General features: G+C 69.6%; 48 protein-coding genes and 1 pseudogene (1 of these 49 running past the window's edge). 26 read left to right on the top strand and 23 right to left on the bottom strand.

Annotation, left to right across the window (positions count from 1 at the left end; genetic code table 11):
* Positions 1–72: the beginning of a response regulator gene (locus ACO2Q0_RS15000; protein ID WP_423352325.1), read on the bottom strand. 303 nt of this gene lie to the left of the window's left edge; the window shows 72 of its 375 coding nt (coding positions 1–72); it begins with the start codon at positions 70–72; its stop codon lies off the left edge, out of view.
* Positions 73–320: 248 nt separating this feature from the next.
* Between ACO2Q0_RS15000 and ACO2Q0_RS14995 the strand changes: the two genes are divergently transcribed.
* On the top strand, positions 321–677 hold the full coding sequence (locus ACO2Q0_RS14995; RefSeq protein ID WP_423352324.1) for a DUF1428 domain-containing protein: 357 nt from the start codon (positions 321–323) through the stop codon (positions 675–677).
* Between the two features lie 4 nt (positions 678–681).
* On the opposite strand, the gene ACO2Q0_RS14990 is transcribed toward ACO2Q0_RS14995, so the two are convergent.
* On the bottom strand, positions 682–2,157 hold the full coding sequence (locus tag ACO2Q0_RS14990) for a sensor histidine kinase (RefSeq protein WP_423352323.1): 1,476 nt from the start codon (positions 2,155–2,157) through the stop codon (positions 682–684).
* Between the two features lie 55 nt (positions 2,158–2,212).
* Positions 2,213–2,560: pseudogene (locus ACO2Q0_RS14985) on the bottom strand (PAS domain-containing protein); the annotation flags it as partial.
* A gap of 548 nt (positions 2,561–3,108) precedes the next feature.
* Here ACO2Q0_RS14985 and ACO2Q0_RS14980 point away from each other — a divergent pair.
* From ACO2Q0_RS14980 to ACO2Q0_RS14970, 3 genes are all read left to right on the top strand, one after another.
* Complete coding sequence (locus tag ACO2Q0_RS14980) at positions 3,109–3,339, top strand: hypothetical protein (protein WP_423352322.1); 231 nt, start codon at positions 3,109–3,111, stop codon at positions 3,337–3,339.
* A 159-nt stretch (positions 3,340–3,498) separates the two neighbouring features.
* A complete protein-coding gene (locus tag ACO2Q0_RS14975; RefSeq protein ID WP_423352321.1) occupies positions 3,499–5,208 on the top strand; it encodes a PAS domain-containing protein in 1,710 nt (569 codons plus the stop codon).
* A gap of 76 nt (positions 5,209–5,284) precedes the next feature.
* A complete protein-coding gene (locus ACO2Q0_RS14970) occupies positions 5,285–5,572 on the top strand; it encodes a hypothetical protein (RefSeq protein ID WP_423352320.1) in 288 nt (95 codons plus the stop codon).
* 13 nt (positions 5,573–5,585) lie between these two features.
* Here ACO2Q0_RS14970 and ACO2Q0_RS14965 read toward each other — a convergent pair whose 3' ends face one another.
* Positions 5,586–5,744, bottom strand: coding sequence for a hypothetical protein (locus tag ACO2Q0_RS14965; protein WP_423352319.1), 159 nt, complete (start codon positions 5,742–5,744; stop codon positions 5,586–5,588).
* Positions 5,745–5,885: 141 nt separating this feature from the next.
* On the opposite strand from ACO2Q0_RS14965, the gene ACO2Q0_RS14960 reads away from it, so the two are divergent.
* Positions 5,886–6,254 carry a hypothetical protein gene (locus tag ACO2Q0_RS14960; RefSeq protein ID WP_423352318.1) on the top strand — a complete coding sequence of 123 codons (369 nt, stop codon included), beginning with the start codon at positions 5,886–5,888 and terminating at the stop codon, positions 6,252–6,254.
* A 13-nt stretch (positions 6,255–6,267) separates the two neighbouring features.
* Positions 6,268–6,627 (top strand): hypothetical protein, encoded by a 360-nt coding sequence (locus ACO2Q0_RS14955; protein ID WP_423352317.1) that lies wholly within the window; start codon positions 6,268–6,270, stop codon positions 6,625–6,627.
* Here ACO2Q0_RS14955 and ACO2Q0_RS14950 read toward each other — a convergent pair.
* Positions 6,624–7,439: a hypothetical protein gene (locus ACO2Q0_RS14950; RefSeq protein WP_423352316.1), complete on the bottom strand. Its 816-nt coding sequence runs from the start codon at positions 7,437–7,439 to the stop codon at positions 6,624–6,626. The two genes, ACO2Q0_RS14955 and ACO2Q0_RS14950, sit on opposite strands and share 4 nt — an antisense overlap.
* 143 nt (positions 7,440–7,582) lie before the next feature.
* Positions 7,583–10,147 carry a TonB-dependent receptor gene (locus tag ACO2Q0_RS14945; RefSeq protein WP_423352315.1) on the bottom strand — a complete coding sequence of 855 codons (2,565 nt, stop codon included), beginning with the start codon at positions 10,145–10,147 and terminating at the stop codon, positions 7,583–7,585.
* A 291-nt stretch (positions 10,148–10,438) separates the two neighbouring features.
* Here ACO2Q0_RS14945 and ACO2Q0_RS14940 point away from each other — a divergent pair, with 291 nt between their 5' ends.
* A complete protein-coding gene (locus ACO2Q0_RS14940; protein WP_423352314.1) occupies positions 10,439–11,689 on the top strand; it encodes a hypothetical protein in 1,251 nt (416 codons plus the stop codon).
* A gap of 7 nt (positions 11,690–11,696) precedes the next feature.
* On the opposite strand, the gene ACO2Q0_RS14935 is transcribed toward ACO2Q0_RS14940, so the two are convergent.
* A complete protein-coding gene (locus tag ACO2Q0_RS14935; RefSeq protein WP_423352313.1) occupies positions 11,697–12,716 on the bottom strand; it encodes a hypothetical protein in 1,020 nt (339 codons plus the stop codon).
* On the bottom strand, positions 12,713–13,951 hold the full coding sequence (locus tag ACO2Q0_RS14930; RefSeq protein WP_423352312.1) for a serine hydrolase domain-containing protein: 1,239 nt from the start codon (positions 13,949–13,951) through the stop codon (positions 12,713–12,715). Before ACO2Q0_RS14930 ends, ACO2Q0_RS14935 begins: the two co-directional genes overlap by 4 nt.
* 121 nt (positions 13,952–14,072) lie before the next feature.
* Here ACO2Q0_RS14930 and ACO2Q0_RS14925 point away from each other — a divergent pair, with 121 nt between their 5' ends.
* The gene (locus ACO2Q0_RS14925; protein WP_423352311.1) at positions 14,073–15,404 is read left to right on the top strand and encodes a dicarboxylate/amino acid:cation symporter; all 1,332 of its coding nucleotides are present in this window, start codon (positions 14,073–14,075) and stop codon (positions 15,402–15,404) included.
* Here the strand turns inward: ACO2Q0_RS14925 and ACO2Q0_RS14920 are convergent.
* Positions 15,401–15,838, bottom strand: a complete 438-nt coding sequence (locus tag ACO2Q0_RS14920; protein ID WP_423352310.1) for a response regulator — start codon at positions 15,836–15,838, stop codon at positions 15,401–15,403. The two genes, ACO2Q0_RS14925 and ACO2Q0_RS14920, sit on opposite strands and share 4 nt — an antisense overlap.
* Positions 15,839–16,040: 202 nt before the next feature.
* Positions 16,041–20,147 carry a hypothetical protein gene (locus tag ACO2Q0_RS14915; RefSeq protein WP_423352309.1) on the bottom strand — a complete coding sequence of 1,369 codons (4,107 nt, stop codon included), beginning with the start codon at positions 20,145–20,147 and terminating at the stop codon, positions 16,041–16,043.
* A gap of 278 nt (positions 20,148–20,425) precedes the next feature.
* On the opposite strand from ACO2Q0_RS14915, the gene ACO2Q0_RS14910 reads away from it, so the two are divergent.
* Positions 20,426–20,731: a hypothetical protein gene (locus ACO2Q0_RS14910; RefSeq protein WP_423352308.1), complete on the top strand. Its 306-nt coding sequence runs from the start codon at positions 20,426–20,428 to the stop codon at positions 20,729–20,731.
* Here ACO2Q0_RS14910 and ACO2Q0_RS14905 read toward each other — a convergent pair.
* Both ACO2Q0_RS14905 and ACO2Q0_RS14900 read right to left on the bottom strand, forming a co-directional pair.
* On the bottom strand, positions 20,723–21,841 hold the full coding sequence (locus ACO2Q0_RS14905; protein ID WP_423352307.1) for a helix-turn-helix transcriptional regulator: 1,119 nt from the start codon (positions 21,839–21,841) through the stop codon (positions 20,723–20,725). The genes ACO2Q0_RS14910 and ACO2Q0_RS14905 overlap by 9 nt on opposite strands.
* 218 nt (positions 21,842–22,059) lie before the next feature.
* Complete coding sequence (locus ACO2Q0_RS14900; RefSeq protein WP_423352306.1) at positions 22,060–22,437, bottom strand: helix-turn-helix transcriptional regulator; 378 nt, start codon at positions 22,435–22,437, stop codon at positions 22,060–22,062.
* A 32-nt stretch (positions 22,438–22,469) separates the two neighbouring features.
* Between ACO2Q0_RS14900 and ACO2Q0_RS14895 the strand changes: the two genes are divergently transcribed.
* Positions 22,470–23,513 carry an alpha/beta hydrolase gene (locus ACO2Q0_RS14895; RefSeq protein WP_423352305.1) on the top strand — a complete coding sequence of 348 codons (1,044 nt, stop codon included), beginning with the start codon at positions 22,470–22,472 and terminating at the stop codon, positions 23,511–23,513.
* A 154-nt stretch (positions 23,514–23,667) separates the two neighbouring features.
* A complete protein-coding gene (locus tag ACO2Q0_RS14890; RefSeq protein ID WP_423352304.1) occupies positions 23,668–32,925 on the top strand; it encodes a hypothetical protein in 9,258 nt (3,085 codons plus the stop codon).
* Positions 32,926–33,300: 375 nt separating this feature from the next.
* Here the strand turns inward: ACO2Q0_RS14890 and ACO2Q0_RS14885 are convergent, their stop codons facing one another.
* Both ACO2Q0_RS14885 and ACO2Q0_RS14880 read right to left on the bottom strand, forming a co-directional pair.
* Positions 33,301–33,687, bottom strand: coding sequence for a hypothetical protein (locus tag ACO2Q0_RS14885; RefSeq protein WP_423352303.1), 387 nt, complete (start codon positions 33,685–33,687; stop codon positions 33,301–33,303).
* Between the two features lie 67 nt (positions 33,688–33,754).
* The gene (locus ACO2Q0_RS14880) at positions 33,755–35,431 is read right to left on the bottom strand and encodes a M28 family metallopeptidase (RefSeq protein ID WP_423352302.1); all 1,677 of its coding nucleotides are present in this window, start codon (positions 35,429–35,431) and stop codon (positions 33,755–33,757) included.
* A gap of 214 nt (positions 35,432–35,645) precedes the next feature.
* Between ACO2Q0_RS14880 and ACO2Q0_RS14875 the strand changes: the two genes are divergently transcribed.
* The 3 genes from ACO2Q0_RS14875 to ACO2Q0_RS14865 are packed head-to-tail and all read left to right on the top strand — an operon-like array spanning position 35,646 to position 37,648.
* Entirely contained in the window at positions 35,646–36,383 is a 738-nt protein-coding gene (locus ACO2Q0_RS14875; protein ID WP_423352301.1) for a hypothetical protein, read from the top strand.
* A gap of 16 nt (positions 36,384–36,399) precedes the next feature.
* Positions 36,400–36,780 carry a phage holin family protein gene (locus tag ACO2Q0_RS14870; RefSeq protein WP_423352300.1) on the top strand — a complete coding sequence of 127 codons (381 nt, stop codon included), beginning with the start codon at positions 36,400–36,402 and terminating at the stop codon, positions 36,778–36,780.
* Position 36,781: 1 nt separating this feature from the next.
* Positions 36,782–37,648 (top strand): DUF3618 domain-containing protein, encoded by an 867-nt coding sequence (locus tag ACO2Q0_RS14865; RefSeq protein ID WP_423352299.1) that lies wholly within the window; start codon positions 36,782–36,784, stop codon positions 37,646–37,648.
* Positions 37,649–37,719: 71 nt separating this feature from the next.
* Here the strand turns inward: ACO2Q0_RS14865 and ACO2Q0_RS14860 are convergent, their stop codons facing one another.
* Positions 37,720–37,941, bottom strand: coding sequence for an ammonium transporter family protein (locus ACO2Q0_RS14860; protein WP_423352298.1), 222 nt, complete (start codon positions 37,939–37,941; stop codon positions 37,720–37,722).
* A gap of 137 nt (positions 37,942–38,078) precedes the next feature.
* On the opposite strand from ACO2Q0_RS14860, the gene ACO2Q0_RS14855 reads away from it, so the two are divergent.
* Entirely contained in the window at positions 38,079–38,378 is a 300-nt protein-coding gene (locus ACO2Q0_RS14855) for a hypothetical protein (protein ID WP_423352297.1), read from the top strand.
* A gap of 7 nt (positions 38,379–38,385) precedes the next feature.
* On the opposite strand, the gene ACO2Q0_RS14850 is transcribed toward ACO2Q0_RS14855, so the two are convergent.
* The 6 genes from ACO2Q0_RS14850 to ACO2Q0_RS14825 form a co-directional block, all read right to left on the bottom strand.
* Positions 38,386–39,621, bottom strand: coding sequence for an MFS transporter (locus ACO2Q0_RS14850; RefSeq protein WP_423352296.1), 1,236 nt, complete (start codon positions 39,619–39,621; stop codon positions 38,386–38,388).
* A gap of 104 nt (positions 39,622–39,725) precedes the next feature.
* Positions 39,726–39,977, bottom strand: a complete 252-nt coding sequence (locus ACO2Q0_RS14845) for a DUF378 domain-containing protein (RefSeq protein ID WP_423352295.1) — start codon at positions 39,975–39,977, stop codon at positions 39,726–39,728.
* Between the two features lie 64 nt (positions 39,978–40,041).
* Entirely contained in the window at positions 40,042–41,217 is a 1,176-nt protein-coding gene (locus tag ACO2Q0_RS14840; protein WP_423352294.1) for a zinc-dependent alcohol dehydrogenase, read from the bottom strand.
* Between the two features lie 11 nt (positions 41,218–41,228).
* A complete protein-coding gene (locus tag ACO2Q0_RS14835; RefSeq protein ID WP_423352293.1) occupies positions 41,229–41,792 on the bottom strand; it encodes a hypothetical protein in 564 nt (187 codons plus the stop codon).
* A gap of 150 nt (positions 41,793–41,942) precedes the next feature.
* Complete coding sequence (locus ACO2Q0_RS14830; protein ID WP_423352292.1) at positions 41,943–42,548, bottom strand: DUF4142 domain-containing protein; 606 nt, start codon at positions 42,546–42,548, stop codon at positions 41,943–41,945.
* A gap of 45 nt (positions 42,549–42,593) precedes the next feature.
* On the bottom strand, positions 42,594–43,556 hold the full coding sequence (locus tag ACO2Q0_RS14825) for an aspartyl protease family protein (RefSeq protein WP_423352291.1): 963 nt from the start codon (positions 43,554–43,556) through the stop codon (positions 42,594–42,596).
* Between the two features lie 113 nt (positions 43,557–43,669).
* Between ACO2Q0_RS14825 and ACO2Q0_RS14820 the strand changes: the two genes are divergently transcribed.
* From ACO2Q0_RS14820 to ACO2Q0_RS14805, 4 genes are all read left to right on the top strand, one after another.
* Positions 43,670–43,903 (top strand): hypothetical protein, encoded by a 234-nt coding sequence (locus tag ACO2Q0_RS14820; RefSeq protein ID WP_423352290.1) that lies wholly within the window; start codon positions 43,670–43,672, stop codon positions 43,901–43,903.
* 97 nt (positions 43,904–44,000) lie between these two features.
* Complete coding sequence (cphA, locus tag ACO2Q0_RS14815; protein ID WP_423352289.1) at positions 44,001–46,817, top strand: cyanophycin synthetase; 2,817 nt, start codon at positions 44,001–44,003, stop codon at positions 46,815–46,817.
* The gene (locus ACO2Q0_RS14810) at positions 46,810–47,691 is read left to right on the top strand and encodes an isoaspartyl peptidase/L-asparaginase family protein (protein WP_423352288.1); all 882 of its coding nucleotides are present in this window, start codon (positions 46,810–46,812) and stop codon (positions 47,689–47,691) included. Before cphA ends, ACO2Q0_RS14810 begins: the two co-directional genes overlap by 8 nt.
* A complete protein-coding gene (locus ACO2Q0_RS14805; protein WP_423352287.1) occupies positions 47,684–48,484 on the top strand; it encodes a cyanophycinase in 801 nt (266 codons plus the stop codon). Before ACO2Q0_RS14810 ends, ACO2Q0_RS14805 begins: the two co-directional genes overlap by 8 nt.
* On the opposite strand, the gene ACO2Q0_RS14800 is transcribed toward ACO2Q0_RS14805, so the two are convergent.
* On the bottom strand, positions 48,485–49,561 hold the full coding sequence (locus ACO2Q0_RS14800) for a beta-N-acetylglucosaminidase domain-containing protein (protein WP_423352286.1): 1,077 nt from the start codon (positions 49,559–49,561) through the stop codon (positions 48,485–48,487).
* Positions 49,562–49,637: 76 nt separating this feature from the next.
* On the opposite strand from ACO2Q0_RS14800, the gene ACO2Q0_RS14795 reads away from it, so the two are divergent.
* The 3 genes from ACO2Q0_RS14795 to ACO2Q0_RS14785 all read left to right on the top strand — a co-directional run bounded on the left by ACO2Q0_RS14795 (position 49,638) and on the right by ACO2Q0_RS14785 (position 52,245).
* Positions 49,638–50,795 carry a saccharopine dehydrogenase family protein gene (locus ACO2Q0_RS14795; RefSeq protein ID WP_423352285.1) on the top strand — a complete coding sequence of 386 codons (1,158 nt, stop codon included), beginning with the start codon at positions 49,638–49,640 and terminating at the stop codon, positions 50,793–50,795.
* A gap of 10 nt (positions 50,796–50,805) precedes the next feature.
* Positions 50,806–51,699 (top strand): sugar kinase, encoded by an 894-nt coding sequence (locus ACO2Q0_RS14790; protein ID WP_423352284.1) that lies wholly within the window; start codon positions 50,806–50,808, stop codon positions 51,697–51,699.
* A 321-nt stretch (positions 51,700–52,020) separates the two neighbouring features.
* Positions 52,021–52,245, top strand: coding sequence for a hypothetical protein (locus ACO2Q0_RS14785; RefSeq protein WP_423352283.1), 225 nt, complete (start codon positions 52,021–52,023; stop codon positions 52,243–52,245).
* Positions 52,246–52,249: 4 nt separating this feature from the next.
* Here the strand turns inward: ACO2Q0_RS14785 and ACO2Q0_RS14780 are convergent, their stop codons facing one another.
* Complete coding sequence (locus ACO2Q0_RS14780) at positions 52,250–52,423, bottom strand: JAB domain-containing protein (RefSeq protein ID WP_423352282.1); 174 nt, start codon at positions 52,421–52,423, stop codon at positions 52,250–52,252.
* Between the two features lie 640 nt (positions 52,424–53,063).
* On the opposite strand from ACO2Q0_RS14780, the gene gatA reads away from it, so the two are divergent.
* The 4 genes from gatA to ACO2Q0_RS14760 are packed head-to-tail and all read left to right on the top strand — an operon-like array spanning position 53,064 to position 57,512.
* Positions 53,064–54,545: an Asp-tRNA(Asn)/Glu-tRNA(Gln) amidotransferase subunit GatA gene (gene gatA, locus ACO2Q0_RS14775; protein ID WP_423352837.1), complete on the top strand. Its 1,482-nt coding sequence runs from the start codon at positions 53,064–53,066 to the stop codon at positions 54,543–54,545.
* Positions 54,546–54,551: 6 nt separating this feature from the next.
* The gene (locus tag ACO2Q0_RS14770) at positions 54,552–55,415 is read left to right on the top strand and encodes an isoaspartyl peptidase/L-asparaginase (RefSeq protein WP_423352281.1); all 864 of its coding nucleotides are present in this window, start codon (positions 54,552–54,554) and stop codon (positions 55,413–55,415) included.
* Between the two features lie 31 nt (positions 55,416–55,446).
* Positions 55,447–56,037, top strand: a complete 591-nt coding sequence (locus ACO2Q0_RS14765) for a hypothetical protein (protein ID WP_423352280.1) — start codon at positions 55,447–55,449, stop codon at positions 56,035–56,037.
* Complete coding sequence (locus ACO2Q0_RS14760) at positions 56,034–57,512, top strand: B12-binding domain-containing radical SAM protein (protein ID WP_423352279.1); 1,479 nt, start codon at positions 56,034–56,036, stop codon at positions 57,510–57,512. Before ACO2Q0_RS14765 ends, ACO2Q0_RS14760 begins: the two co-directional genes overlap by 4 nt.
* Positions 57,513–57,671 lie beyond the last annotated feature (159 nt).

Here is a 57,671-nt window from a genome sequence, read left to right as displayed (position 1 = left end):
GGCCTCTTCCAGGGCTTCCTGGACCAGCTCGGCCACGTCCGCCTCGTCTTCGACCAGAAGTACGTCCGCCATAGACCAAATCCGATGCCTCGCCCGACCGAGGGCCGAAAACGCGAGGGAGCCGTCGAGTGTTCCTCCGCCGCAGCCGCCGAATCGACCAAGGCCGAAGAAAGAGCGATGTTCTCTAGGAGCCTTAAACTGTGGCGACAAGTCGACATTGCGGCGAGCGCCGCGAGATGACGTGATCCCGGCTGCCGGATGTCGGCTCCCGGCCCCATCGATCGTCCTGGGACGAGGCAAACCGGAGAAGGAGGTTCCCGATGGCCTATGTGGACGGGTTCGTGCTGGCGGTCCCGAAGGCGAAGCTCGAGGCCTACAAGGACATGGCGAGGCTGGCTGGCGAGGTCTGGATGGACCACGGCGCGCTGAGCTACGTCGAGTGCGTGGGCGACGACGTGCCCTATGGCGAGCTGACGTCGTTTCCACGGGCCGTCCAGGCGACCGACGACGAGATCGTCGTGTTCTCGTGGATCACCTACCCTGACAGGGCCGCGCGCGACGAGACCGTCGCCAAGGTGATGGCCGATCCGCGGCTGAAGCCGGAGGATTATCCGGAGATGCCGTTCGACGGGAAGCGCATGATCTTCGGCGGCTTCGCGCCTTTCCTGGAGCTCTAGGAGCCTAGGCGACCGGGGCCCGGAGCCGACAGACGAGGCCGCTCTCGCGATAGTCGAGGTCGGCCGGGGCGCCGAGCTCTCCCGCGAGACCCTGGCCCAGCAGGCGCGAGCCGAAGCCGCGGCCGGCGGCGGGCGGCGGCGTCACCGGCGGGCCGCCGGCTTCGGTCCAGGTCATCGCCACCGCGTCGCCGTCGAGGCGCCAGTCCACCGTCACCCGGCCGGCGGGATCGGAGAGGGCGCCGTACTTCACGGCGTTGGTGGCGAGTTCGTGCAGGGCCATCGAGACCGCGAGCGCCACGTTCGGCGCCACGTGGACGGCCGGGCCTGAGAGCACGACGCGCGGAGTCCAGGGGCGGACCGCCTCCTCGGCGATCTCGGACAGTCCGGCGCTTTCCCAGTTGCGGCGGGTGAGCACGTTGTGGGCGGCCGACAGCGCCAGCAGCCGCTCGGTGAAGCGCTCGCGCGCCTCACGCGTGACGACGCCGTCGCGCAGGGTCTGGCGGGCCAGCGACTGCACCGTGGCGAGGGTGTTCTTCACCCGGTGGTTCAGCTCGTTGATGAGCAGAGCCTGGCGTTCCTCGGCCCGGCGGGTCTCGGTGATGTCCGTGGCCATGCCGACGTAGCCTTGGAACACCCCCTGCGCGTCGAAGCGGGGCTGACACGACGTCCGCATCCAGCGCCACTCGCCGTCGGCGCGATGGAAGCGGGCTTCGAAGGCGTACGGGCGAACCTCTCGGCGGGCGTCGGCGCGGGCCTCGTCGACGGCCTGCAGGTCGTCAGGGTGCATCAGGCCGCTGCAGGAGTCGGCCAGCAGGGCCTCCGACGACTTGCCGGCGAACTCGCAGAAGGCGCGGTTGACGAACTCCACCGGGCCGGCCGCGGCGGTCACCCACACCGGCGAGGGCGCGCTGTCGGCCATCGACCGGAACCGGGCCTCGCTCTCGCGCAGGGCCATCTCGGAGCGGGCGCGGACCAGGGCCGAGGCGGAACGGCCGGCGACCTCCTCGGCCAGCGAGACGTCGTCCACGGACCACTCGCGCGGCTCGCGCGCGCTGGCGAAGACGAACGCCTCGAGCCGGCCGGACCGGATCAGCGGGATGTTGAGCAGGGCGCGAGCCAGCACGTTCTCGAACGCCTGGGCGAACGGGGCGGTGCGCGGGTCGGCGGCAGTGTCGGTCACGGCCAGGGGTTCGCCGGCCTCGAGGGCGCCGGCCACGACCGGCCCGAACGCCTTCGCCGGCAGGCTGACCCCGGCCAGCTTGGGCCCGTCGAGGGTGGACCACTCGCCGCGGATGACGAGGGTTTCGCGATCCTCGGCAAGCTCGACGTAACCGACCCGGGCGGCGCCCAGGCGCTCGGCCAGCAGGCGAGCCGCGGCGGTGAGGATCTCGTTCGGCTCCGAAAGGGGGCGCAGGGCGTCGGTGAGCTCCAGCAGGAACGCGCGGCGCCGCTCGAGCTCGCTGAGCCGCAGCGCGCTCACGGCGGACGGTCACGTCACGGAAGTTGACGGCCAGGCCCGTCTTCAGCGGGAAGGCGCGGAACGCGATCCAGCGGCCCGGATAGACGTCGGACGGCGCCTCGGCCTCCATCGGACGGCGGGCGGCCATGGCCAGGGAGAGGAAGCCGCGCGGTCCGGCGTCGACGACGCTGTTCACCTCGTCCCAGATCACCCGGCCGATGATCTGGCCGCGGGAGCGCTGGAAATGGTCCTCGGCGGCGCGGTTGCAGTAGGTGACGCGCCAATCGAAGTCGAAGGCGATGAAGCCCTCGGCCAAGCCGTCGAGAATCTCCACGACGTGCGCGCCTGAGGCCGTCCCCAGAACGGGTCCGGAATCCGCGTGGTCGAGCGCCACGGTCGCCAGGTTCAGCGAGCTGTCGTCCATTCCCTCTCGCGACGTTGCAGGCGCGCGACCGCGGCCCGTCGATCTCTCTCCCGAGCCGGACAATGACCCATAAACCGAAGCCTGGCCCTGGGACGAACCGTCGCCATCCCGGAGGTTGTCCCGACCTATGAAATGAAAATGCCGCATAAGCGGGAACAGGTTTTTCGGAACGGCGTTTTTCGATCCGACCGCACGAAGCCCCCCCCGCGTGACGGTCGGAAAGGCCGGCTCCGCACACTCCCCTCGCATTCCCCTGGACCCGAGCGGAGCCGGCCGATTTCCCCGATAACTCAAGCTTCCACGCCCGGCGCGCCGCCGCGGGGCGCTTCGCCGTGCGGGCGCGCGCACGCGAAAAGGCCCCCCACGCTCGGAGCTTCGTGGGGGGCCCGGCGACGAGGGGAAGCTGGTCGACGTCCCTCGGAGTTTCGTCGCCCGCCCACAACTGAGGGTGGCTGAAGGTTGTTCCCAAACATCTGAGGCGGCGGGCGAATTTCTGTTGGCGCGGCGAATCTGGAACCCGAGCCCGGGCCTCCGGGTTTGCCGGGCCGATGTCCGCGAACCGACATAGGACGCACGATCCGGCCCGCCTGCTGCTGGCGGGCGCCGCGCTGGCGGCGGCCCTCGGCACCGGGGCAGGCGCGGCCCTCCGGCCGGACGGGACCGAGCGCGGCCGGCCCGCAGCCCCCCAGCAGATGGTGCTGAGCGAGCCCGAACTGGCGCTCGCGGAGGCGGCGGGCGGCGGCTGGCCCGCCAGCGCGCCTGTGGCCCGCGCCAGCTGATCGCCCGCCTCGCGGCGCACCGGCGGCCCCCGATCCGGGCGGCTTGACCGCTCGATCTCCTCGCGCAAACAGTGTTCCGTCGTGCGGGACCCCGTCGTGCTCCGATTACCGAGCTACACAGATCTCGCGAGCCTCGGGGAGGGGGCGCCGAAGCGGCTCGTGCAACTGAGCGTCGCGCTCGTCGCGACGACGCTGGCGCTTGGCGCGCAGGCGCTGATCGGCGCGCTCATGCCCGGCGTCGCCCCGTTCGTCCTCCTTTTTCCGGCCATGCTGGGGGCGGCCCTCGCCGCCGGCTGGGAGGCCGGCGCGGTCACCCTCGTGGGCGGAGGCCTGCTGACGCGCTGGATGCTGACGCGCAGCGGCACGCCCCTGATCGCGGACGAGACGGCCGCCGCGGTCAGCTTCGGCCTCTATGTGGCGGCCGGCGGAACGGTCGTCGCGCTGGCCGAGGCCTACCGCACCGCGGCGACCACGCTGGCCCGGGAGCGGCGGGCGCTCACCCACGCCAACGCCCGCCTGGACCTGGCGACCCGGGCGGCCGGCGTCGGGGTCTGGGACTGGGACCTGCGCACCAACGCCATGGTCTGTTCGGAGCAGACGAAGGCGATCCTGGGACTGCCGGCCGGGGCGCCGGTGAGCCGCGGCCAGATCGTCTCGGCGACGCATCGGGCCGACCGTGAGACGACCTGGGCGCAGGTGCAGCGGGCGCTCGACCCCGCGCTGCGCGACCTCAGCCCATACGAATACCGCATCGTCCGCCGCGACGACGGGCGCACCTGGTGGGTCTGGGCGATCGGCGAGCCGGTGTTCGAGACCGTGGACGGCGAGACGACGGCGGTCCGCTACGTGGGCACCATCCAGGACATCACCGATCGAAAGCTGGCCGAAGACGCCGTGCGGGCCTCGGAACAGCGGCTGCGGCTGGCCCTGGAGGCGGGCCGGATGGCGGTGTGGCGGCTGGAAATCGGCGTCGGCCTGATCCCGACCCCCGAGCTGAACCGGCTGCTGGGCTTCGCGCCCGAAGCCCGGCCCAGCATGGAGGAGATCCTGGCCGGCTACCTGCCCGGCGAGCAGGAGCGGGTGCGCGGCGTGATCGAGCAGGCGCTCGCCCGCGGCGACCGCTTCTTCGAGGTGGAGTACCGCCATCGCCGGCAGGACGGCGAGGTGCTGTGGCTGCTGAACCGCTCGGAGCTGGTTCTGGACGCCGAGGGGCGGCCGGTCAGCGCGCTGGGGGTGGTGATGGACATCACCGAGCGCAAGGCGGACGAGGAGCGGCTGAGGCTCCTGGCCCGGGAAGTCGACCACCGCGCCAACAACCTGATGGCCGTGGTGCAGGGCACCGTCTCGCTGTCGAACGCCGAAACGCCGGCGGCCCTGAAGGCGGTGATCGTCGGACGCATCAGCGCGCTCGCCCGCGCCCACCAGTTGCTGTCGGAGGCGCGCTGGGACGGCGCGGATCTCCGCCGGCTGGTGGAGGAGGAGCTGCTGGCGTTCAGCCTCGGCGATGCCGCGCGGGTGACGATCCGCGGCGACGATCTCGCCCTGCCGCCGGCGGCGGCGCAGTCGCTGGCGATGGCGCTGCACGAGCTGGCCACCAATGCGGCGAAGTACGGCGCGCTGAGCCGGCCTGAGGGACGGGTCGAGGTGGCCTGGCGGGGCGGCCGCGGCGAGCCGCTAGTGCTGACGTGGACCGAGACCGGCGGGCCGAAGGTGACCCCGCCGCGGCGACGCGGCCTGGGCACCGCAATCCTGCGCCGCGCGCTGTCCGGATCGCTGGGCGGAAGCTCGCGCGTGGACTGGCGGCCAGAGGGCCTGGCCTGCGAACTGACCCTGCCCATGACCGAGACGACTCAAGACCTCGTGAACTGAAGCTTAGGTATCATTTGGTGTTGTCAAGCTGGCCAAGCTGAGGTTGGCTGTCGTGCGTCAGAAGGTCGCGATCACCATGGCAACACTCGCTCCGTCCCTGCAAATCGCCGCGGTCGTCGCCGCCGTCGGCTGGCCGCTGGCAGCCGGCCTGGGCGTGGTGCTCTGGTCGAAGGCGCGGGCGGCGGGTCGGCAACGCCGGATGGCGGCGCTGGAGGGCGATCTGCGCGGCCTCTACCGCGGCATGGAAGTCCAGCCGGTGCCGGATCGTCTGGCTCTGGTGGTCGACGCGCTGGAGGAAGCCCAGGCGCTGACGCCGCGGAGCGGCGCCAGGCCCGCGTCCAAGAGTCCCGTCGGCGCCGCCTGACGGCTGGAAGCGGTCAGCCCTTGCGCGGCCGCTTCAGGAAGACCTGCACCGCCAGAACGATCAGGCAGACGACGAGCAGGAAGCCGGCGATGGCGCGCGCGGCGTCGACCAGAAAGCCTACGATGGCCAGGCCAACGATTGCGGCGACGAGGATGGCGATCCATTTACCCATGGCAGGAGAATGGGTGGCGCGCCGCCCTGTTCCGGTCAAGCTGTCGGTAGCGGGTTCTTGCGGTCTTGAAATCGCCATGCCGCGCCGATTGGAATGTCAGGGCGGAGCTTCCGGCGCTCCGCGATGCTCGGGGCGGAGATCATGACGGATGCGCTGAGACGGACGCTGGCCCACCGGGTCACGAGCCTGGCCGCCTCGACGGCGGCGCTGGTGATGGGCGTTCTCCTGGCGATCTCATGGAGCACCTGGACGACGCAGCGGACGGCGCTGGAGCGCCGCATCACCGAGCTGACGCAACAGCAGGACCGGTCGCAGTCGCTGTGGAAGGCGCAACTCGCCGCCTGCCACGCCGCCGCGGGCGCGCCCGAGCGACTGACCGAGGCCGCCTACGAGGCGCCGCAGGACACCCGCGACGCCACGCGGCGGCTGCTGACCGAGCAGCCCGAGGGAATCGATGTCTGCGCCCGTATGGAAAGCGCCGACGAGGCGGTGCTCTCGACCCTGAAATGACCCTCCGCGCGCAATGAAGATCCGAGGGACGGCGATCCTGATGCTGGGACTGGCGGGCGTGGCGCTCGCCGGCTGCGAGACCCTGCCGTTCGGCCGTAAGGGCGCGCCCGCCCCGGCAGCCCCCGCGCCGGTCGTGGCGGCCCCTGAGCCCGCGCCCGTCGCGCCGCCGCCGGTGGTGCGGCCCGCGCCGCCCGTCGCCGCCCGAAGCTGCGTTCCCAAGGGCCTGGCGCCGCCGCCGAGATACCCCGACACCGACGCGGCGCTGCGGAAGGCGCCGGGCGCCGCCGACCGCTACCAGCTCATGGCGGCCGGACGGCTGCTGCGCCAGAAGCGTCTGGACGAGCTGGAGCGGGCGATCGCCGGCTGCCGCTAGGCCGGCATCGCCGCGGGCGAGCGCACGGCGCGCCGTCCGGCCGTCCAGCCCGCCCACGCGATGAGCGCGCCCAGGATGGCGACGGCGACGGCGACCGGCGCGCTCGGCAGATCGGCCGCCCGGACAAAGAGCGCCCGCCACCAGGCCGTTCCCCCGACGAACTCGAACAGGAGCATCATCAGCAGGCTCAGCGCGCCGGAGATCACGAACGGCCGCCCGTTTGGCCGCACGCGCCAGGCGATCGCGAAGGCGAGGGCGGCGACGAAGAGGTTCGAGCCCTGGAAGGCGCCGTGCAGGAGGGCGTAGTCCGGGCCGCCCGCAATGGCGAACCGGACCGCGCCGAATAGACGGCCGAAGATCGGCCCCAGCAGGAAGACGACGGTCGCCAGCAGATATCCTCCGTGGAGGGCGACAACGCGGCGCTGGCGGAGGGCTTCGAAGTAGAAGGCGGCCAGGCCGGCCACGGCGACGATGTCGAGCCACGCGAGCCGCGGGGCATAGGTCGTGTAGAACGGCGAGACCTCGCCCGCGAAACGCTGAGCCATGCCGAGGAAGATGCCCGAGCCGCCGGCCAGGAAGAGCGGGAACAGCGCCAGGCTGACGAGGCCGAGCTTGCGGTGCAGCGATCGGCGGCCGCCGTGGATGGCGAAGCTCTGGGCCGCGAGCAGCAGCAGCCAGAGCGTCGCGGTGAGGCCGTGCATGTGGAACTGCATCGGCGCCGTCCCGATCTGCCCCAGGTATGACGGCCAGAAGGCCAGGGCGGCGAGCGGCAGGACGGCCAGCACGTACCAGTGGGCGTGGCGGTAGGGCATGGATGACGACTCCCCCGACGAGACGCCCCTAGCGTGGCAGACGTGGCCAGCGGCGCAAGACCGACGTTATGCGGGCGCCGTTCGCTCAAAGAAAAACGCCCCGGCGGTGAGGCCGGGGCGCGGAAGTCGAAAAAGTCCAGGAACTAGAAGCGGTACTGAAGCTCCACGCCGTAGGTGCGCGGCGGCACGTACGAGATCGTGCGGTTCACGAACAGGTTGTTCGGGTTCGAGTTCGGGCCGGTGGTGGGGCGGGTGCCGTCGGCGCCCGCGATCCCTTCCTGTTTGAAGATGTTCTTCACGAAGGCGATCACCGTGTAGCGGTCGTCGGCGTCGTTGAAGAGCAGGCGGGCGTCGGTCTGATGCCAGGCCTTACCTTCGTTGTAGTAACGGTTGAAGATCGAATAGTAGGTCTTGTCCTTCCACACGTGGGTCAGCGAGGCCGACAGGTTGCCGGCGTCGAATTCCCAGGTGTAGTTCACGTTCACCGTCACCCGGTGCGGCGTGGACGAGGGGAGTTTCTGGCCCTTCAGGTCCTGGTTCAGCGGAGCCGTCGCGCTGGCCAGGGCGGCGGCCGTGTTGCCCGACCGGACGGCGCCCGGCGCCACGGCGCGCGGATCTTCCGGATCCTGGAAGCAGCAGGCCTCACGCAGCTCGGCGTTGAGGTAGGAGTAGTTGGCCAGCAGTTGCAGGTTGTCGATCGGCTGCCAGATGGTCTCCAGTTCGAAACCGACGATCCGCGCCTTCGGCATGTTGAAGAAGCGCGTGACGTTCAGGTCGGTCACCGGATCGCGGCCGGTGATCGGGATCTGGATGTCCTGGTAGTCGTAGTAGTAGGCCGAGGCGTTCGCCTGGAAGGTGCCGCCGAAGGTCTTCTTCAGGCCCACTTCGTAGGCGTCGATCGTCTCCTCTTCGGTGGTGACGTTCGGCGTCAGGGTGGTGGTGCCCGAGTTGAAGCCGCCCGCCTTGTAGCCGCGCGTGTACTTCGCATAGGCCAGGGTGTCCGGATCCGGCTGCCAGTCGATGCTCAGGGCGCCGGTGAGGCCGCTCCAGCTGTTCTTCAGGCCGCGATGGCGATAGCCGGTGGTCGGGTCGGTGAAGGCGGGCAGGTAGACGGACTCGTCGGTGCTGACGCCCGGCGCCGCGGCGTCGGTGATGTCCACGGGGCGGTCGGTCAGCCGGGTGATGGGGCAGCTCGCCGTGTAGAGGCAGAACAGCCGGGCCGTTTCGAAGGACCGCTTGCGGTCGTAGGTGTAGCGCAGGCCGGCGGTGACCTTGAGCTCTTCGGTGAGCTGGTAGTCGGCCTGGCCGAAGACGGCGTAGGATTCGCTGACGTTCTCCGAGCTGCCGTAGGCGTAGCGCCGCAGCGGGTTGGCGGCCATGGGCGCGCCCGTCTGGGTGGTCGGGTTCTGGAAGCGCGGATCATCCGGGAAGCGGGCGTCCGACAGCGTGTAGTTCGAGCCTTCCCGGAACTGGTACAGGCCCAGGATCATCTGGAGCGGGCCGTCCCAGGTCGAGGCGAAATTCAGCTCGTTCGAGAACCACCAGACCTCTTCCTGGTACTGGTTGTGCTGCCGGGGATAGTAGAGCTCGGTCCCCGCCGGCTGCGGCACCGGTGCGCCTTGAGCCGCGTAGGGCAGCTGGAACGGCGCCTGCCGCGACGTGCCGTCCAGGTCGGTCTGGAGCCGGTAGTCGTAGTAGGTGAAGCCGGTGATGTACTTGATGTCGAAGTTTTCGAGGTGCAGCGTCGCGTGCAGCGCGTAGGTGTTGCTCTCGAGGTCGATGTAGTTTCCGTCATCCGTGTTGAAGCACATCTGACAGAGGTTGGCCGGCAGGTTGGTGTCGCCGATGCCGTAGTTGGCGGCGTTCGGCGTCAGCGCGGCGCGCGACCCGATCGTGGTGACGTCGCGCAGGCCGTACTGCACGGTCGTGCGGCCGCCCGGGCCGCGGCCGAGGTTGTGCCACTCGACCGTCTCGCCCTTCAGCCACCACTCGAACTTGCCGTCGGCGAGCTCGCCCTGGAGCTGGCCCTCGACCTGCCACTGGTCGCCGATGCCGCCTTCGTCCTTGCCGTTCGGGTTCAGGTTCTTGAAGTAGCCGTCGCCCTGCGAGCTGTAGGTGCCGGCCAGGCGGCCCTGGATGTTGCCGAACAGCGGGCCCGAGATGGCCGCTTCCGTCGCCCAGGTGTCGAAGTTGCCCAAGCTGCCGCGGACCTCGGCGTAGAATTCGTCGGTCGGGCGCTTGGAGATGATGTTCATCGCGCCGCCGATGGAGTTGCGGCCGTAGAGCGTGCCCTGCGGGCCGCGGAGGACTTCCGTCCGGTCGATGAACAGCGTCGACTTGGCGAACTGCGTCACCGACGAGGTGTAGACGCCGTCCGAGTACATGGCCACGCCGCCCTCGGTGGAGCGGTTGTTCGTGAAGCGGCCGATGCCCCGCATGTTGATGCGGTCGTTGTTGGTCGAGTAGGCGAGGCCCGGCGTGAAGTTCGTCAGGTCCTGCACCGAGTTGATGCCGACCAGTTCACGGCGCTCGTCGGTGTAGGCCGACACCGCGACCGGCACGTCCTGCAGCGACTGTTCCCGCTTTTCGGCGGTGACCACCAGTTCCTGGATCTGATTGGTGGATTCGGCCTGGGCGAAGGCCGATCCCGCGAATGCCGTCGCCGAGGCGAAGACGCACGACAGCAGTAGAGTCTTTCTGGAATTCATGGACGTTCCCCCAAGCCGGTTATCGACTGCGCCTGTAGCGGCGCTTAGATTCGAAAATCCAGCATGGCGGAGGCCACGTCAATGGGGCTTCGCCGCAACCGTGGCCGAAAGACGGCGAACCGCGGCGCCGGCGCCAACACGACCGCGTGAGAGTTGAAGCCTCGGTACGGCGACGCCGCGCCGCTTTCCGGCCGCAACCGTGAACCCCTCCTGACCGTTCGGCTCATCGCCCCGTTCAGCCGCAGACTCTGATGCTTGCGGGCCCTGTGAGTAGGCGAAGGACCTTTGGGAATGAACGCTTTGCGCCGGAAGAGCGGCCGGATGGCCCTGCTGGCGGCCGCAGGCGCGCTGGCCCTCAGCGCGGCGGCCTGTCGTGACGAGGAGGGCGCGCAGCGGATCGCCGTGCCCGATCCCACGCCGATCGAACTGATGCCCGAGCCGGTGGCGCTGCCCTATGCCGAGGCCGCGCCGGTGAGCTGGACGGCGCCCGACGCCGGATATCGTTTCGCGGAGCGCGCCTATGGGCTGGAGCAGGCGTTCTACGACGCCCCGCCGGACTACGCCTTCGACTACGGGGGCGTCGAGCCCTGGGGGTGGGAGAGCGCCGACGACTGGGCGATGTACGCCGAGCCGTGGGAGACGGGATACCGCTATTACTATTACGAGCCCGGCGCGGCCTATCCGTATTTCGTCCGGGACGGGCTGTACGGCTACGGCTTCGATCCGGCCGGCGCCCTGGTCTCGCTGATCGACGCCCGGGGCGGCTACCTTCCGGCCGACCGGTTCGCCGACGTCGCGCCGCTGGCCGGCCGCTACTGGCTGCATGGCCGGGACCTGCGCAACGCCGCCCAGACCCGGCGCCGGCCGGTGCAGGAGGCCTCGTGGATCCAGCGGGCGCCGCAGGTGCGCCGCGCCTCGGAGCCCTGGCTGCAGGCGGCGCGCAGCGACCAGGATTGGCGGGCCTGGCGCGACCGGTCCGGCGAGCGCGAGCGGAAGCGGTTCGAGAAGGAGGAGCGCCGGCGCGAGCAGGCGGCGGAGGCCTGGCGGCGCGACGCGCGGCGGATGGCGGCCCAGCAGGTCGCCCAGGCGGCCCCGTCCGCGGCCGGACTGCCGGAGGTGCATGCGCGGCGCGACATGGCCATGGCCCAGCGCGAGCAGCTCCGGGCGCAGCGGGACCAGGCGCGAGCCGAGGGCGTCCAGCGGCAGGCCCAGGCGGCGCAGCGGCAAGCCCAGGCCGAGCGTCGGTTCGCCCAGCGCCAGGCGGCCGAGACGCGCCAGCAGGCGCGGGCTGAAGCGCAGCAGGCGAGACAGCAGGCCAGGCAGCAGGCGAGGGCCGCGGAGGATCACGCCCGCCAGGCGGCGGCCCAGGTCCGGCCCGAGCAGAGGGCGCAGCCCCGCCAGGACGCGAGGCCCGACCGCGGGCCGCAGGCCGACCGACCGGACCGCGGCGGCGGCCATGGCGGCCAGGGCGGGCACGGGGGCGGCCCAGGGGGCGGCCAAGGCGGCGGCAAGCCCGACCGCGGCGGCGGCAAGAAGGACTGAGGCGGCCTTACTCGACGATTCCGACTTCCTCGGGCTTGCGGCCCTCGGCCTCGGCGCGGCGGGCGCCGCCGAGGATGCCCGGCAGCGAGTAGTTCCCCTCGTGGCAGGCGTACTCGTACATCGGACCGCGAGCGGCGTTCAGCGGCATCTCGGCGCGCCAGACCTTGGCGTAGACCGCGGGGTCGTCGACGCTGAACTCGTAGAGGATCTGGGTCGGTGAGACGCGCGTGAACCGCTCCGTCACGCGGGCCTGGGGCGAGAGGTACAGGCTGGCGCCGAAGTAGGGCCTGAGCGACTCGCCTGGATTGAAGTTGCGGGTCTCGACGACGAGGGTGTCGCCTTCCCAGCGGCCGATGGACCAGCCCATCCACGGCGTGCCGGGCGGCGCCTTCGAGGGCTTCAGCGGGATCACGCGGGCGTCGTGGTTCATCTCGACGATGATGACCACGTGATCGGGCGTCTGCTGGACCTGGTAGTGGTTGTTGTAGAGCACGTTCAGCATCGGCGGGCCGGCCGTGGAGCCGAAGCCCAGGATGCAGCGCTCGCCCAGCGGCCGGGCCTCGGGCCCGTCGAAGGTGGTGCGGGCCTTCTGCAGGGTGGTCTCGTAGAGCCGCCGGCCCTCCGGCGTGTAGGGCAGCCGGCCGTCGGCGGGATCGATCAGCCAGGACGAGCGCGGCTCGCCGCGGATGCGGCCGACGGCCGTGCCGGGATCGACCCAGAAGCTGTTGTAGCCGCCGGGATCGTCGCCGGACCTGGGGGCGCCGGCGCTCGGATCGGACGGGCGGTTCTGGGCCTCGCTGGCCCGGGCGCGCATCTGCTCGAGCGCCTTGGCCTGCTCTTCGGAGACCACGAGGGACTTGAACTGCGGCGGCCGCTCCAGGCTGGTGAGGGAGGCGTTGGTCCAGACGCCCTGCAGGTCGGGCGCGCCCCAGGCGGTGCGGGGCGACTTGTAGGGCTCGCCGGTTCCTTGGGCCGCGGCGGCGCCGGCGAGGGTCGCCAGGGCGACGGCGAGGGCGGCGAGCTTCACGCGCGGGCCTCCTGCAGGGCGGCGTAGACGAGCTTGGCCGACTCGCCGCGGAGGTCGGGGGTGCCCGCGCCAGGGACCGATCCGCGCAGGTTCTGGATCATGCCGACGAAGATCACGTCGTTGGCGGGGTCGATCCAGAACCAGGTGCCGAAGGCGCCGCCCCACCAGTAGCTGTCGAGGCCCTGGGGCAGGCCGCTTTCGGCGGGCCGCCTATGGACCGCGAAGTCCATGCCGAAGCCGATACCCTTCTGGACCGGGCCGTAGAGGTCGACGCCGACGCCGGGCTGGAGCACGTCGGCGCGCATCAGCCTGACCGTCTCGGGCTTGAGGATGCGCGCGCCGTCCAGCTCGCCCCCGTTCAGCAGGGCCTGGCAGAAGCGGAAGTAGTCCTCGGCCGTGGAGAAGAGGCCGCCGCCGCCGGCCAGGAAGCGCGGCTTCTCGGTGCGGACCGACGGGTCGTTGGTGGCGACGATGTTCCCGGCCGCGTCGTAGGTGTGGACCTGGACCACCCGCGCCGCCTTGGCCGGCGCGACCCAGAACTGGGTGTCCGGCATCTTCAGCGGGTCGAAGATGTGGCGCTGCATGTAGTCGGCGAGGTCGAGTCCCGAGAGCTTCTGGACGACGTAGCCCTGGAGATCCACGGCGGGGCCGTAGGCCCAGTCCGTTCCGGGCTGGCTGGCGAGCGGCAGCCTGGCCAGCTTGTCGACCATGCCCTGGAGGTCGGTCTCGCGGAGATCGTCCTTCTCGTAGAGGGCGCTGACCCCGAAGCCGGCGGTATGGCTCATGAGCTGGGCCATGGTCATCGGTCTGGCCTGGTCGACGAGGCCGGCGTCGGTCTTCACCTTCAGGCCGGCGAACTCCGGGATGTGCTTCGCCACCGGATCGTCCAGCTTCCAGAGGCCCTTCTCGTAGAGCTGCATCATGGCCACGCCGGTGATCGGCTTGGTCATGGAGGCGATGCGGAAGATGGCGTCGGTCTTCAGCGGGGCCGGCTGGGCGGCGCTGGCGCGGCCGTAGGCGTCGAGGTTCACCACCTTGCCCTTGCGGGCCAGCAGGGTGACGACGCCGGCGAGCTTCTTCTGGTCGACGAGGCCGTGGAAGTGGGCGTTCAGCGCGGCGACGCCCGCCGGCGAGACGCCGACCGACGCGGGCGGCTGGACGGCGATCCTCGCCAGGGCGGGAGACGCGGCGAACGCCGCGCCGGCGGCCAGAAGGCCGCGTCGGCTGAAGGTCATGTGGTCCTCCCCGGAACCTGTTCTCGTTGCCGGCAGGATTCCCGATCTTCGAACTTTCGGCGACTCATTTCAGCGCCGTCACGGTTCGGCTAAGGTCGGAGCGTTTTATGCGGGGGATCCATTGGCGAGAGCACCTGAGGCCGTGGCGGCGGCGCCGAAGCGCACGCCGTTCTGGGCGCATCTCTATGTGCAGGTGCTGGCGGCCATCGTGATGGGTGCGGCCATCGGCCATTTCTGGCCCGAGATCGGCGAGAGCCTGAAGCCGCTGGGCGACGCCTTCATCAAGCTGGTGAAGATGATCATCGCGCCGGTCATCTTCCTGACCGTGACGACCGGCATCGCGGGCATGCGCGACCTCGGCAAGGTCGGCGGCGTCGCGGCCAAGGCGTTCGGCTACTTCATCGCGGTGTCCAGCTTCGCCCTGGTGGTCGGGCTGATCGTCGCCAACGTGGTGCGGCCGGGCGCGGGCATGGGCGTGGATCCCGCGAGCCTCGACGCCAAGGCGGTCGCCGACTACGCGGCCAAGTCGCACGACCTGACGATCAAGGGCTTCCTCCTCGACATCATACCGGACACGGTCGTGGGCGCCTTCGCCAGCGGCAACATCCTGCAGGTGCTGTTCTTCGCGATCCCGTTCGGGGTGGCCCTGACGATGGTGGGCGAACGCGGCGAGCCGCTGCTGCGCGTGCTGAACGCCGCGGCCGAGGCGTTCTTCAGGCTGGTGGCGATCTTCATGCGCGCCGCGCCCATCGGGGCGTTCGGGGCCTTCGCCTTCACCATCGGCAAGTACGGCATCGGGAGCGTGCTGAGCCTGGCGGCGCTGGTGGGCACCTTCTACGCCACCTCGGCGCTGTTCGTGCTGGTGGTGCTGGGGGCGATCGCCCGGCTGAACGGCTTCTCGATCCTGAAGCTCATCCGCTACCTGAAGGAGGAGCTGCTGCTGGTGCTGGGGACCTCGTCCTCGGAGGCGGCGCTGCCGTCGCTGCTCGAGAAGATGGAGCGGGCGGGCGCTCCGAAGGCGGTGGTCGGGCTGGTGGTGCCGACAGGCTACAGCTTCAACCTCGACGGCACGAACATCTACATGACGCTGGCGGCGCTGTTCATCGCCCAGGCCCTGGGGATCGATCTGACCTTGCCGCAGCAGCTGCTGCTGCTGGCGGTGGCCATGCTGAGCTCGAAGGGCGCGGCAGGCGTCACGGGAGCAGGCTTCATCACGCTCGCCGCAACGCTGTCGGTGGTGCCCAGCGTGCCGGTGGCCGGCATGGCGCTGATCCTGGGCGTCGACCGGTTCATGAGCGAGTGCCGGGCGCTGACCAACTTCATCGGCAATGCGGTGGCCACGCTGGTCGTCAGCCGGTGGGAGGGACAGCTCGACCGGGCGGCGCTGGATCGGGCGCTGGACGCCGGCGCGCAGCCGATCGCGGCCGATCCGGTCGAGGCCGACGCGGACTAGCCGACGCGGGAGAGGCGGCGCCCGGGCGTCACGCCAGAGGCGGCGCGGTGGATCGAGGCCATGAGCCCCGAGACCAGGATCGGCTTGGAGACGAAGTCGTCGAAGCCCAGGGCGGCGTATTCCTGAGGCCGGCGCGACAGCACGTCGGCGGTGAGCGCGATGACCGGGGTGTTGCGCGCCGGGCCCAGCGAGGCGCGCAGGCGCTCGACGACCTCGATGCCGGTCATGCCGGGCATGTGGACGTCCATGAGCACGACGTCGAACACCTCGGTGCTGAGATGCTCCAGCGCCTCCTGGCCCGAGCAGGCCATGACCCCGGCATGGCCGAAGGCGGTGAGGATCTCCTGCACGACGCGCAGGTTCATGGGATCGTCGTCGACGTGGAGGACCCGGAGGGGCCGTCCGTTCGCGCATTCGGCGCTGGCGCTGGTCACAGCGAACACTCCATCGGGACCGCGCCCGATTGAGGCCAAAAGGTGGCGCACAGAAGCTAAGGTAACACTGACGGACGTGGCTAATCGCCGTTAAGGACGCTGAACCTGAGTGACGCGGCCGACATTGGCGTGATGTCGGCCGATGCGCGCCAGTGTTCGTCGCCCATCGCCAGTCGAAGCCAAGTGGGCGAGGGTTAAGCGGCTAGAAGATCCACCCCGGTGTCAGGCTGGAGAGCTGTACCCCCTGCAGCACCATCTGTCCGCCCCCGGTCATGCTGATCACGACGTCGGCGCCGACCTGGGCGAAGCTGTACTCCGTACCCGGCAGGACGTTGACGCGGTCGCCCTCCGCGGCGTGGAAGTCGGTGACCATGTCGACCCCTGCGTCGCCCCAGGTGTGGAAGACGTCGGCCCCCGAGCCGCCGGAGAGGGTGTCGGAGCCGCGGTCGCCGGCCAGCCAGTCGTCGCCGGCGCCGCCCGAGACGCTGTCGTCGCCCTGGCCGCCGCGGGCCACGTCGTCGCCCTCGCCGGCGAAGATGCGATCCTCGCCCAGATTGCCCAGGCAGACGTCGGCGCCCTCGTCGCCGAAGAGGACGTCCTGGCCCTGGCCGCCGACCACCCAGTCGCCGCCGCCGCCGCCGCGGACCGTATCGTCGCCGACGTTGCCGTGCAGATCGTCGAAGCCGGAGCCGCCCGTCAGGACGTCGCGTCCGTCGCCGCCGCGCAGGTGGTTGTCGCCTGGCCCGCCCGCGAGCTCGTCGTCGCCGGCCCCGCCGAACAGGCTGTCGTCGCCGTCGCCGCCGGAGAGCGTGTCGGGCATGTAGCTGCCGGTGACGTGGTCGTTCCCGGCGCCGCCGTCATAGGCGCGCACCGTCGTGTCGAGGAGGATCGTGTCGTCGCCCGCGGTGCCGGTCGGCGGCGGCGGGGGCGGCTCGGACGGACCCGGGTCGGCCGGCGGCGCGGCGGTGACGTTCACCGTGACGGTGTTCGCGCTGGCGTCGATCGCGCCGCCGCTGTCCTGAACCTGGAAGGTGAAGCTGGCGAAGGCGTTCTGGGCCGCGACGGCGCCGGGAGCGTAGACGAGCTGGCCGGCGCCGATGGCCGCCAGGCTCACGCTCTGGCCGGCGGTGACGGCGACGCCGTTCAGCGTCAGGGCGCCGGCGGCGGGCAGGGTGGTGATGGTCACCGCCGCCAGGGCGTGGCCGTCCACGTCGGTGAAGCCGAAGTCGGCGGCGGTGAAGGCTCTGGCCGCGCCCGCCTGGACATTGAGCGTCGCATCCGCGCCGGACGGGGCGTCGTTGACCGGCGCGACCGTCACCGTCTGTGTGGCGGCGCTCGAACTGGCCGCGCCGTCGTTGACCACGAAGCTGACGGTCCGGGACGCGGTGTTCGGCGCGTCCGAGCTGTTGGAATAGGCCACCGTGCGCAGGGCCGCCTGGTACTGGGCGACCGTGGCCGATCCGGTGAGCGTCAGCACCCCCGTGCCGGCGTTGTAGCTGCCGGTGATGCCGTTCTGGTTGATGAAGGTCAGCGCGTCCTCGGCCGCGTTGAAGTTCGCGGTGATGGAGACGGTGGCCGACGACAGGGTCGCGTGATCGCCGTCGACGACCGTGAGGGCCGATGCGACCGCAGAGGCCGCGCCTTCGGTATAGGCGGTCGTCCCGCCGGCGCCGCTGAGCACGGGCGCGTCGTTCACGGCCGCGACCGTGACGCTGACGCCCGTCGCGCCGGTGTTATTGGCCAGGGTGTCCTGGACGTAGAACTGGAACTCCCGCGGCGTGGTGTTCGGCGCGTCGGACGTGTTGTTGTAGGTCACCGCCCGCAGCGCCGCGGTCCACTGGGCGATGGTGGCGGTATTGCCTGCGGAGGTCAGCGACAGCAGGCCCGTCGTCGTGTTGAAGCTGGCCGTGATGTTGCCGAACGTGGCCGCGCTGGTGTTGGTGAAGGCCAGCACGTCCTGGCCGGCCACGAACGTGCCGTTCTCGAAGCCGACCTGAGCGCCGGAGAGCGTGGTGTCCGGATCGGTGACCGTGACGCTGGGCTCGATCGCCACGGGGCCGCCGTCCTCGGTGAAGGCGGTCACGCCGCTGACGGTGGTGGCGTACGGGAAGTCGTTGCCGGGGGTGACGTGGACGGTCTTCGTGCCGGCCGTTCCGCCAAGGGAGAAGCTGACGACGCGGTCGGCGGCTGTCGGCGTGTCGGTGCTGTTGGCGTAGGTGACCGCCTGGAACGCCGCTTCCCACTGAGACAGGGTGGCCGTGCCGCCGGCCGAGGTGAGGGTCAGCACGCCTGTGGTGGCGTTGTAGGCGCCGGTGATGTTCCCCATTGTTCCGGCATTGGCCGTGAAGCCCAGAACGTCGGCGCCGGCCTGGAAGCCGGAGGTGATCGACACCGTGCCCGTGGCGACGGTGCTCGCCGCGTCCGGGTCGGCGATGCTGATGGCCTGCGCGATCTGGACCGGGCCGGAGCCCGCGGTCTGATCGTCCTGCTCGACGAACGTCCGCTCGCCGTCCGCCCCGCTGACGGCGACCGTCGGCGCGTCGTCGTCGCCGCCGACGAAGAGGTCCTGATTGGCGACGTTGCTGGTCCCCGCGCCGTCGCTGACCTGGAAGCTGATCGTCCGGTTGGTCGTGGTGTAGGGCGCGTCCGAGGTGTTGGCGTACGTCACCGCGCGCAGGGCGGCCTGCCACTGGGCGAGCGTCGCCGTCGCGCCGGCGGAGGTGAGGCTGAGCACGCCGGCGCCGGCGTCGTAGCTGGCGGCGATGTTTCCGAAGGTGGCGGTACTGGAGTTGTTGAAAGCCAGGACATCCTGGCCGGCCTGGAACGCGCCGGAGATGGACACCGTGGCGCTGGCGAGGGTGGCGCTGTCGTCGTCGCTGAGCGTGAGGTTCGGCGAGACCGCGACGGTCGCCGTGACGCCGCCGATGCCCTCTTGATAGAGCGTCGTGCCGGCGATCCCCGCGATGGCCGGATTGTCGGTGACGGCGAGGAACTGCCCCCTCAACGCGAGGCCGCTGGTGTCGCCGCCGGTGGCGCTCTCGTCGCGGAAGACGACCAGGAACGTCCCGTCATCCAGCGCGATCGGAACCGCCTCGCTCTGGTGGCCGGTCGTGGTGGTGTTGACCGAGAACTTCTGCGAAATGGCCTCGCCGCTGGTGTTGAAGAGCTGGCCGCGGACTCCGTGGCCGTCGGCTTCGGGCTCCGCCCATGTGACGAGAATCTCGCCGGCCGCGGTGGCCGTCACGGACGGCGTGCCGGCGTTCGCGCCGAAAGAGACCTCGGAACCTACCTTGGACCCCGTGGAGCTGATCACCTGGAACTTGGCGCCCGTCATGCTGCCGAAGCCGACAGCGAAGCCGCCGCCGGGCAAGGCGACGACTTCATCGGAGCTCAGGCCGTAGGACACCAGCTGATTGCTCAAGGTGGTGGTATTGACGGTGATGTCGCCGGTGACCGGCGTGCCGTCGGCGGCGAAGATCCGCGCCTGCACGGCAAAGCCGCTGCCATCGGCCACGCCGCTTTCGTCGGTCCAGACGACGACGAAGTTGCCGTTGGTCAGGGGCTCGATCGTGTACCGGTTCTGGCGGCCGGCCACGAGGACGTTGGCGATGGTGTCGGCGCTGACGGCCACGCCGGCGTCGGTGTAGACGCGGAAGTGGACGTCAAAGTCGGAGCCGGCGTCCGGCACATACATCCAGGCCACGACATAGCCGCCGCCCGTCAGCGCGATGATCTCGGAGTTCTGGGCGCCTTCGTCGACCCCGCCGATGTCGGCGTGGGTCATGACCTCGCCGCTGACCGCGACGCCATCGGCGTCATAGGCGCGGGTAAATGTATGGATCGAATTCGAACCGATCAGCTTGCTGTAGGAGAAGGCGAAGCCGCCGCTGGACAGCGCCGCGACATCGAAGCTGAAGCCCTGATTGCCCGTATGGATCAGAGTCTCCGCGCCGACCTTGGCGCCGTTGGCGTCGAAGCGCTGGAAGTAGACTTGGTCGCTGGAGTCGTTGTCGAGCCAGGCGACCACGAAGCCGCCGCCGGTGAGCGCGACGATCTGGGGGGCCATCTGATCGCCGGAGGTGGTGGTGTTCACGAGGAACTCGCCGCCGACGGCCGCGCCTGACGCCGAGTAGATCTGCGCCTTCACGCCGATGCCGCTGTCGCCGGTCGCGCCGCCGACGCCGGAGCTCTGGTCGGTCCAAGCGACCACGATGGCGCCGTTCGTCAGTTGGGCCATAACGGCGCCGTACTGGTGGCTGGCCGTCGCCGTGTTGACGAGGAATTCCGAACCGGCTGCAACGAGACCCATGACGCCTACCCCAAACTGAAGAGGGGGCGACTAAGAGGGCCTCCAGGAAGGGGCCGCCTCCCCCATTCGGGGGACAGGACGCGATGTCGCGCAAGTGCGCGTCCCTGCGCGCGAAGCTTTTGATTGTTTTTGGTTTCGCCCCGAAGAACATGCGCCGCTCGAGAGAACGGGGTTCCCCAAACTCGGCTTCCGGTCACGGTGGGGGCGAGGAGCGCCGACCGGGGCGGCTGCGGTAATCGCGACCTTGCGGCGGAGCCGGGCTCCGCTATCTGGGGCCGATGCAGGACGCTTACGCCAAGACGGTGACCACGGGCTGGCTCGTGGGGGTGATGCTCGAGGTCGAGGGCGAGCCCAAGCCCCTGCGCCACTACTATGCGGTCGGCCACGCCGATCAGGGGCGCGCCGAGTGGACGGCGGTCGACCGCGCCATCATGAGCGGCAAGGTGGCGACCAGCCCGATCGGCGGCATCGAGCCCGTCCAGGCGCTGAAGGCGCTGAGCGCGTGGCGGATGAAGGTGCTGGGCCTGGCCCTGGGCGAAGTGCGCGAGCTGGGTCCGAACCACCCCAGGCGCTGGCTAGCGTAGCCGGTTCAGCTTGGCGTTGAGTTCGGTGGTTTTGCTGACGCCGAGCTTGCCGAACAGGCTCTTCACCTGGCTGCGGACCGTTTCGACCGAGACGCCGCGGCCCTCGGCGATGGCCTCGCGGCTGTCGCCGTCCAGCAGACGAAGGGCCACGTCGGCCTCGGACTGGGTGAGCCCGAACGCGACGCGCAGCACGTCGGCGAAGCGGCCGTCGCCGTCGCGCCCGCCGCGCACCACCACCAGGGCCCGCGGCTCGAAGCCGAAGGCGAACGGGCGGCGCGGCAGCGGCATGACGTCGACGACCTCGACCTGGGCCATGAGCGCCGGATCGCGCAGCACGAAGGTCTCGAAGCGCTCGCCCGCCCGGGGATCGCCCGGTCCGACGGCGCGGCGGACGGCGGTGTCCAGGAGCCGGGCGTCCGCGTCGTGCGCGGCGGCCAGCCGCCCGCCCCGCAGGCGGATGAGGCCGCGCGACAGCACCGCCTCGGCGGCGGGCGTGTTCGCGCACACCCGGCCGGTCCCGTCGCAGACGAAGGCGGCGATCCCCACCGCTTCCAGCGCCCCGCCGACCAGGGCGGCGCCCTGGCCCTCGAGGGCCAGCTGGGTGCGGACGGCGGCGCGGACCTGCGGCGCCAGGGCCTCGAAGGCTGCGCGGTCGGCGGCCTCGGGCCGGCCCTGGCGCTCGGTGCGCAGGACGGCGAGGCCGATCAGCATGCCGTCGTTGCGCAACAGGGTGGTCTGGCTGCCGAACGGAATGTCCCAGCGCCGGCAGACGTCCGCGTAGGCGAAGTTGCGGCGCAGCTCCTCGTCGGTGGAACACGCCGCGTCGTGCCAGGCGGCGAGCAGCGGATCGCGGATGCCGCGGGCGACGCGCGGGTTGAAACGCGGGTCGCCGCCCTCGACGGCGACGAGCTCGGCGTTGATCGCCTCCAGGTCGACGCGGCTCATCCAGTTGAACGGCAGGGCGCGGTCGGCGCCGACGCCGATCAGCTCGCCCCGGTCCGCGCCGCAGGCGTCGCCCAGGGCCTCCAGCGCCCGAAGCCAGTCGCCGCCCAGCGCCGCGGCGCCGAGTTCGTCGGCGACGTCCAGCCAGTGCTCATCGTTGAGGATCACGGCCGGCGGGCGACCCGCGGCGTCCGCTCAGCAGTCGCACGAAAACAGACGCACAACCCACGCCCGAATACACGGACGGTACGCAACCGATACATGTGCCTTTGCCCCCAAAGCGAGAGCACACTGTTCGACGACTAAGGCGCCGTCAACGTCGCCCTTCACCTTTTCGGGGGAGGCGCGCGCATTCCGGCGCGCGCAGGTTGCAGCTGATGAATTCTTCAGCGACCCGGCAGAAGACCGCGCAGTTCCGCCTGCCGCCGCACGCCGGTCTTGGCGAAGATCGACTTCAGGTGCGTGCGCACGGTGCTTTCGGCGACCTCAAGGGCCGCGGCGCAGCTCTGCACCGAGCCGCCATCCACCAGATGCAGGACGATCCGGGTCTCCTGGGGCGACAGCTGGTGGGTGTCGCGCAGGTAGGTCTCGCGCGCGCCGGCCGAACGCTCCAGCGCCGCGCCGAGGGCGCGGGCGACGTCCCGGACCATGGGGTTGCCGGAGTCGTAGGCGGCCTTCAGACGCGTCATGATGCTGGGATAGAGCTTGGCGTAGGCGGCGGCCGGCTTCACCAGACGCTGGTCGAACGCATCGTCGTCTTTCATGCTCAAGCCTTGAGTTCTGGTTGGGGTCAGTAATGAGCGTTGCGTATGGCGTTGACCAGCCGGTCGCCGGCCGGCTGGAGGTGCAGACGATGGACGGGGCCGCCGGCCGGTCCCTGAAGTCGCTGGGCCGGAGGCTGGTGAACCGGACCATGCAGTGGCTGGTCACGCGCTCCATGCGCCAGGCGGTGGTGGCCGACCGGCAGGGGCGCGAGGCGCTGCTGGCCTATGTGGCGCGGCAGCGGCGCCTGCACGAACGGACGGATGCGCCCATCCTGCCGATGATGGAGGCCGAGGCCGTGCGGGTGGCGGGACCCGGCGTGCTGTCCTCGCCGCCGGCGCCGTCGGAATGGTTCGCGCCCAAGGCCAGCAAGCCGCGCGGCTACGTCTTCTACGTGCACGGCGGCTCGTTCGTGGCCGAACGCAGCCCAAGGATCACCCAGCTCGTGGCCCGCTTCGCGGCGACGGCGGAGGCGCAGGTGTTCGCGCCGAGCTACCGCCTGGCGCCGGAGCATCCGTGCCCGGCGGCCGTGGACGACATCGTCGCGGCCTGGGCCTGGTTCCGCGAGACCTATCCGGACGAGCCGGTGGTGGCGCTGGCGGAGTCGGCCGGGACGGCGATCCTGCTGGCGGCGCTGCAGCAGGCGAGCGCCCGCGGCCTGGGACTGCCGCACGGCATCGTGCTGCTGTCGCCGTGGGTGGACCTGTCGCTCCAGAGCTGGAGCGTGACGGCCGCCTCGCTGATGGGGACGACGCCGTACACAATGGAGAGCCTGGCGCTGGTCTCGCGGTTCTACCTGAACGGGATCTCGGCCACCGATCCGATCGCCTCGCCGCTGTTCGGCTCGTTCGACGGCTTCCCGCCGATGCTGATCCACGCCAGCAAGGGCGACATCCTCTACGACGATGCGGTGCGCCTGGCGGAAAAGGTGCGCGACGCCGGCGGCGACCTGACCGTCCGTCTGTGGACGGAGGAAACCCACGTCTGGGAGCGGATGGGCACGCCCAAGGCCAAGCAGTCGATCCTGCTGGCCGCCGACTTCATCCGTCGCCGCCTGGACGGCGCGGCGCTGAACTGACGCATCTCCCCCAAATGGGGGAAGCGAGCCCTGCAACCTCTCAATAGCGTGAGCCCCAAGGGGGAGAGTTTCGTCCGCAAGAACGGCGTTCTCTCAATAACTTGCGCGTGCGGGACTGATCTTCCGTGCGCCGCAACCAGCATTGGTGGGGCACATGGCGCTGATCAACGGTACGACCGACGCGGAAACTCTGAACGGCGGGGCGGAAGACGACACGATCAACGCCGATGCCGGCAACGATACCGTCAATGGCGGCGAAGGTAACGACAGCATCTCGGGCGGCGCCGGCAACGATTCCCTCCGGGGCGACGACGGCGACGACACGCTGCTCGGCGAGGGCGACAACGATCTGCTCACCGGGGGGAACGGCAACGACTCGCTCGACGGCGGGGCGGGCCTTGACCGGGTGTCCTACGCCACCGCCGGCGCGGGCGTTTCGGTCAGCCTCGCGGCCGGACCGCAGAACACGCTCGGCCATGGCACGGACACGCTGGTCAGCATCGAGCACATCACCGGCTCGAACCAAAACGACACCCTGACGGGCGATGGCCAGGCCAACTGGCTGTGGGGCCTGGGCGGCTCGGACAGCCTAACCGCGGGCGGCGGAGACGACCTCGTCCAGGTGGGGCAGGGTGACCACACCGCGGCGGGCGACGCCGGGACCGATACGCTGTCGTTCAACAGCGTCACCCTGACCGCTCCGGTGAACGTGTCCCTGGCGCTGCAGGGCGGCAGCCAGAACACCGGCCAGGGGAGTATGACCCTCACCGGCTTCGAGAACATCTCGGGCACGATGTGGGGCCGCGACACGCTGACGGGCGACGCGAACGACAATGTGCTGGCCGGCTGGGGCGGGTCGGACAGCCTGTCCGGCGGCGACGGGAACGACCGGCTGCTTGGGGACGGCGCAGTCTATGCGCTAACCGACGGCACGTTCGCGACCGTCGACGACGACGGCCAGGTTCCCGACCCCGACCCGTACTTCCTCGTCGAGTACAACGACACCCTCGTCGGCGGGAACGGCGCCGACACCCTGATCGGCGGCGACGGGAACGACCGTCTGGTGAGCGGCGTGGGCGCCGACAGCCTGGTCGGCGGGGCGGGCGAGGACACCGCCGACTTCACCGGCTCGACCAGTGCGGTGGAGGTCGACCTGGCGGCCGGTACGGTTCGGCTGTGGAACGGCTCGGGCTGGACGGCGAGCGGCTCGATCGCCGGCGTGGAGCACGTCGTCAGCGCCGACAACTACTACGACGTCCTGGTCGGCAACGACGCGGCGAACCTGCTGGATGGCGGCGGCGGCCACGACGTGCTGCGCGGCGGCAATGGCGCGGACACGCTGAACGGCGGCACCGGCGACGACTACATGGTCGGCGGCGCCGGGAACGACTCCCTGACCGGGGGCTCGGGCTTCGACCGCGCCGGCTACTATCCGAATGCGACGGGCGGGGTGAACGTCGACCTGGTGGCGGGGACCGCCACCGGCCAGGGCGAAGACACCCTGAGCGGCATCGAGCACGTCACGGGGACGACGTTCAGCGACACCCTCGTCGGGAACGACGCCGACAACTGGCTGTACGGCAGCACGGGCGGCGACTCGATCAGCGGCGGCAACGGCAATGACCTGATCGAGATCGGGAACGGCAGCCACACCGTCTCCGGCGGCGCCGGGATCGACACGCTGTCCTTCCTCGGCAACTCGAGCGAGACCGCGAACGGCGTCAACTTCTCGCTGCTGGAACAGGGCGGCCCCAAGACGAGCGGCGCCGTGACCGTCACGGCCGACGGCTTCGAGAACCTGTCCGGCTCGGTCCACGGCGACACCCTGACGGGCGACGCCAGCGCCAACGTGCTGGCGGGCTACGCGGGCAACGACTCGCTGAGCGGCGGCGACGGCAATGACGTGCTGCTGGGCGACGGCGTGGCGACGATCGACTCCGAGCTCGGCACGACGGGCCCGATCGACATCTTCGACAACGACAGCAACGGCGCCGATACCATCTCGGGCGGCAACGGCGCCGACGACATCCTGGGCGGCGACGGCTCCGACTCGCTGATGGGCGACGCGGGCGACGACACGATGTCGGGCGGCGTCGGCAATGACACCCTGGTCGGCGGCGGCGGCAACGACATCCTGGAAGGCGACGAGGGCGACGACAGCCTGCAGTCGATCGGCAGCCTCGGCGCCGACACCCTGCTGGGCGGAGACGGCAACGACACCCTGATCGCGCTCAACATGACGTCGGGCGCCTCGACCCTGTTCGGCACGTTCGTCGGGAACGTCTTCGACGGCGGCGCGGGCGTCGACTACCTGGGCGTGGGCGGCGCCGTGAACTTCCAGGGCTCGCTGGAAGACATGGACGGGATCTCGTTCATCGCGCCGTTCAACAACGGCACGGTGGTGATCGGTCCGGCCTCGCTGACGATGGCGTCGAGCGAGTTCGACTTCAACTTCAACGGCACGGGCGTGACCGTTCGCGGCACGGGCGCCCTCAACATCATCATGACGCCGGCCGAGGCCTTCGACCTGTCGGGCCTGTTCCTGGAGAGCGGCGCCGACGTCGAGATCTACATCCAGGGCGCCAACGGCGCCGACACGATCACCGGCAGCGACTACGCGGACGAGATCGCGACCATGACCGGCGCGGACTCCATCGTGGCCGGGGACGGCGACGACAACGTGCTGGTCAAGCAGGCGGCGAGCGACACCGCGACGGTCACGCTCGGCAGCGGCGCCGACACGCTGGAGATGGCGGGGTCCTTCGCAGGCAAGGTGGTGGTCACCGACTTCGCCACTGGCCCCGGCGGCGACACGGTCGACTTCGAGGACCTGATTGACCAGCACGCGCCCGGCCTGCTGGACGGCGGCGCGAACCCGTTCAGCACCGGCCACCTGCGGCTGTTCCAGAACGGCGCGAACACCGAACTGCAGTTCGACGCGGACGGCGGGGCCAACAACTGGACCGTCATCGCGGTGTTCAACAACACGACGGCGACCAACTTCACCGCCGACAACCTCGACGGCTACAGCCCGGCGGCGCCGAGCACCGTGCCGACCAGCGGGGCGGACAACATCACCGGCACGTCCGGCGCCGACACCATCGATGGCCTTGCGGGCAACGACAGCATCAGCGGCCTGATGGGCGCCGACAGTCTCTCCGGCGGCAATGGGAACGACACCCTGAACGGCGGCGGCGACAACGACACGCTGCTCGGCGGCGCCGGCAACGACCTGATCACCGGCGGCGGCCACAACGACTCCATCGACGGCGGCGACGGGCTGGACATGGTGCTGTTCTCGGGCTCGGCGGGCTTCACCGTCGACCTGTCGAACACCGGCGCCCAGTTCATCAACGCCGACCACGGCACGGATACGATCACGGGTGTGGAGAACGTCGGCGGCGCGTTCGGCAACGACAACATCACCGGCAACTCGGGCGCCAACCTGCTGACGGGCGAGGCGGGGCACGACACCCTCGTGGGCGCCGCGGGCGCAGACACCCTGCTGGGCGGCCTCGGCAACGACAGCCTCTCGGGCGGCAACGACGACGACGCGCTGAACGGCGCGGAGGGCAACGACACGATCGACGGCGGCGCAGGCGTCGACACGGCGGTCTATTCGGGCGCGCAAGCGGACTACACGGTCGTCGTCAACGGCGGCACGGTCACCGTCACCCACAACAACGGCGGCGTCCAAGGCGTCGACACGCTCACCAACGTCGAGCAGCTCAGCTTCTCGGACGGCGTGGTGAGCGCCACGGCGGGCTCGACCACCACGGGAACGGACGGGCCGGATACCCTGACGGGCGGCAACCTCGACGACAACCTGTCGGGCGGCAACGGCAACGACAATCTCTCGGGCGGCGGCGGCCTGGACACGCTGAGCGGCGGCGACGGAGCCGACACCCTGAACGGCGGCGGCGGCAACGACCTCATCGACGGCGGCGCCGGCAACGACATCGTCGTCTTCGGCGGCAACGACCCGCTCACGGTCAACCTGTCGAACACCGGCGCGCAGTTCATCAACGCCGTGCACGGCACGGACACGATCACCAACGTCGAGAACGTCGGAGGCTCGTTCGGCAACGACACGCTGACCGGCGACGGCGCGGCCAACCTGCTGACCGGCCAGGCCGGCCACGACAGCCTCTCGGGCGGCGGCGGCGACGACCTGCTGATGGGCGGCGTCGGCAACGACATCCTGGACGGCGGCGGCCAGACGACCGCCGACTTGGCGCTCTACACGGACGCGGCCGGCGGCGTGGTCGTGAGCCTGGCCGCCAGCGGCCAGCAGAACACCGGCGCAGGCGGCTGGGACACGCTGACCAACATCGAAGGCGTGGTCGGCGGCAACTTCGCCGACTTCCTGACCGGCAGCGCGGCGGCCAACACCCTGATCGGTGGGGCGGGCGACGACGACATTCGGACGGGCGGCGGCGCCGACAGCGTCGATGCCGGCGCAGGCTTCGACTTCGTGCTGGCGCAGGGCGCCGGCTCGTCGACCGTGACCCTGGGCGCCGACGCCGACACGCTGAAGCTGGCGCCGGACCTGACCGGCACGGTGACGGTGACCGACTTCGCCGTCGGCGGCGGCGGCGACGAGCTCGACTTCGAGGACTACCTGGCGGCCAAGGCCACCGGCTGGACCGAGGAGCAGAATCCGTTCGGCACCGGACACCTGCGCCTGACGCAGAGCGGTTCGGACACCCTGCTGCAGCTGGACGCCAACGGCGGCGGCGACAGCTGGACGACGATCGTCACCTTCCAGAACACGACGGTCGGCGCGTTCGTCGCGGCCAACCTGGACGGCTTCGATCCCAGCGGCGCGACCGGCCAGACCGGAACGGCGGGCAACGATTCCATTCTGGGCGGGCTCGGCGCCGACACGCTCTCGGGCCTCGGCGGGAACGACACCCTGAGCGGCGGCGAGGCCGCGGACAGCCTGGTCGGCGGCGACGGCGACGACTCGTTCAACGGCGCGAACGGCAACGACACGATGCTGGGCGGCAACGGCGCCGACTTCTTCTACGCCGGGCCTGGCAACGACTCGATCGACGGCGGCGCAGGCTTCGACCGCGCGGCGTTCGACGGCGGCCCGGCGGTGAACGTGGACCTGGCCGTCACGACGGCCCAGGCGACCGGCCAGGGCTCCAAGACCCTCGTCGGCGTGGAAGCCGTCTCCGGCACGAGCGGGAACGACACCCTCGCGGGCGACGGCCAGAACAACTGGCTGTGGGGCCACAACGGGGGCAGCGACAATCTGTCGGGCCGGGACGGCGACGACGCGCTGATGGTCTCGCAGGGCGATCACACCCTGTCGGGCGGCAACGGCTCGGACACCATCGTCCTGGGCTACAGCGCGATCGCGGCCAACGGCGTGTCGATCGACCTTCGGCAGTCGAGCGCGCAGACGACGGGGCAGGGCTCCTGGACCATCACCGGCGTCGAGCACGTCTCGGGCACGGTCTATGGCGACACCCTGGTCGGCGACGATGCGGCTAACACGCTGGCCGGGATGAAGGGCGCGGACGTGCTCTCCGGCGGCAACGGCGCCGACGTCCTGTGGGGCGACGGCCAGATCGGCCCGCTGAACGGCGTGATCACCAGCAGCACTACGCCGTTCGCAGGTTCGCCGTCGGGCGCCGAGGGGAACGACACCCTGACCGGCGGCGCGGGCAACGACACGATCGACGGCGGCGGCGGAACGGACGTGGCGATCTTCGCCGGCGCCCGCTCGGCCTATGCCGTGACGTTCGGGGCCAACGGTACGATCACGGTGAGCGGTCCCGACGGTGTCGACACCCTCACCAACGTCGAGCTGCTGCAGTTCGACGACGGAACGGTCTCGGCCGACGGCGGCGAGAACCTGACGGGCACGTCCAGCCCCGACAGCTGGCAAGGCGGCAGCGGGTCGGACACCTATGCGGGCCTCGGGGGCGCCGACAGCCTCTACGGCGGGAACGGCAACGACAGCATCTCGGCGGGCGACGGCAACGACACCGTCCGCGGGGAAGCCGGCTCCGATACGCTCTCGGGCGGCAACGGCGTGGACCTGCTCACCGGCGGCGCGGGCAACGACAGCATCGACGGCGGCGCGGGCAACGACCGAGCTTCGTACTTCGACGCGACCAACGGCGTGAACGTGAGCCTGGCCACGGCTGGCGCGCAGAACACCGGCTGGGGCACGGACACCCTGACGTCGATCGAGCACCTGACGGGCTCGAACTTCAACGACACGCTGACCGGCGACAACGGCGACAACTGGATCTGGGGCACCGGCGGCGCGGACAGCCTGTCGGGCGGGAACGGCGCCGACCTGCTGACGGTCGGGTTGGGCAACCACACCGTCGCCGGCGGCGACGGCGTCGACACCCTGCTGTTCTACTCCGAGACCCTCTCGCCGAACGGGGCGAGGGTGAGCCTGGCGCTGGCTACAGCGCAGAACACCGGCCAGGGATCGATGACGATCACGGGCGTCGAGAACGTGGTCGGCGCGATGATCGGCGGCGACACCCTGACGGGCGACGCCGGGGCCAACGTCCTCGCCGGCTGGGGCGGCGCGGACAGCCTGTCCGGCGGCGACGGCGCAGACCGGCTGCTGGGGGATGGGGTGATCTTCCCCGATGCGAACGGGGTCATCACGACCCATGACATCGATACCGATCCGGCGATCACCCAGGGCGCAGACATCCTCGATGGCGGCGCCGGCGCGGATACGCTGATCGGCGGCGGCGGCAACGACACCCTGACCGGGGGCGCCGGGGCCGACGTGATCGACGGCGGCGCGGGCATCGACACGGCCGCCTACGCGGACGCGACCTCGGCCGTGACCGTGGACCTGGTCGCCAACACGGCGACCGGCGGCGCGGGCGCCGACACCCTGACCAGCATCGAGAACGTGACCGGCTCCAACTTCGCCGACACGCTCACCGGCTCCACGGCCGCCAACAGGCTGGCCGCGGGCGGCGGCGCCGACACCGTAGCCGGCGGCGACGGCGCGGACACCCTGCTGGGCGAGGCGGGCGCCGACACCCTGCGGGGCGACATCGGCGACGACTCGCTGAGCGGCGGTTCGGAGAACGACCTGCTGATCGGCGGCGACGGCAACGACACCCTGGACGGCGGCGCGGGGACCGACGCGGCGTCGTTCGCCACGGCCGCGGCGGCGGTCAACGCCAACCTGGCGACCGGCACGGTAACCGCGGGCGGCCTGGGGACCGATACCCTGATCAGCATCGAGGGCCTGATCGGCTCGGTGCACAACGACACGCTGATCGGCGACGGCGCCGCCAACGTCCTTGAAGGCGGGGCCGGCGACGACCGGCTGGAAGGCGGCGCCGGCAACGACCTCGCCTCCTATGCGAACGCCAGCGCCGCGGTGAACATCGACCTGGCGCAGACGACGCATACGACCGTCCAGGGAACGGATACCTGGGTCAGCATCGAGGGCGTGATCGGCTCGGCGCACAACGACACGATCACCAGCGCCAACGCGGCGGCGACCATCCAGGGCGGGGCCGGTTCGGACCAGATCCGCATCTCGGTGGCCACCGCTCCGGGGCTCATCACCCTGACCGACTTCCAGACGGGCACGGGTGGCGACGTCCTGGACATCCGGGACTGGCTGGACGCGAACACCAACTGGGACGGCGTCACCAACCCGTTCGAGAGCGGCCACCTGCGCCTGGTGCAGGAGGGCACGGCCACCCTGGTCCAGGTCGACCTGGACAGCGGTGACGACAACTTCGTCACCCTGGTCCGGCTGGAGAACAGCAGCCTGGGCATCAACGCCTCGAACTTCGTCGGCGGGTTCGTCCCTGCGGCCGAGATCAACGGCACCGCGGCTCAGGATAACTTCCAGTGGACGCCCGAGAACTGGACGTCGGGCGACACCCCGGTGACGGTGAACGGCGGCGGCGGCGGCGACGAGATCCGTATCGATGCGCCGCCCCTGAGCTCCTCGGTCGCCGATCCGCAACCTTCCATCAAGGTGGTGGGCAACCAACTGGTCGTGGACCTAGACGGCGACGGTACGGCGGATCTGGCGATCACCAACGTCGCCGAGCTGGTGATCAGCATCATCAAGCTGATCCTGGAGGGCAACTTCAGCGCCACGGGCCTCGCCCAGAACACGATCCACTACGTGGGCGACGTGAACGGCGTGGAGAACAACGTCCTCGACGGCAGCGCGATGACGTCGACGGAGTCGATCGACGCCCAGGGTCTCGCCGGTGAGGACACGCTGATCGGCGCCGGCGGGAACGACAGCCTCTCCGGCGGCGCCGGCAACGACAGCCTGTTCGGCCGGGGCGACAACGACACCCTGACCGGCGGCGGTGGCAACGACATCCTCGACGGCGGCGATGGGCACGCAGACACGGCCGTCTTCACCGGCAATCGCGCGGACTACGCGATCGTCAACGTCAACGGCACTGTGACCGTCACCCACGTCAGCGGCGGCGCCGACGGCGTCGACACCCTGACCAACATCGAGCGGCTGCAGTTCGCCGACCAGCTGACCGATGGGACCGGCGCGGCTCTGGGCGGCGGTGGTGGCGGCGGCGGCGGCGGCGGTGGCGGCGGGACCACCCCGACCTCCGGCGCCGACTCGCTCTACCTCAGCGCGGGCGCCGATACGCTGGAGGCCGGGGACGGCGACGACACCGTCAACGCCAGCGCGGGCGACGACTTCGTTCACGGCAATGCGGGCTCCGACATCCTGGGCGGCGGCGACGGCGCCGACACCCTGCACGGCGGCCAGGGCAACGACGTGGTCAACGGCGACGCTGGGAATGACGTGCTGTCCGGCGACAAGGGCGAGGACTCGGTCTTCGGCGGCGCCGGCGCGGACGTCATCTACGGCGGCGACGGGCGGAACTTCCTGCGCGGCGGCGACGACAACGACGCCATGTACGGCGGCGGCGACTTCGACGACATGCACGGCAACTGGGGCGAGGACACGCTGTACGGCGGCCTCGGCGGCGACTGGGTCGTGGGCGGCCAGGGCTCGGACCGTCTGTTCGGCGAGGACGGCGGCGACGTGGTGCTGGGCAACCTCGCGGACGACTGGGTCGAAGGCGGCGCCGGCGACGACGTCGTGCGCGGCGGCCAAGGCAACGACATGGTCAGCGGTGGCGAGGGTTCGGACTGGCTGGCGGGCGACCGCGGCGAGGACACCCTGACCGGCGGCGCCGGCGCCGACATCTTCCACAGCTGGGGCGATGCGGGCGTAGACCGCGTCCTGGACTTCAACTTCGTGGAAGGCGACCGGGTGAACCTGCTGGGCGGCACGACCTATACGGTCGCCCAGGTGGGAGCGGACACGGTCATCACCATGACCGGCGGGGCCCAGATGACCCTGGTCGGCGTGCAGATGTCGAGCCTGCACGACGGCTGGATCACGGTCGGCTAGGCGGCGGCGCGGCCGGGCTGCCCCGCCCGGCCGCGACCGTCAGAGCGCGCCCAGCAGAACCGCCAGGAGGGCGGCCGCCGAGGCGGTCAGGGCCAGGGTCTCGGGGACGCGGGACCAACGGATCTCGTAGCGAACGCGCATCGGGCACACACAGCGGTTGCGAAGCGTACTCGTCACCCGGGCCATGCGTGCTCGGGGGGAGGGGTGAGACGCGACGGGCGCAAGCGGGGGCGCGCCTGCGGTCCGCGCCCGGGTGACGAGAACCTGTAAAGTTCCTTTGTGTTTAGTTTAAACTGAATATACCGTCAAGCGCGCGCTCCCCGCTCGTATCGAGCGAGGAGCGCATCTGGTCGGAGGCTAGCGGAGGATGCCCGCCTAGCAGGCGTAGCGGCGCTTCACGGTCACGTGGCGGCCGATATAGGGGTCGTAGAACCGCTCCTTGGCGGTGCAGGTGCGATAGCCGTAGCCCGAGCCGTAGCCGGGGGCATAGCCGTAGCCGTACGGGCGATCGTAGCGGTAGTCGTAGCCGTAGCGCGGCGCGTAGTAGCTGTTGCCGTAATAGCCGCGGCTGTTGCCGCCGTTCGAGAGGGCCGCGCCGAGGGCAAGGCCGGCGACGCCGGCCACGATGGCGGCGGCCGCGGCGTCGTTGTCGCCGCGATGGCGATAGTGGCGATAGTCGCGGGCCTGGGCCGGAGCCGCGGTGGCGGCGACGGTCGCCGCGGCGGTGACGGCGGCGACAGAGGCGGTGAGGAACTTACGCATGGGGAGGCCTCCTGATCTTGGAGCCCATGGTCGGTCCCCGCCCCTGAACCGCGGCTGAACGGGTGTTTCAGGGTTTCCGCTGGGATTCCGTACGCTTGCGGATGGCGCCGAGTTCGGAGCCGGCGCTCCACTCCGGCCAGTCGCGCGAGTTGGCGAGCTGCCGGCCGATCTCGTAGGCGAGGTTCACGTCGGCCGCGGCGCCCCGGTAGTCGTGCCATTCTTCCCAGCGGTCGCAGGTCTGATGGTAGCAGCGGGCGGTGAACTCCTCGACCCACTTGTCGCCCTTGGCCCGGCCGCCATCGACGACGTCCGGCCCGCCGGCCAGAGCCATCAGCAGCAGGGTGGGGACCCCGCGGCGGCCGAAGGAGAAGTGGTCGGCGCGATAGTTGAGCGCGCGCTCGGGCCGCGGGTCGGGGGTGACCGTGCGGCCGTGCTTCGCCGCCACCGCCTTGAGCCGGTCCTCGAGCTGGTTCTGGCCGGAGCCGATCAGCACCACGTCGCGGGTCGGGCCCAGCGGATGCAGGGTGTCGTAGGCGATGCTGGCGACCATCCTGCCGGCGGCGTAGGGGCTGGTCTGGGCGAAGTACTCCGAGCCGAGCAGGCCGCGCTCCTCGCCCGTCCAGAGGCCGAAGAGGAGGGTGCGCTCGGGAGGCGGGCCGGCCTTGAAGGCCCGCGCCGTCTCGATCACGCCGCCGACGCCGCTGGCGCTGTCCAGGGCGCCAGGTCGGATGGTGGCGCCTTGCGCGTCGGGGGCGCCGATCCCGTAGGCGTCCCAGTGGGTGGAGTACATGACGGTCTCGTCGGGATGCTTCGTCCCGCGGATCGCGCCGACGACATTGCGGCTGGTGAGCTGCTGCACGCCATTGCGGTAATCGGCGGAGAACGTCGCGCCCTTCAGCTCCACGGGCTTGAAGGCGGCCGTGCGGGCGCGCGCCTTCTCGGCCTCGAAGTCGAGGCCCGCGGCCTTGAAGAGCTCGACGGTCAGCGGCCGCTGGATCCAGCCCTGCAGCAGCAGGCGGGCGGCGGCCGGGTCCTTGCGAACCACGTCGTAGCTCTCGCCGCCGCCGGCGACGACGGTGTTCCAGCCGTAGGCGGCGCCGGCCGTCTCGTGGACGATCAGGGCGCCCAGCGCGCCCTGGCGGACGGCCTCCTCGTACTTGTAGGTCCAGCGGGCGTAGTACGTCGCCGCCCGGCCGCCGAACTTGCCGGCGACGGGCTCGCCCTCCTTCGCCTCGAAGTCGGGGTCGTTGATCAGGATCAGGGCGATCTTGCCCTTGAGGTCCACGCCCTTGAAGTCGTCCCAGCCGCGCTCGGGCGCGGTGACGCCGTAGCCGACGAAGACCAGCGGCGCGTCCTTGATCTGGACGTGCTCGATCGGTCGCTGGGTCTCGATGCGCAGATCGGTCTGGGTCTGCAGGGTCCTGGAAAGGCCCGGCGCCTTCAGGCTGTAGGCCCCGCCGTCCGCCGTCTGGAAGCGGTAGAGCTGGACCGCCTGGACGAAGGTCCCGTCGTCGCCGGCGGGCTCGAGGCCCAGCGCCTGGAACTGCTTCACCAGGTAGTCGATGGTCTTCGCCTCGCCCGGTCCGCCGGGGCCGCGGCCGGCATAGGGCTCGCCGGCCAGTTCGCGGGTGATGTCGGAAATGCGCTGCGCCGAGATCGGTCCGGCGTCCGCGTCGGGCTTCGGCGTCTGGGCGAGGGCGGGACTGGCGGCGAACAGGGCCGCGGCGGCGATAAGCGCTTTCATGGCCGACACGTATAGGCCCGGGCCGCCCCGTGTTTCCACCCGCTCGTCCGCGATTGCGGAACCTCTGAAGATTTTTGCGGTTTTCGCCGCGCCCGGCCGGACCGATCGGCGGTCCGGTGCGTTTACCGGGGGCGCGCGGCGAAGCTCGCGGCGCGCGATGATTTTCGCCTGCCCAGGTTGCGTGGGATTGGCGTGCGGCTTGCGGAGAGACCTCATGAGCGAATTCGACACCACCGGCGACGCGACGGCTGCGGGAGCGGAAGGCTCCGGCCGCAAGGCGCAGGCCAAGGCGGCCATCGGCCAGGCCGGTCAGGCGCTGAAGCAGGAGGCGCAGACCTTCGCCACGGCGGCGCAGGACAAGGCCCGGACCGAGGCCCAGCGCCGGACGGAAACGGCGACCAAGACCCTGGGCGACTTCGCCAACGCCATCCGGCGCGCGGGGGACGAGCTGGCCCAGGCCGACCAGAGCCCGGCGGCGCGGCTGATCGGCCAGGCGGCCGACGGCCTGGAGAACTTCTCCCGCAACCTGGCGGGCAAGCAGCCCGAGGAGCTGCTGGACGCGGTCCGCGACTTCGGCCGTCGCCACCCGGTGGCCTTCATCGGCGGCGCGGTCCTGGCGGGCCTCGCCCTCGGCCGCTTCGTCCGCGCCTCGGAAGACACCGTGGGCATGTCGGGCGGCCTTTCGGGCGAGGTGGGCGGCGGCGCCTATCCGCTGGCCTCCACCGCCTATTCCGGCGCGGCGGGCTCGGACGACCTGGAAGTGGGCGCCGCCGGCGGCCTGGCCAGCGCGCCGACCACGCTCGCGAGCGACGACCTCGCCGCGGCGGGCCTTGGCGTGCAGGGTTCTGACGCCGAGGTGATGGGCGACGGGATGGAAGACCTCACCGCCACCGACGTGGACGAGATGGGCGCTCCGATCGGCGAGAGCTCCACCGGCCGTCAAGGGACCTGACCGGATGGACGACGGCATGAGGACTGACGCTCGGAGCCTGCCCGAGCTGGTCTCGCAGCTGACCACGGACCTCGCCACCCTGGTGCGCAAGGAGTCCGAACTGGTCCGCACCGAGATGACCGAGAAGCTGCACGCGGCGGGGAAGGCGGCCGGCGAGATCCTCGCCGGCGGCATCTTCGTGCTGGCCGCCCTGGGCGTGCTGCTGGCCGCTCTGGTCGCGGCGCTCTCGGAGTACATGCATCCGGCCTTCGCGGCGCTGATCGTCGGCGTCGTCGTGGCGGCGGTCGGCATCCTGCTGATCCGCGCGGGCCTGAAGATGCTGAAACCTGAAAACCTCAAACCCGACCGGACGGCGCGCCAGCTCCAGAAGGACGCCCAGCTTGTGAAGGGAAAATAGGATGACCAAGTCATCGGCAGACGTGGAGCGCGAGGTCGAGGCCACGCGCGGGCAGATCGACCGCACGGTCGAGGCCCTGAAGGAAAAGATGCAACCCAAGGAACTGTTCGACGAGGCGACGAGGATCATGGGCGGAACGAGCAACAAGGTCCTGACCACGGTGGTGGAGCAGGCCAAGGAGAACCCGATCCCGATCGCGCTGATCGGCGCCGGGATCGCGTGGCTGGCGCTGAGCCAGGGCCGGAAGCGGGACGGCTACGACCCGTATTCGAGGCAGGGCTACTACGAGACCTATGAAGGCTACGACGAGGGCGGCGGCCTGAAGGGCAAGATCAAGTCCAAGGCGCGCGACGCGGTGCAGGCCGCCAAGTCCGGCATCTCGACGGCCAAGGACAAGGTCTCTGGCGCAGTCGACACGGCCCGGACCTCGACGTCGGACGGCGTCGGCGCGGCCAAGACCCGCGCCAGCGGCCTGATGGGCACGGTGCAGACCCGAGCCAGCGACATCGGTCAACGCGCCCAGGCCCGCTATCAGGACACCCTCGACACCGAGCCGCTGATCATCGGCGCGATCGGCCTGGCGGTGGGCGTGGCCATCGGCGCCTCGTTCCCGGCCACCCGCACCGAGAACCGCTACATCGGCCCGCACCGGGACAAGCTGGTCGGCCGCGGCCGCGACCTGGCCAAGACCTCGCTCGAGGAGGCCCGCTCGGTGGCCGAGCGCGCCTATGGCCAGGTGAAGGAAGAGCTGCATCGCCAGACCGGTCCGGAAGGCGAGGGCTCGACCCTGAAGGACAAGGCCAAGGCGCTCGCCGACGCCGGCGTCTCGACGGTGCGCGACGAGGTCGACACCCGGCTGCAGCACTAGCCGCGCCGGCCTGAAACGACGAAGGGCGGCCCGCGAGGGCCGCCCTTTTTGCTGCGCCGATCCGCACGGGATCAGTGCTGGTGCTGGTGCTCGCCGGCCGGCGGCTTGGGCGCGTCGGGCTTGGGCGCCTCGGTCTTGTGGCCGTCGCAGCAGGGCATGGGCTTGCCGTCCTTCATCTGCTCGCAGCAGGGCTTCTTGTCCTTGCAGCAGGCCATTTCCTCGGCGGCCAGCGCCCCGCCGGCGCCGAGCACCGCGAGCGCCAGGCCGAGACCGGCGGACTTCCAAACGTTCATCTCGACATATCCCCTTCCAACTGGACGCCGGACCATATCCGCCGGAGGGGGTGCGGCGGAAGTCCGTAGGACTACCTCGCCGGGAACCGTGGAGCCCCCCTGAGCCTTCACCGTCCGATCAGACCTAGGAGAGACCGATGACGAGGATGTCGAAGACGGCGGCCACAGCCGTAGCCCTGCTGGGCGGCGCGGCCCTGCTCACCGCCTGCGGGGACCGCGAGCGGGAGGCCGAGGCGAACACCGGAACGGCGACGGCCGAGGTCAGCACGACCCTGCCCGAGAGCCAGGTGACGGACGAACAGCTCAAGGCGGCGGCCGAAGGCGCCGCGGCCGTAGCCGAGACCCCGCAGGGCTCGAACACCGCGGTCGTCGTGACCCCGCCGTCGGATTCCAGCGGCACCACGACGGCCCCTACCGGCTCGCCGCCGCCGAAGTAGGCCAAGGCTAGGCGGCGGCCTTCCAGATCCGGAGGGCCGCCGCCGCCCGCCAGCCGAGCCACGCGGCCGGCAGCATGAAGAGGCCCGCGGCGAACACCGGCGCCCAGGGGCCGACCTCCGAGAACAGCATCCCGCCCAACAGCGGCCCCAGCACGCGCGACAGCGAGCCGGACGCGGTCGCCGCGCCCAGCACGGCGCCCTGACGGTCGGCGGTGGCCGCGGCCGAGGCGATGGCCAGGCCCGCAGGCTGCCACGCCGCGTGGCCGGCGACCGAGAGAAGCAGCAGGACGGCGGCCAGCCAGCCCCACGGTGCGCCGGCCATGGCGCAGGTGGCGGCGGCGGCGATGAGAAGGCCGGCGACGATCGTCGTCCCATTGCCGAGCCGCCGGACGAGGGCCCCGGCGATCATGCCCTGGGTGAGGGCGGCGGCGACGCCGGTCAGGGCCATCACGAACCCGACCTGCCGAGGACCCCAGCCGAAGCGGGCGTCCATCCAGAGGCCGAGGACGGACCACAGCGCCGAACTCGCGAAGAAGCCGAAGAAGATGGTCCCGAAGATCAGGGTCAGGACGGGATGGCCGGCGACCTCCTTCAGGCCCGCCAGCGGATTGCGGCGCGGGCCGGCCGCCGCGCCCGGCGTGCGGAATTCGCGGACGAAGGCCAGGATGCCGATCACCGCGACGCCGCAGAGCGCCGCAGCCAGCAGCAGCGGCGGACGGAAGCCCGCGGCGCCGAGTTCCGGCCGCGCCATCAGCCCGCCCACCGCGGGGCCCACGACGAAGCCGACGCCGAAGGCGGAGCCGACCAGCCCCAGGCGGCCCGCCAGCCGCTCGGGCGGCGAGACGTCGACGATGTAGCCCTGGATGGCCGACATGTTGCCGGAGAAGAAGCCGGCGAACGCGCGCGCGGCGACGGCCAGCCAGATGTTCGGCGCGAAGGCCAGGCCGACGTAGCCCAGGGCCGAGCCCACGATGGTGACCAGCAGTACAGGCCGCCGCCCGATGCGATCCGAGAGGCGTCCCCAGGTGAGCTCGCCGAGGAACTGACCGGCCGAGAAGACCGAGAACAGGAGGGTGACCTGCCAGGCCTCGGCCTCGAACACGTCGGCGAAGAAGGGCAGCAGCGGGATCACCACGCCGAAGCCGATCAGGCTGAGGAAGACCAGTAGCAGCAGGACCGGCAAGGCGGCCCGGGGCGCCTCCCGGGTGGGCGCAGACGCCGGCTGTGGGTCAGTGGGAGGCATCGCCCGGGCTTAGCGTCCCGGAGGAGCCGCCTCCACCCCGAAAAACAACGAGGCCCCGGCTCGTCGCCAGGGCCTCGCGAGATCTTGGCGGTGAACGCCCGCGGTTAGCGGTGGGCCATCCGGCCGTGATCGGCCTCGGCCTGCACTTCGCCGACGCGCAGGGCCTTGAAGAACGGCATCAGCTGCCACAGCGCCGACAGGCCCACGAGGCCATAGACGACGCGCGACAGGCCGCTGTCCTGGCCGCCGAACAGGTTGGCGACGAGGTCCAGCTCAGGACCGCCGAGCGCCACGAGGCCCCAGTTCAGGCCGCCGACGATGACCAGAGCCAGGGTGATAACGTTGAGCCACTTCATGTACGTCTCCCATTGTCAGGCCCCGTGCTCGCGGGACCGCTGTGCAGTTACGGGCGAAAGTCGCTCACGGCTTCAGCAGCACCTTCACGCAGCCGTCCTGCTTGTCCCGGAACATCTTGTACATGTCGGGGCCCAAGCCGAGCGGAGCGGTGTGGGTGATGAGGAAGGTCGGGTCGATCTCGCCTTCGTCGATCCGGCGGAGCAGGTCGTCGGTCCAGCGCTTCACGTGCGTCTGGCCCGTCCGGATGGTGAGGCCCTTGTTCATGACCGCGCCCATCGGGATCATGTTGGACATGCCGCCATAGACCCCGGGGATCGACACCGTGCCCGCCGCCTTGCAGGCCATGATGGCCTCGCGGAGCGCGATCGGGCGTTCGGTCTCGAGCTTGAGGCCGGTCTGCACGCGGTCGATCAGCTCGAGCACGGCGGTGGGACCGTGGGCTTCGATGCCGACGGCGTCGATGCACTTCTCGGGGCCGTGGCCGCCGGTCATGTCCTTCAGCGCCCGCAGGACGTTCGTGCCGCGACGGTCGAGCACCTGGGCCCCCAGGCTGGCGGCCATCTCGAGCCGCTCGGGCACGTCGTCGATGGCGATCACGCGCTCGGCGCCCATGACGATGGCCGACAGGATGGTGAAGAGTCCGACAGGGCCGCAGCCCCAGACCGCCACCGTGTCGGTGGGCTGGATGTCGGCGAAGGCGGCCGCCTGCCAGCCGGTGGGCAGGATGTCGGAGAGGAAGATGTAGCGCTCGTCCTCGCCCGTCTTCGGCACCTTGACCACCGTGGTGGCGGCGAAGGGCACGCGCAGGTACTCGGCCTGGCCCCCGGCGTAGCCGCCGGTGATGTGGGAGTAGCCGAACAGGCCCGCGGTGGTGTCGCCGAAGAAGGCCTTGGCCAGGTCGGCGTTGCGGTTGGTGACCTGGCAGACCGAGAAGTTGCCGGCCAGGCACTGTTCGCACTGGCCGCAGATCATCTGGAAGGGCACGACGACCCGGTCGCCGACGTTCAGGCCGGCGGCGCGGGCTTCGGCGCCCACCTCGACGACCTCGCCCATGGGCTCGTGGCCCATGACGTCGCCCTTGCACATGGTCGGCACGAAGCCGTTCATCAGGTGCAGGTCGGAGCCGCAGATGCAGGTGGTGGTGATCCGGACGATGGCGTCCTTGGGATCCTCGATGATGGGATCCGGCACCTCCTCGCAACGGAGGTCCTTCTTGCCTTGCCAGCAGATGGCTTTCACGGGGCTTCCTCCTACTCGCAGGTGCGCTTGACGGTGCTCATCCGCCAGGCGGCGAGCACGTCCAGGGCGGTGACGGCGGCGACGACGCCCAGCGCGAGGCGGACGTTCTTGCGCTGGGGGTTCTCAGGCTTGTCGAGGGACCGGAGGACGGCGATGTCGAAGACGTCGCCGGCGACTCTGGCCCAGAGCGCCGTCGTGCAGGTCGGGTCGCTGACGAGCCGAAGCCCCGTGGCCATTTCGCGGGCGCCGAAGACGAGCTGCACGACCTGCGGGTTGGCGTTCATGCCCAGGAAGCGGTTGACGCTCTTCGGCGCGGCCAGGCCCCATACGCCCAGGCCGATGGCGTTCTGGCCGAGTGTCCCGGACAGGGTGGGCGTGAGCGCAGGCTTGGCGCGGACCCGGTCGGTGGCGAGCGTCACGCGCTTGCCGCCGGGAAGCCCGATGGCCGCGGAGGGCGAACGGGCGAAGTTCTGGAAGGCCTCGCCGTTCAGCCAGCTGCGGGCTTCGCCCGCGCCGGATGCGGGCCCGTCGCCGCGTGAACGCGGCGCCTCGGATGGGAATTCTGAGAGCGACACGTCGGGCTCCTCTCGATCTGGGGTGGAGTCGCCCCAAGAGACGGTCGAGGAGGCGGTCCTGTTCCCTCGAATGTCGAAAGATCGTGCCGGCGCTTACGAAAACGCCCGCCGGAAGTCCGGCGGGCGTCGTGATCTGGCCTGGTCGGCGGATTACTTCATGCCGGCCTTGAGCTGGTTCACCTTGTCGTGGTGTTCCTGGATCTTGGGCGCGGCCTTCTGGGCGAGCGCCTTCAGGTCGGCGTTGTCGCCGTTCTGGGCGTAGCCGGTCATCAGGGTGTGCGCCTCGGCGTGGGCGGCGTCCTGCTGGGCGATGTAGGCCTTGTCGAAATCGGCGCCGTTGGCGGCCCGCAGGTTGTCGAGCATGCCCTTGCGGCGCTGGTCGAGTTCGGCGGGCGGCGTCATGTTGTTCTTGGTGAGGACGGCCTTCATCTCGTTCGACATGGCGGTGTGGTCGGTGACCATCTGCTTGCCGAAGGCCTTCACGTCCGCGGACTGCGCCTTCTGCTGCGCCATCTTGCCGGCTTCGATCTCGTACATGTCGCTCATGCCGGCGTTCGAGACGAACGCGTCCGTCGAATTGGCGCCCATGGTGGAGGCCGAGACGGAGCCGACGGCGGCGCCGACGGCGTCCTGAGCGGCGTTCACGGGTTCGCTCTGGCCGGGGTTGGCCTCGTTGGTCGCAGCCTCCTGCCGATTGCAGGCGGCGAGCGTCAGCGCAGAAGCAGCGGCGGCGCAGATCAAAAGCGCACGGTTCATGGACGGCATCTCCCTATCCGAAGTCCTTGGACCCGGAATGCCGCGCTAGGGTCTTGGTTCCCGGACAAGCCGCGCCGTGGCGGGAATCAGGAACAGGCGGCCGCCGTCGAGGTCGAGGGCCATGCGGTAGCGGCGGAAGAGGCCGGAGCCCAGCAGCCCGCGGGGGATCGGGCCCCGGGCGCTCGGCGCGTAGATCTGCACATCGACGCCCCGCAGGGTGAGGCCGGCCGCCTCTACGGTGCGGGCGCGCACCAGCCGGTCGAGGCTCTGGCCGCCGAGGCTGACGGAATGGGCCTGTTCGACGCGACGGCCCGGAGCCAGCAGCCCGGCCTCGCGCGCGGCGTCGACCGACAGCGCCAGCACGCCCGTCGCGCCGGTGTCGACCAGCACGTCCACGGGCGCCGATCCCTCGATGCGCACGGCGGTCACCGGCGCGCCGCCGACCATCCGAACCGCCGCCTGGCGCGCGTCGGGCGGCGGGCTGTAGGCGCTGGGTCGATGGAAGCGGACCCGGCCGCGCGGGAAGTCGGCCTCCAGCACCAGCTCGCGCAGGACGTCCCGACCCAGCAGCATCTGGAACGAACGGCCGGTGGCGGCGGAGAGGCCGGCGATGTCGAGGACCGCGGCGCGCATGCCGCGCACGGCGAGCCCCTGAAGCCCCAGGTCGAGGCGCACGGTGTGCGTCAGGCTGGGCTGGCCGCTGACGCCGTAGGCCAGCATCGGGAGCGTCATGGCCTTGGGCAGGTCCAGGCTCTGGGCGAGCGTGGCGTCGATCGCCGAGAACTGGGCGCCGCTGTCGACGACGATCCGCAGCGGATGGCCGGCGACCTCTCCGTCGATCTCGATGAGGCGCGCTTCGTCGGGCAGCGCGATCCAGGGCGTGCTGGGCTCGGCCGCGAAGGCGATCCGCGGCGGCGGCCACGGCAGGCGGTCGCGCAGGAGGTAGAGCGCCGTCCCGCCGGTGGCGAGAAGGCCCAGGCGCGAGAGAAGGGCGCGGCGGGAGATCACCGCCCGTCTCTAGCGGCAAGCCTCGGGCGGAAGAAGGGCGGCGTCATTTGCTGGATCGGGGAACGGGCGCGGCGCTCGTGGGTCTCCGTCCGGTCAGCAGAAGGAGACCCTTCATGGGACGTGAAACCGGACAACCCGACGGCGGCCAACACACCGGCGGCGGACAGCAGGGCGAGCGTGTCGAAGGCACGCTGACGAACGGCGGCAGCCAGTCCGGCGAACGCAGTTTCGCACCCCGCACGCCCGGGCCCGCCGAGCCCCACGGCGGGGCCGGTCCGGAAGGTGGCGGCCGGCAGGGCGATCAGGACAGGCCGGACGGCGACTACGACGATCACGGCTATGGCTGAGGCTGAAATTCTCTAACGTTCTCATTTGTTTGTCACAGGAACCCGGCGCCGGATGGGTGACGTTGAAGCCTTAGGGAGCCACTTCGGGGAACACCTCGTGACAAACGAATTCACGCCGGCGCTCGGACCTATGAAGGTCCTGGAGCGCGCGGTCTATCGCGGCCCGCACCTGTTCGGGAGCGTGCCGATGGTCCGCTTCCAGCTCGACCTAGGGTCGCTGGAGGAGATGCCCAGCAACCGGATCGACGGCTTCGTCGACCGGCTGCTGGCGCTCTTGCCGAGCGTCGGCGATCACGCCTGCAGCCTCGGCCACAAGGGGGGCTTCCGTGAACGCCTCCGGGAAGGCACGTGGATGGGACACGTCGCCGAGCACGTGGCCATCGAGCTGCAGCGCCAGGCCGGCGCCGACGTGACCCTGGGCAAGACCCGTTCGGTGAAGGGCGAGCCTGGCGTCTACAACGTGCTGTTCGCCTATGAGGAAGAAGAGGTCGGGCTGCTCGCCGGACGGCTGGCGCTGGAGCTGGTGGACAGCCTGCTGCCGGCGGACCTCGCCGGCGTGCGCAGGCTCGACATCCTCCACAAGGGCCTGGGCGACGGTCCGTTCGACCTGGAGCGCGCGGTCGAGGAACTGAAGCGCCTGGAGCGCCGCGTGGGGCTGGGGCCGACCACGGACTCGATCGTCGCCGAAGCGCGCCGCCGGGGCGTGCCCGTGATGCGGCTGGACGACCGGTCCCTGGTGCAACTGGGCTGGGGGCGCCGGCAGCAGCGCATTCGCGCCAGCATCACCGGCAAGACGTCGTTCATCGGCGTGGACACCGCCTCGAACAAGGACCTCACCAAGTCGCTGCTGGCCCAGGCCGGCGTGCCGGTGCCGCAGGGCGAGGTGGTGCGCAAGGCCGACGACGCCGTGCGTGCGGCGCAGCGGATCGGCCCGCCGGTCGTGGTCAAGCCCCTGGACGGCAACCATGGCCGGGGCGTCAGCACCAACCTGACCGAGCCGGACACCATCCGCCGGTCGTTCGAAATCGCCGCCAAGATCAGCCGCAACGTTGTGGTCGAGAAGTACTTCCCGGGCAACGACCACCGCCTGCTGGTGGTGGGCGGCGAGCTGGTCGCCGTCGCCGAGCGCGTGCCCGCGCATGTGGTGGGCGACGGCGCGAGCACGATCGCCGAGCTGATCGCCAGGGTGAACAAGGACCCGCGCCGCGGCGAGGGCCACGAGCAGATGCTGACCAAGATCAAGGTCGACGCGCTGGTCGAGGACCTGCTCGCCTTCCACGGCATGACGCTGGAGAGCGTGCCGGCGGACGGCCAGACCGTGCTGCTGCGCGACACCGCCAACCTGTCCACGGGCGGCACCGCGGTGGACCGCACCGACGATATCCACCCGGACAACGCCTGCATCGCGATCCGCGCGGCCATGACGCTGGGCCTGGATATCGCAGGCGTGGACTTCGTCTGCCCGGACATCTCGAAGTCGGCGCGCGAGTTCGGCGGCGGGGTCGTCGAGGTGAACGCCGCGCCGGGCTTCCGCATGCATCTGCAGCCGACGGTCGGACGGCCGCGGCCGGTGGCGCCCGCGGTGGTGCGGATGCTGTTCCCGAAGGGCCGCACGGGCCGCATCCCGATCTTCGCGGTCACCGGCACCAACGGGAAGTCGACGACGGCGCGCATGCTCTCCCACATCCTGCGCCAGACGGGACAGACGGTGGGCCTGACCAACACGTCAGGCGTCTATGTGAATTCCGAGCGTGTGATGAAGGCCGACGCGTCGGGCCCGAGGAGCGCCCGGATGGTGCTGCGCGACCCGATGATCGACGTGGCCGTGTTCGAGGTGGCCCGGGGCGGCCTGCTGCGCGAAGGCCTGGCCTTCGACCGTTGCGACGTCGGCGCGGTGACCAACGTCACCGCCGACCACCTGGGGCTGCGAGGCGTGGACACCGTCGAGGACCTCGCCTGGGTCAAGTCGGTGGTGGTGGAGAACGTCGACGAGCGGGGCGTCAGCGTCCTGAACGCCGACGATCCGCTGGTGGCGGCGATGCGCCGCCGGGCGACCGGCAGCATCGCGTACTTCACCCTTCGCGGCGGCCGAGCCATGCCGCGGTTCCTGCGCGACCATGTCGAGCGCGGCGGCCTGCTGGTGGCGCGCGAGGCCGACGAAGGCGGCGGCGAGCTGGTGATCCACCAGGGCGGACGCCGGCGCCTGCTGATGCGGGCGGCGGAGATCCCGGCGACGCTCGGGGGGCTCGCGGAATTCAATGTGGCCAACGCCCTCACCGCGGCCGCCATGGCGGCGGCGCACGGCGTGCCGGCCGAGACCATCCGGCTGGCGCTGGCCACGTTCGGCACCTCCTTCGAGCAGAACCCGGGACGGCTCAACCTGTTCGACGGCCATGGCTTCCGGGTGATCATGGACTACGCCCACAACCCCGCCGGACTGGGCGCGCTGGGCGACCTGCTGCAGAAGCTTCGGCCCAGCTACGGGCGGCAGATCGGCATGGTCACGGTGCCCGGCGACCGGCGGGACGAGGACATCCGGGAGATGGGCGAACTGGGCGGCCGCATCTTCGACGAGGTGGTGCTGCGGGAAGATCCCAGCCGCCGCGGACGCGCCGAGGGCGAGATCATCCGGCTCCTGAGCGAAGGGGTGAGGCGCGCCGGCATGCCGGGAGACCGCATCCACCGGGTCGCAGACGAGCTGAAGGCGGCGGACGCCTGCATGGCGCTGGCGAGGCCGGGAGACCTGGTCGTGCTGACGCCCACCGAGGTCGAGGACATGTGGCGCCATGTGCTGAGCTACCGCGTCCGTCGCCGGGACCACGGCGACGGACGACCCGCCGAGGTGCTTCCGGCGGAGGCGTCGAGCTGGGCGCCTCGCGACCCGGGCGCGGAAAGGCCGGCCGCCCATGCTTGACGCCAAGCAATCCGAGCAGACGTGGGCCGTGATCCTGCATGGCGGCTGCAAGCCCCTGAAGACGAGCGAGGTCGAACCCAACCGCGAGGGGCTGCAGGACGCGCTCGCCGAGGCGGTGGCCGTCCTGAGCTCCGGCGGCTCGGCCCTGGACGCCGTAGAGGCCGCCGTGCGGGCGATGGAGGACGATCCGACGTTCAACGCCGGCCGGGGCTCGAAGACCAACGCCGAGGGCGAGGTGGAGTGCGACGCCTCGATCATGGATGGGGAGACGCTGGAACTCGGGGCCGTCTGCGTGCTCAAGGACACGCTGCATCCGGTGAGCGTCGCGCGCGCCCTGATGCCCGAGACCGAGACGCTGCTGGCGGGCGAGGGCGCCTACCGCTTCGCCCAGCGCCGGGGTCTGGCCCAACCCGGCATCGGCAAGACGCTCGCCGCCGCGGGCGAGGGGACCACGACCGTCGGCTGTGTGGCGATGGATCAGCAGGGGCGGCTCGCCGCCGCGACCTCGACGGGCGGCACCGGCGGCTCCAAGCCTGGCCGCGTCGGCGACTCGCCGCTGCCGGGGCTTGGGGTCTATGCGAACAAGGCGGGCGCGATCTCCGCCACCGGCCAGGGCGAGAGCATCGCGCGCGCCATGCTCGGCGCCCGCTGCGTCATCGCCATGGAGAACGGCATGTCTCCGCAGGAGGGGGTGGATCACGCCCTGACCTTCCTGGGAGGCCTGCCGCCGCATTCCGGCATGATCGCGCTGGACGCCCAGGGCCGGATCGGATGGGCCTTCACCGGGGACCAGATGACCGTGGCGATGGCGACCAGCGAAGCCCCGGACCTCCGGATAGAGATCGCCGGACTGGAGAACGCAGAGGATGCCTGACCGCGGGGTGCTGATCGCCATCGGCGGTCATGAGGACAAGGACGGCGACCGGAAGATCCTCAAGGAGGTGGCGCGGCGGCTGGACGGCGGCGTCCTGGTGCTGGCCACCGTCGCCAGCCACGAGCCGGAGGGCTATTTCGAAGCCTACGAGCAGGCCTTCGCCGACCTGGGCGTGACCGACCTGCGGGAGCTTTACGTCCAGGACCGCACGGAGACGACCGACCCCGAGAAGCTGGCGCTGTTCGAGGGGGCGGCGGGTGTGTTCTTCACCGGCGGCGACCAGCTGCGGATCTCCAGCCAGATCGGCGACACGCCGGTCGAGACCCGCGTCCGCGAGATGCTGGACCGCGGCGGCGTCATCGCCGGCACCTCGGCCGGCGCCTCGATGATGAGCGAGACCATGCTGGTGCGCGGCTCGAACCAGGAGAGCTACCGGATCGGCGACCTGCACATGGCGCCGGGCCTGGGGCTGGTGCGCGACATGATCATCGACCAGCACTTCGCCGAGCGCGGGCGGATCGGGCGGCTGCTGGGCGCGGTGGCGCACAATCCGCGCGTGCTGGGCGTCGGCATCGACGAGGACACCGCCGCGATCATGGAGCGTGGGCGGCTGACGGTGATGGGCGCCGGCGCGGTCTATGTGGTGGACGGCGCCGACGTGAGCCATTCTAACATCGCCGAGGGCTCGGAGCAGGAGGCGCTCTCGATGCACGACGTGAAGCTGCACGTGCTGAGCGCGGGCGACAGCTTCGACCTGCGGCGGAGACGGCCGGAGTCGGCGCGGAGCGGCTAGCTACTGGGTCTGGAGCTCGTCGGCGCCGATGGCGTAGGCGCCGGAAAGCCAGGCCTCGATCTCGCGGGCGGCCGGGTGGTCGTGTTCGGCGAGGCGCTCCCGCAACCTGTCCTTCAGTTCGGCGGACATGCCGTCGAGGCCGGAGTCCTGCAGGGCCAGCAGGTTGCGCTCGATGAGGGCGGCGAAGTCCTGGCCCAGCACCCGGACGGCCGCGCGGCGGAAGCTGTCGGCATAGGCGTAGGCGTCGCCCTGGGCGTAGCTGTCGACGAGGGTGAGCGCCGGGATGCGGCTGAGCACCGCCTGGGAGGCGGTGTTGATCCCGTGGGCGGCGAGGTGGCCGCCGATGGCCGCCGGCCGGCCGGTGAAGGCCCGCAGGTGCAGGTAGCGGCTCATGCGCGGGCCGTCGTTGACTGGATAGTTGTCCCAGAGGAACGGCTTGCGGCGCATCTGGCCGGCCACCCGCTCGAGGTGGGCAGGCGTGATCTGCAGGCTGCAGACCTCCTCGCCCGTCCACATCAGGTCGATGGCGGGATCGAGCCCGGCGCCCAGGTCCTGGAGGTAGTTCGGCGGCCTGTGGCCGAACGCGCGGTCCAGCACCGGATCGTCGGAATAGTAGCTGGGGCAGACGACCAGGCGGGCGTCCGGAACCCGATCGGCGATCCAGTGGACGATCTCCACCTGGCCGCGGGCGAGGTCGGGCAGGTCGCCGCGCATGTCGTCGAAGAAGACGCCGAGATCGTCGAGCCCGAGGGACGCGAGCTGGTCGAGCTTGGCGGCGAGGGCGGTCTTCGAACCCGTGTCGAAGTCACGGTAGAGCTCGTAGGGGGAGAGGCCCACGCCGAAGCGCACGCCGGTCTCGCGGCAGGCGGAAGCGAAAGCCCCGAGCGCCGCAAGGTCGCCGTCCGGATAGGGCTCGCGCCAGCGCTTGCGCAGGAAGCCGTCCGCCTTGGGCGCGTAGAGGTAGAAGCCGTAGCCGGCGGGGCCCAGCGCCCGGACCATGTCGGCGCGCTCGTCCCACGTATAGGGGCGGCCGAAGAAGCCTTCGATGATTCCCAGCGGAGGATTCGGGGGCGGCATGGCCGGACCATAGGCGAGCCATTGCGATAACGCCGTAAATTCGTAAGGGTGTGGCTCCAAGAAGAGGACGCCTGACATGCACGCCGACGCCGAGTTCGACCTGATCGTCTATGGCGCCAGCGGCTACACCGGCCGGCTGGTGGCCGAGCACCTGGCGCAGCGCTACGGCGTGGGCGGCGAGGTGAAGTGGGCGATGGCGGGGCGCTCCGCCGAGAAGCTCGCGCAGGTGCGGGACGAGATCGGCGCCCCGAAGGACACGCCGCTGGTCGTGGCGGATGCGGACGATCCGGCTTCGGTGCGCGAGATGGTGCGCCGGACGAAGGCGGTGATCACGACCGTCGGACCCTACCAGCTCTATGGCTCGGACCTGGTGGCCGCCTGCGCCGAGGCCGGAACCGACTACCTGGATCTGTGCGGCGAGCCGAACTGGATGCGCCGGATGATCGACGCCCACGACGCCACGGCGAAGGAGACCGGCGCGCGCATCCTGTTCTCGTGCGGGTTCGATTCCATCCCCTTCGAGCTGGGCGTGTACTTCGTCCAGCAGGCGGCGAAGGATAGGCTGGGCCAGCCTGCCCGGCACGTGAAGGGCCGGGTGCGGAAGATGCAGGGCGGCCTGTCGGGCGGCACCGCGGCCAGCGGCAAGGCGACGATGGAGGCCCTTCAGAAGGACCCCTCGCAGCTGGCGGTGATGATGAGCCCCTTCGGCCTGACCCCGGGCTTCGAAGGCCCGGCCCAGCCGCCCGGGACGGCGCCGGCCGACGACCCCGACGTGGGGCCGGTCACGCCGTTCATGATGGCGGTGATCAACACCAAGAACGTCCACCGCTCGAACCTGCTGATGGGCCACGCGTACGGCCGGGACTTCGTCTACGACGAGATGACGATGGGCGGTCCCGGCGGACCGGCTACCTTCACCGACCTGGGCTCGCTGCCGGGCGGCGGACCGAAGCCGGGCGAGGGGCCGACGAAGGCCGAACGGGAGGCCGGCTTCTACGACCTGCTGTTCATCGCCCGGGCCGATGACGGCCGGCAGGTGCGCGCCGCCGTGAAGGGCGACAGGGACCCCGGCTACGGTTCGACGTCGAAGATGCTGGCCGAAACGGCGATCGCGCTGGTGAACGCGCCCGACGTGCCGGGCGGCGTCTGGACGCCCGGCGCCGCCCTGCAGGGCCGCCTGGTGGACCGGCTCGCGAAGCATGCGGGGCTGACGTTCGAGGTCGAAGCGGCTTGAAGACGCCCCCGTGGCGCGCGTGATCTCGATCGGCGAAGTCATGGTGGAGCTCAGCCTGGCGGGCGGGAGCGCCGCCGCGCTGGGCTATGCCGGAGACACCTACAACACCGCCGTCTATCTCGCGCGGTTGGGTCACGCGGCGGCCTACGCCACGGTGCTGGGCGACAGGGACCCCTTCAGCCGCGGCATCGTCGAGGCCGCCGCCGCCGAGGGGATCGACACGAGCCTGATCCGCCGGGTCGAGGGGCGCGTGCCGGGGCTGTACGCCATCCAGCGCGAGCCGGACGGCGAGCGGCGGTTCTTCTACTGGCGCGGAGAGGCGCCGGTGCGTCAGGTCGCGGAGCTTGCCGATCGCGCGGCCCTCAGCGCGGCGGTCCGGACGGCGGACCTGACCTATTTCTCGGCCATTACCCTGGCGGTGGTGGGCGAAGCGGGGCGCGCGTGGCTGACGGGCCTGGCGAGCGAGGCGCCCGCCGTGGCCTTCGACCTGAACTACCGTCCGCCGCTGTGGCCCGACGTGGCGACGGCCCGCGATGCGATCGACCGCGCGGCGACCAGCGCTCGCTTCGTGTCCGCCAGTGCGGACGATCTCGACGCCTTGGATCTGGGCGAGGCGGCGCCGGAGCGCTGGGCCGCGGCCGGGGCCGAGGTGATCCATCGCCGCCGCGACCACTCCCTGCAAATCTTGAGCGCGGACGCCGAACCCGTGCACATCGCGCCGGCGGACACCGTGAAGCCTGTCGACACCACGGGCGCGGGGGACAGCTTCAACGCGGGCTATCTGGCCGCGCGGCTGAACGGGGCTCCCCCCGAGGAGGCCGCGGCCGCCGGCCGCAGGCTGGCCGCCGCCGTGGTGCAGCACATCGGCGCGATCATCCCGCGCGAGGCCATGCCAGACGCCTAGGCCGAACGGATGAGGCCGCCCGGCGTGAACCGGACGGCCTTCAGTTCGACACGCCTATGGCCAGAAGTCCTTCAATCGGGACCCGAGCCAGAAGACCAGGATCCAGAAGATCACGACCGCGGCCAGGGGCAGAACCCTGTCCCAGCGGATGCGCATTTCGTCCCTCAAGTACGCTCCCCCCACAACGCAGGGTGGCGGAGTTTTCGCCGCCCTGCAACAGCCCAGGCATAGAACCCTAAGAATCCCAGTGACTTGCGTCGGATACCCGCCATTTGACCCTGGTCAAGACGGAGGCTGGAGGAACGAGGCATAGTCCAGTGCATGAGCGCACACCGTCACATCGGTTGGAAGCGGGCGATCGGCGGCGCGGTGCTGGCCGTCGCCGGATCGGTCGCCCTGTCGGCCATGCTGTGGTCGATCTCGGCCTCGGACAGCTGGTCGATGCGGCTCGGATTGGCGCCCGCGGCGGTCGCCTCGGCGGTGGCCCAGACCATGGTGTTCGTGGGCGTCTGGCTGCTCTGGAGCGCGTTCCGGGCCCGCCGCTAGGCCGTCACATCAGGCCCAGCGCCTTGAGGCTGGCGACGCCGTCGCGGCCGACGACCAGATGGTCGTGGACGGAGATACGCAGCGCGCGCGCGGCGTCGACCACCTGGCGCGTCATGTCCACGTCGGCGGACGAGGGGTGCGGGTCGCCCGACGGATGGTTGTGAACGACACGACTCAATTTACTAAATAATTGAAAACACGATAGGAAATGTGCCACCCGGGGAGCACTGGGGACGCGGATTGGGGTGAGTTAACTACCGTCCCCAGTTTCGATACCGTCCCCAATTCGTAGAGGCACTCTGGCTCCCGCAGGCTCACGGCTTCCGGCCGATCTCATATACCGCCTAGTCTGGAGGCCTTCAGGAAACCGTCCCCACCAGACGGGCTATCTTCGATCGCCGATCGGCCGAAATCAACGGCGCAAGCGTGCAAGCTAGACCGCTGCCGAGCGATGACTACCGTTTGCCAAGGGAGTTTGAACCCGCGCTTCGGTCGCGGCGCTCTGGCGAGGCCCGAAGAGCGTGTTTCACCGTCAAGCTCAATCGATCGAGCGTGGCGGCCGAATGCAGACACTCTAGCGGCTAAACGGCAGTGCAGTCCGCAGTCTGGCGCCCGTTCGATTTGCTGCCTCTGCATCGAGGGGCAAACTGACGGCTAAGCGCTCCCGCCGCTTCCAGCCGGCCACGGCGCGTTAGCGATTTCCGCCCAGACCGGCGATTAGCTCTCCTCGCCGCGCTTTCCTTCGAGTACAGTCTCGCACTCAACGATCCCAGACGCTATGACGACGCAAGATCGCTTAGAGAATGCCGGGTTTGAAAATGAAGCTAGCGTTGAAAAACATTGATCCATCGCCTTCGCCACCGCTGACCTTGGCGGAGACGCTAGCTAACCGGGACCTGGAAGCGATCGATAACGCGGAAGAGCATATTCGGCGCATCGAGGCGCAGGCTGATCTGAATGCCTATATTACAGTCAGCTCCGAGCGCGCTCGCGCTCAGGCGGAGCGATCAGGTGATAGGTTGCGGCGGGGGGATGGGCGAGCGTTGGAGGGAGCCCCTCTGGCCGTAAAAGACAATTTCTGTACGGAAGACATTCGAACGACCGCCGGGTCGCGGATTCTAGAAAACTTTATACCGACCTATGAGTCCACGGTGACCGCCCGACTTCTGGCTGCCGGTGCTGTATTCCTTGGAAAGACCAACATGGATGAGTTCGGAATGGGCTCATCTACTGAGAACAGCGCCTATGGACGTACACTAAATCCGAGAGGCCTCGCACTTGGCTACAACGACCTCGTTCCTGGAGGATCATCGGGAGGCTCAGCAGCAGCGGTCGCGGCAAACCTTTGCCTAGCGTCAGTCGCGACCGATACCGGTGGCTCGATTCGGCAGCCCGCGAGCTTCTGCGGCGTCGTCGGCTTCAAGCCATCGTACGGAGCGTGCTCACGATGGGGCGTGGTGGCCTATGCATCGTCTCTTGACCAGCCCGGTGTCATCACGAAGACCGTGGAAGATGCGGCCATAATTATGGACGTCATTTCTGGAAACGATCCCAAGGATAGTACGTCTTGCCCGCACCCGCCTGGCGACTTTGTTCAAGATCTGAACTCCTGCCCGGAGAGACCCATCGTCGGCATTCCGAATGCATTTAGGAATGTGGAGGGTTCGCCAGACTTAGAGGCTTTGTGGAGCAATATTGAGGACCTCCTGCGCGAGTCTGGTGCGGAGGTCCGATACATCGACCTACCTAGTGTAAGATACAGCCTTCCCGCCTACTATGTACTTGCTCTTTGCGAAGCTTCATCGAACTTGGCCCGATATGACGGAGTGCGGTATGGATACCGCGCCGAGGGCGTAAAGTCGCTTACCGAAATGTATGAAGTTACGCGTGCTCAAGGCTTTGGGGAGGAAGTAAAAAGGCGTGTATTACTGGGAACCTTTGCGCTTTCTGCTGGATACTACGATCAGTACTATCTGAAGGCCGCAAAGGTGCGATCTGTGGTGTCGCGCGAAATGGCCACGGCATTTGAAGACGTCCACTGGATGGTCTGGCCAACCGCGCCGAGCCCAGCGTTCGGCTTTGGGCAACATACGAAAGATCCGCTTTCGATGTACCTTGAGGACCTTTTCACTGTTCCGGTCAACCTCGCAGGCCTGCCCGCCATCAGTGTGCCTGGGTTCACCGCCAAAAATGGTCTACCCATGGGCTTCCAACTGGTGGGCCGCCTAGGTGGGGATGTTGGTGTTCTGGCGTTCGCCAATCGTCTGGAGCAGTTGCTGCGTGTGGCGACGAAGCAGTAGGCAGTTTTGACTCTCCATCGACCGCAGCTGATCCTCCACGGTGGCGCAGTAGCTGACCCTGATTGGTCAAACCCTGAGGCGCTCGCATATCTTGCTGAGTGCTGTGAGCTTACGTGGGGCAAGCTCTTGGCTGGCGAGTCTGCGGTTCGAGCTGCTCAACTCGCCGTTCGGCATCTGGAGATGTCCGGGCGATTTCTCGCCGGGAAGGGCGCTCACCCGAACCGCTTGGGAACGTTTGAACTCGATGCGTCGATCATGGATGGTGCGACAGCCAGCGGAGCGGGTGTTGCCTCCGTCACGCAAGCGAGGGCAGCGATCGATCTAGCAGAGCGAACGCGTTGCCAAACGACCTGCACCTTACTCGTGGGCTCTGGCGTTCGTATTGCGTTTCCAGACGATCCTGCCTGGCTGGACGAAGGTGAGGAATATTTCGCGCCGTTACCCGACTATTCGATCGCGGCTCAGAAATCGGGTCTCGGAACAGTCGGTGCCGCAGTTGTCGATCAAGATGGGCGTTGTGCAGCCGCCACCGCGACCGGCGGCGTAATGGGCAAGGTTCCAGGCCGGGTTGGCGATACGGCGGTTTTGGGCGCGGGCACGTGGGCGACCGAAAAGGCGGCAATTTCTTGCACCGGGCAGGGGGAATACTTCGTTCGTGTTGGCGCAGCAAAGGCCGTCGCCGATCGGCTTGCCTGGTTGGGAGAGGACGCCGAAGAAGCACTTCGCCATACGATAGACAGCGTCAGCCGGTTGGGGGGGCTAGGGGGTATCATCGCGGCGACACCCGTTGGCGTAGCTTGGGCTTCGAACACCGCGGGTCTTAAGCGCGCTTGGATAGATAACGACGGTGTATTACAAGCTGCAGCCTGAGCGCGATTCGTCACGGGTCTAGGGGGAGATGTTGGATCAGGCGTCGCCGAACGCTTCTGATGGGCAACCGCAGCGATTGGTGCGCGGCGCGATGATCCTATTCTTTATTTCGGCTGCTTTGCTTGCGGCGATGGTCTTGTCGGTAAGCAGTGATGTATCGTTTGCGGCGCTAACGAGTTTGATACGCCGTCACGCAGACATGTTCACGGGGTTCTTTTATTCTATTCTTTCGTTTACGCTATTTTACATTATAATAGTCTTCATTCTAGCGTCGAGGATGTTTCTCGCAGAACGCATTTTTGCACTGTTGGCGTGTGCTATATCCGCTGGAAATACAGTTCTTTCATTTGCGTTGCTTTACGGGGCCTTGGGCCTCAAGCGTGACGGTGTAGCTATCCTGCCTTCCGCATTTGAGTCCGTCTTCTTTTCCTCCATGGTTTTCAGCGGGAATGGATGGGCAGAATATTCGCCGAACGCGAACAGCTACACGGTAGTCGCTGTTCAATCGGTAGCGAGCTATGTATTTATGCCTCTGCTACTATCTGCCTTGGTATTGCTTCTCGACGTAAAAACAATGCCCTTGGTGGGGTCTGTATTCTCAGGACGCGAGAGCACTAAGTGAAGGTACTATTAATTAACACAGGGAATGATCCTGGAATTGGCGGCAACGCCAATGAGAATGCCTACCCGCCACTTGGCGTCATTTCGTTGGCCACTGCGCTAGTAAGTGAGTTCAAGCAAGATATCGACGTTGAAGTTATCGATTGCCAGGTTGTTACTGCGGCGTCTGCGGTCGATGTAATTATCCGGAAAAGGCCAGACCTGGTTGGCCTAAGTATGTATTCTACGTCGATAAAGAATACGATCCAGATGGCACAAGTTGCGGCGTCGGTAGGTGCTCGTGTCATCGTCGGTAACGACCACGCATCAATGCATGCCTCGCTGTTGTTAAGCAAGGTGCCTAGTATTGAGTTCATTTGTACGAATGATGTCGGCGAAGAGACCATACTGGCCCTTGTTAGTCACCTTCGTGGCGAGCGTAGCCTGGAGGATGTCCCCCTGCTGGCATTCAGGGGCGCAAACGGGGAAATTCATCAGACCAAATCCTCGCGATACGCGCCAGGATCTTCCCTCGATGACTTGCCGGTGCCAATGCGTACCCTTCTCGGGGTTGAGTATTGGGACGAATACGCTCGTCGATTTCATCTGCAGGAGCGACGGTATTGGGATTTTGAGCCCGAGACTAGGGTCTCCACGATCAATCGCGCGCGCGGTTGCGCGCAGATGGCCAACCCTTGCCGGTACTGCGGCATCGCAGACCTATCGATCCGGTACTCGACGGCACCATGCTTTTGGGCCGATGTCCGCGCCGCTCGGCAAGACGTCGGTGCCACGGTTCTCTACGAAGCCTTCGATAGCGCTTCGAGCGCACCAGCCGTGTTGAGATCTTGGCTGAAGGGTCGGCCGGACGACCTTTCGGACACGGCGTTCAAGATGTACGCGCAAGCTTTCGAGTGCGACTCTGCACGGGTCGAACTCTTCAAGCGTCTTAATGTGTTCTGCCTGAACATGGGCCTGGATAGCGGTGATGACCACGTCCTCAAGCTCCTCAAGGGTGATCGTCACTCTCTGCAGGGATCGAAAGAGGCCTGCCTACGGATAGCCGATGCAGGGATCGAGGTTTACACGTCGTTTGTCCTGCTAGGCCTCGGCGACGCCGATACCACTCGGCGCTCGTTGGACAAAACTGTCGAGTTCGCTGAGTGGCTTATCGACAATTCGTCGGTGGTCAGCTTCGATTCCGCACTGATGTATCCCGACAAGGCGGCTCCCATCGGCCGCTTGATATGGCACCCGGAAGAAGCAGCCTCTACAGCGCGTGATTTGGGGTGGGATTTCCTAAATCTTGAGAGGCTAAAGATCGTCTCGGATAGGTGGCGAAGCGAGGTATATCTCGACCCGCTTGAGCTGTGCTCTGACTTCGCATCGGTGTGTGGTGTGGACGGGGCCATGCTGATGGAATACGCGGCTATCTTGGAGCAAATGGCGAAGAAGGCTTCGCTCAACTTCGGTCGTTCGCAGGGCGGGCCGCAATGACGGCTACCAGCATAATCCCTATGTTTCTGATGTGTGTTTCGGCTTGCAAAAGTGACCCCCATCTCGGGGATATCGGCGTCCAAAAATGACCCCCTGTCCTTGAGGCTTTGATGGCCAGATCGGCGGCTTGTGTAGCCGCGGATCGAGACGGGGATGTTG

Source organism: Phenylobacterium sp. VNQ135, assembly GCF_049445735.1.
GTDB lineage: Bacteria > Pseudomonadota > Alphaproteobacteria > Caulobacterales > Caulobacteraceae > Phenylobacterium.
Note: the sequence above shows the minus strand (reverse complement) of the source record. Positions and strands in the feature narration are given on the sequence as shown.

Bases quoted from the DNA above. Each gene is read 5' to 3' on its own strand.
- ACO2Q0_RS14995 (WP_423352324.1), top strand. From the start codon at position 321: ATGGCCTATGTGGACGGGTTCGTGCTGGCGGTCCCGAAGGCGAAGCTC.
- ACO2Q0_RS14980 (WP_423352322.1), top strand. From the start codon at position 3,109: ATGTCCGCGAACCGACATAGGACGCACGATCCGGCCCGCCTGCTGCTG.
- ACO2Q0_RS14970 (WP_423352320.1), top strand. From the start codon at position 5,285: ATGGCAACACTCGCTCCGTCCCTGCAAATCGCCGCGGTCGTCGCCGCC.
- ACO2Q0_RS14965 (WP_423352319.1), bottom strand. From the start codon at position 5,744: ATGGGTAAATGGATCGCCATCCTCGTCGCCGCAATCGTTGGCCTGGCC.
- ACO2Q0_RS14960 (WP_423352318.1), top strand. From the start codon at position 5,886: ATGACGGATGCGCTGAGACGGACGCTGGCCCACCGGGTCACGAGCCTG.
- ACO2Q0_RS14955 (WP_423352317.1), top strand. From the start codon at position 6,268: ATGAAGATCCGAGGGACGGCGATCCTGATGCTGGGACTGGCGGGCGTG.
- ACO2Q0_RS14950 (WP_423352316.1), bottom strand. From the start codon at position 7,439: ATGCCCTACCGCCACGCCCACTGGTACGTGCTGGCCGTCCTGCCGCTC.
- ACO2Q0_RS14945 (WP_423352315.1), bottom strand. From the start codon at position 10,147: ATGAATTCCAGAAAGACTCTACTGCTGTCGTGCGTCTTCGCCTCGGCG.
- ACO2Q0_RS14940 (WP_423352314.1), top strand. From the start codon at position 10,439: ATGAACGCTTTGCGCCGGAAGAGCGGCCGGATGGCCCTGCTGGCGGCC.
- ACO2Q0_RS14930 (WP_423352312.1), bottom strand. From the start codon at position 13,951: ATGACCTTCAGCCGACGCGGCCTTCTGGCCGCCGGCGCGGCGTTCGCC.
- ACO2Q0_RS14915 (WP_423352309.1), bottom strand. From the start codon at position 20,147: ATGGGTCTCGTTGCAGCCGGTTCGGAATTCCTCGTCAACACGGCGACG.
- ACO2Q0_RS14910 (WP_423352308.1), top strand. From the start codon at position 20,426: ATGCAGGACGCTTACGCCAAGACGGTGACCACGGGCTGGCTCGTGGGG.
- ACO2Q0_RS14900 (WP_423352306.1), bottom strand. From the start codon at position 22,437: ATGAAAGACGACGATGCGTTCGACCAGCGTCTGGTGAAGCCGGCCGCC.
- ACO2Q0_RS14895 (WP_423352305.1), top strand. From the start codon at position 22,470: ATGAGCGTTGCGTATGGCGTTGACCAGCCGGTCGCCGGCCGGCTGGAG.
- ACO2Q0_RS14890 (WP_423352304.1), top strand. From the start codon at position 23,668: ATGGCGCTGATCAACGGTACGACCGACGCGGAAACTCTGAACGGCGGG.
- ACO2Q0_RS14885 (WP_423352303.1), bottom strand. From the start codon at position 33,687: ATGCGTAAGTTCCTCACCGCCTCTGTCGCCGCCGTCACCGCCGCGGCG.
- ACO2Q0_RS14880 (WP_423352302.1), bottom strand. From the start codon at position 35,431: ATGAAAGCGCTTATCGCCGCCGCGGCCCTGTTCGCCGCCAGTCCCGCC.
- ACO2Q0_RS14875 (WP_423352301.1), top strand. From the start codon at position 35,646: ATGAGCGAATTCGACACCACCGGCGACGCGACGGCTGCGGGAGCGGAA.
- ACO2Q0_RS14870 (WP_423352300.1), top strand. From the start codon at position 36,400: ATGAGGACTGACGCTCGGAGCCTGCCCGAGCTGGTCTCGCAGCTGACC.
- ACO2Q0_RS14865 (WP_423352299.1), top strand. From the start codon at position 36,782: ATGACCAAGTCATCGGCAGACGTGGAGCGCGAGGTCGAGGCCACGCGC.
- ACO2Q0_RS14860 (WP_423352298.1), bottom strand. From the start codon at position 37,941: ATGAACGTTTGGAAGTCCGCCGGTCTCGGCCTGGCGCTCGCGGTGCTC.
- ACO2Q0_RS14855 (WP_423352297.1), top strand. From the start codon at position 38,079: ATGACGAGGATGTCGAAGACGGCGGCCACAGCCGTAGCCCTGCTGGGC.
- ACO2Q0_RS14850 (WP_423352296.1), bottom strand. From the start codon at position 39,621: ATGCCTCCCACTGACCCACAGCCGGCGTCTGCGCCCACCCGGGAGGCG.
- ACO2Q0_RS14845 (WP_423352295.1), bottom strand. From the start codon at position 39,977: ATGAAGTGGCTCAACGTTATCACCCTGGCTCTGGTCATCGTCGGCGGC.
- ACO2Q0_RS14830 (WP_423352292.1), bottom strand. From the start codon at position 42,548: ATGAACCGTGCGCTTTTGATCTGCGCCGCCGCTGCTTCTGCGCTGACG.
- ACO2Q0_RS14820 (WP_423352290.1), top strand. From the start codon at position 43,670: ATGGGACGTGAAACCGGACAACCCGACGGCGGCCAACACACCGGCGGC.
- ACO2Q0_RS14810 (WP_423352288.1), top strand. From the start codon at position 46,810: ATGCTTGACGCCAAGCAATCCGAGCAGACGTGGGCCGTGATCCTGCAT.
- ACO2Q0_RS14805 (WP_423352287.1), top strand. From the start codon at position 47,684: ATGCCTGACCGCGGGGTGCTGATCGCCATCGGCGGTCATGAGGACAAG.
- ACO2Q0_RS14800 (WP_423352286.1), bottom strand. From the start codon at position 49,561: ATGCCGCCCCCGAATCCTCCGCTGGGAATCATCGAAGGCTTCTTCGGC.
- ACO2Q0_RS14795 (WP_423352285.1), top strand. From the start codon at position 49,638: ATGCACGCCGACGCCGAGTTCGACCTGATCGTCTATGGCGCCAGCGGC.
- ACO2Q0_RS14785 (WP_423352283.1), top strand. From the start codon at position 52,021: ATGAGCGCACACCGTCACATCGGTTGGAAGCGGGCGATCGGCGGCGCG.
- gatA (WP_423352837.1), top strand. From the start codon at position 53,064: ATGAAGCTAGCGTTGAAAAACATTGATCCATCGCCTTCGCCACCGCTG.